50 protein-coding genes and 2 pseudogenes are annotated in these 48,241 nt (G+C 37.4%); 44 read left to right on the top strand and 8 right to left on the bottom strand.

Annotation, left to right across the window (positions count from 1 at the left end; genetic code table 11):
• The 32 genes and pseudogenes from ACFIJW_RS07385 to alaS form a co-directional block, all read left to right on the top strand.
• Window positions 1-69 (top strand): annotated as a pseudogene (locus tag ACFIJW_RS07385) (elongation factor Tu); the annotation flags it as partial.
• A 61-nt stretch (window positions 70-130) separates the two neighbouring features.
• On the top strand, window positions 131-439 hold the full coding sequence (gene rpsJ / locus ACFIJW_RS07380; RefSeq protein ID WP_005773267.1) for a 30S ribosomal protein S10: 309 nt from the start codon (window positions 131-133) through the stop codon (window positions 437-439).
• A gap of 27 nt (window positions 440-466) precedes the next feature.
• Window positions 467-1,204 carry a 50S ribosomal protein L3 gene (rplC, locus tag ACFIJW_RS07375; protein WP_273791404.1) on the top strand — a complete coding sequence of 246 codons (738 nt, stop codon included), beginning with the start codon at window positions 467-469 and terminating at the stop codon, window positions 1,202-1,204.
• A 2-nt stretch (window positions 1,205-1,206) separates the two neighbouring features.
• Window positions 1,207-1,827 (top strand): 50S ribosomal protein L4, encoded by a 621-nt coding sequence (gene rplD, locus ACFIJW_RS07370; RefSeq protein WP_375613145.1) that lies wholly within the window; start codon window positions 1,207-1,209, stop codon window positions 1,825-1,827.
• Complete coding sequence (locus ACFIJW_RS07365; RefSeq protein WP_273723987.1) at window positions 1,824-2,117, top strand: 50S ribosomal protein L23; 294 nt, start codon at window positions 1,824-1,826, stop codon at window positions 2,115-2,117. The genes rplD and ACFIJW_RS07365 overlap by 4 nt, the downstream gene beginning before the upstream one ends.
• 20 nt (window positions 2,118-2,137) lie before the next feature.
• On the top strand, window positions 2,138-2,971 hold the full coding sequence (gene rplB / locus ACFIJW_RS07360; protein WP_375611474.1) for a 50S ribosomal protein L2: 834 nt from the start codon (window positions 2,138-2,140) through the stop codon (window positions 2,969-2,971).
• Window positions 2,972-2,986: 15 nt separating this feature from the next.
• A complete protein-coding gene (rpsS, locus tag ACFIJW_RS07355; RefSeq protein WP_375617719.1) occupies window positions 2,987-3,265 on the top strand; it encodes a 30S ribosomal protein S19 in 279 nt (92 codons plus the stop codon).
• Between the two features lie 2 nt (window positions 3,266-3,267).
• Entirely contained in the window at window positions 3,268-3,657 is a 390-nt protein-coding gene (rplV, locus tag ACFIJW_RS07350; protein ID WP_273791407.1) for a 50S ribosomal protein L22, read from the top strand.
• Window positions 3,657-4,367, top strand: coding sequence for a 30S ribosomal protein S3 (rpsC, locus tag ACFIJW_RS07345; RefSeq protein ID WP_273791408.1), 711 nt, complete (start codon window positions 3,657-3,659; stop codon window positions 4,365-4,367). The genes rplV and rpsC overlap by 1 nt, the downstream gene beginning before the upstream one ends.
• A 36-nt stretch (window positions 4,368-4,403) precedes the next feature.
• Window positions 4,404-4,817: a 50S ribosomal protein L16 gene (rplP, locus tag ACFIJW_RS07340; protein ID WP_375611475.1), complete on the top strand. Its 414-nt coding sequence runs from the start codon at window positions 4,404-4,406 to the stop codon at window positions 4,815-4,817.
• A 12-nt stretch (window positions 4,818-4,829) separates the two neighbouring features.
• A complete protein-coding gene (gene rpmC / locus ACFIJW_RS07335) occupies window positions 4,830-5,030 on the top strand; it encodes a 50S ribosomal protein L29 (protein ID WP_375606714.1) in 201 nt (66 codons plus the stop codon).
• An 11-nt stretch (window positions 5,031-5,041) separates the two neighbouring features.
• Window positions 5,042-5,281, top strand: a complete 240-nt coding sequence (rpsQ, locus tag ACFIJW_RS07330) for a 30S ribosomal protein S17 (protein ID WP_012231991.1) — start codon at window positions 5,042-5,044, stop codon at window positions 5,279-5,281.
• A gap of 144 nt (window positions 5,282-5,425) precedes the next feature.
• Window positions 5,426-5,794, top strand: a complete 369-nt coding sequence (gene rplN / locus ACFIJW_RS07325) for a 50S ribosomal protein L14 (protein WP_004855715.1) — start codon at window positions 5,426-5,428, stop codon at window positions 5,792-5,794.
• A 12-nt stretch (window positions 5,795-5,806) separates the two neighbouring features.
• A complete protein-coding gene (gene rplX / locus ACFIJW_RS07320) occupies window positions 5,807-6,121 on the top strand; it encodes a 50S ribosomal protein L24 (RefSeq protein WP_375617722.1) in 315 nt (104 codons plus the stop codon).
• On the top strand, window positions 6,114-6,671 hold the full coding sequence (gene rplE / locus ACFIJW_RS07315; protein WP_375617723.1) for a 50S ribosomal protein L5: 558 nt from the start codon (window positions 6,114-6,116) through the stop codon (window positions 6,669-6,671). Before rplX ends, rplE begins: the two co-directional genes overlap by 8 nt.
• Before the next feature lie 24 nt (window positions 6,672-6,695).
• Complete coding sequence (gene rpsN / locus ACFIJW_RS07310) at window positions 6,696-7,001, top strand: 30S ribosomal protein S14 (protein ID WP_375617724.1); 306 nt, start codon at window positions 6,696-6,698, stop codon at window positions 6,999-7,001.
• A gap of 14 nt (window positions 7,002-7,015) precedes the next feature.
• Entirely contained in the window at window positions 7,016-7,414 is a 399-nt protein-coding gene (gene rpsH / locus ACFIJW_RS07305) for a 30S ribosomal protein S8 (protein ID WP_375613142.1), read from the top strand.
• A gap of 39 nt (window positions 7,415-7,453) precedes the next feature.
• Window positions 7,454-7,987, top strand: a complete 534-nt coding sequence (rplF, locus tag ACFIJW_RS07300; RefSeq protein WP_375617726.1) for a 50S ribosomal protein L6 — start codon at window positions 7,454-7,456, stop codon at window positions 7,985-7,987.
• Window positions 7,988-7,999: 12 nt separating this feature from the next.
• A complete protein-coding gene (gene rplR / locus ACFIJW_RS07295; RefSeq protein ID WP_273791414.1) occupies window positions 8,000-8,362 on the top strand; it encodes a 50S ribosomal protein L18 in 363 nt (120 codons plus the stop codon).
• Window positions 8,363-8,473: 111 nt separating this feature from the next.
• Entirely contained in the window at window positions 8,474-9,022 is a 549-nt protein-coding gene (gene rpsE, locus ACFIJW_RS07290) for a 30S ribosomal protein S5 (protein WP_375617727.1), read from the top strand.
• A gap of 31 nt (window positions 9,023-9,053) precedes the next feature.
• Window positions 9,054-9,260 (top strand): 50S ribosomal protein L30, encoded by a 207-nt coding sequence (rpmD, locus tag ACFIJW_RS07285; RefSeq protein WP_375611481.1) that lies wholly within the window; start codon window positions 9,054-9,056, stop codon window positions 9,258-9,260.
• A 20-nt stretch (window positions 9,261-9,280) separates the two neighbouring features.
• Window positions 9,281-9,748: a 50S ribosomal protein L15 gene (rplO, locus tag ACFIJW_RS07280; RefSeq protein ID WP_375617728.1), complete on the top strand. Its 468-nt coding sequence runs from the start codon at window positions 9,281-9,283 to the stop codon at window positions 9,746-9,748.
• A 161-nt stretch (window positions 9,749-9,909) separates the two neighbouring features.
• On the top strand, window positions 9,910-11,256 hold the full coding sequence (gene secY, locus ACFIJW_RS07275; RefSeq protein ID WP_375617729.1) for a preprotein translocase subunit SecY: 1,347 nt from the start codon (window positions 9,910-9,912) through the stop codon (window positions 11,254-11,256).
• Window positions 11,253-11,831, top strand: a complete 579-nt coding sequence (locus ACFIJW_RS07270) for an adenylate kinase (RefSeq protein ID WP_375633793.1) — start codon at window positions 11,253-11,255, stop codon at window positions 11,829-11,831. Before secY ends, ACFIJW_RS07270 begins: the two co-directional genes overlap by 4 nt.
• A 180-nt stretch (window positions 11,832-12,011) precedes the next feature.
• Window positions 12,012-12,380, top strand: a complete 369-nt coding sequence (gene rpsM, locus ACFIJW_RS07265; RefSeq protein ID WP_026500557.1) for a 30S ribosomal protein S13 — start codon at window positions 12,012-12,014, stop codon at window positions 12,378-12,380.
• Between the two features lie 114 nt (window positions 12,381-12,494).
• A complete protein-coding gene (rpsK, locus tag ACFIJW_RS07260) occupies window positions 12,495-12,884 on the top strand; it encodes a 30S ribosomal protein S11 (protein WP_007347762.1) in 390 nt (129 codons plus the stop codon).
• A 94-nt stretch (window positions 12,885-12,978) separates the two neighbouring features.
• A complete protein-coding gene (locus ACFIJW_RS07255; RefSeq protein WP_375611485.1) occupies window positions 12,979-13,992 on the top strand; it encodes a DNA-directed RNA polymerase subunit alpha in 1,014 nt (337 codons plus the stop codon).
• A gap of 24 nt (window positions 13,993-14,016) precedes the next feature.
• Window positions 14,017-14,445, top strand: coding sequence for a 50S ribosomal protein L17 (gene rplQ / locus ACFIJW_RS07250; protein ID WP_273791421.1), 429 nt, complete (start codon window positions 14,017-14,019; stop codon window positions 14,443-14,445).
• Between the two features lie 267 nt (window positions 14,446-14,712).
• Window positions 14,713-16,107 carry a DegQ family serine endoprotease gene (locus ACFIJW_RS07245; protein ID WP_375633792.1) on the top strand — a complete coding sequence of 465 codons (1,395 nt, stop codon included), beginning with the start codon at window positions 14,713-14,715 and terminating at the stop codon, window positions 16,105-16,107.
• 7 nt (window positions 16,108-16,114) lie between these two features.
• Window positions 16,115-17,440 carry a replication-associated recombination protein A gene (locus ACFIJW_RS07240; RefSeq protein WP_375633791.1) on the top strand — a complete coding sequence of 442 codons (1,326 nt, stop codon included), beginning with the start codon at window positions 16,115-16,117 and terminating at the stop codon, window positions 17,438-17,440.
• Between the two features lie 970 nt (window positions 17,441-18,410).
• Entirely contained in the window at window positions 18,411-19,454 is a 1,044-nt protein-coding gene (gene recA, locus ACFIJW_RS07235) for a recombinase RecA (RefSeq protein ID WP_273791424.1), read from the top strand.
• A gap of 204 nt (window positions 19,455-19,658) precedes the next feature.
• Entirely contained in the window at window positions 19,659-22,325 is a 2,667-nt protein-coding gene (gene alaS, locus ACFIJW_RS07230; protein WP_375633790.1) for an alanine--tRNA ligase, read from the top strand.
• 1,239 nt (window positions 22,326-23,564) lie between these two features.
• Here alaS and ACFIJW_RS07225 read toward each other — a convergent pair.
• A complete protein-coding gene (locus ACFIJW_RS07225) occupies window positions 23,565-25,346 on the bottom strand; it encodes a glucan ABC transporter ATP-binding protein/ permease (protein ID WP_375633789.1) in 1,782 nt (593 codons plus the stop codon).
• A gap of 206 nt (window positions 25,347-25,552) precedes the next feature.
• On the opposite strand from ACFIJW_RS07225, the gene ACFIJW_RS07220 reads away from it, so the two are divergent.
• From ACFIJW_RS07220 to ACFIJW_RS07190, 7 genes and pseudogenes are all read left to right on the top strand, one after another.
• Complete coding sequence (locus tag ACFIJW_RS07220) at window positions 25,553-26,536, top strand: RluA family pseudouridine synthase (RefSeq protein WP_375633788.1); 984 nt, start codon at window positions 25,553-25,555, stop codon at window positions 26,534-26,536.
• 797 nt (window positions 26,537-27,333) lie between these two features.
• Window positions 27,334-27,552: pseudogene (locus ACFIJW_RS07215) on the top strand (ATP-binding cassette domain-containing protein); the annotation flags it as partial.
• 134 nt (window positions 27,553-27,686) lie between these two features.
• A complete protein-coding gene (locus tag ACFIJW_RS07210; protein WP_375633787.1) occupies window positions 27,687-28,340 on the top strand; it encodes an ATP-binding cassette domain-containing protein in 654 nt (217 codons plus the stop codon).
• A complete protein-coding gene (locus ACFIJW_RS07205) occupies window positions 28,315-29,139 on the top strand; it encodes an ABC-2 family transporter protein (protein ID WP_375633786.1) in 825 nt (274 codons plus the stop codon). The genes ACFIJW_RS07210 and ACFIJW_RS07205 overlap by 26 nt, the downstream gene beginning before the upstream one ends.
• Complete coding sequence (locus ACFIJW_RS07200) at window positions 29,123-29,911, top strand: ABC-2 family transporter protein (protein WP_375633785.1); 789 nt, start codon at window positions 29,123-29,125, stop codon at window positions 29,909-29,911. Before ACFIJW_RS07205 ends, ACFIJW_RS07200 begins: the two co-directional genes overlap by 17 nt.
• 2,197 nt (window positions 29,912-32,108) lie before the next feature.
• The gene (locus ACFIJW_RS07195; RefSeq protein WP_375613153.1) at window positions 32,109-32,468 is read left to right on the top strand and encodes a hypothetical protein; all 360 of its coding nucleotides are present in this window, start codon (window positions 32,109-32,111) and stop codon (window positions 32,466-32,468) included.
• A gap of 544 nt (window positions 32,469-33,012) precedes the next feature.
• Entirely contained in the window at window positions 33,013-33,378 is a 366-nt protein-coding gene (locus ACFIJW_RS07190; RefSeq protein WP_345096953.1) for a response regulator, read from the top strand.
• 309 nt (window positions 33,379-33,687) lie between these two features.
• Here the strand turns inward: ACFIJW_RS07190 and rpsI are convergent, their stop codons facing one another.
• Window positions 33,688-34,173, bottom strand: a complete 486-nt coding sequence (rpsI, locus tag ACFIJW_RS07185) for a 30S ribosomal protein S9 (RefSeq protein WP_015856545.1) — start codon at window positions 34,171-34,173, stop codon at window positions 33,688-33,690.
• Window positions 34,174-34,175: 2 nt separating this feature from the next.
• Window positions 34,176-34,640, bottom strand: coding sequence for a 50S ribosomal protein L13 (gene rplM / locus ACFIJW_RS07180; protein ID WP_015856544.1), 465 nt, complete (start codon window positions 34,638-34,640; stop codon window positions 34,176-34,178).
• Window positions 34,641-34,935: 295 nt separating this feature from the next.
• Between rplM and recJ the strand changes: the two genes are divergently transcribed.
• Window positions 34,936-36,720, top strand: coding sequence for a single-stranded-DNA-specific exonuclease RecJ (recJ, locus tag ACFIJW_RS07175; RefSeq protein WP_375633784.1), 1,785 nt, complete (start codon window positions 34,936-34,938; stop codon window positions 36,718-36,720).
• Window positions 36,721-36,737: 17 nt separating this feature from the next.
• On the opposite strand, the gene parE is transcribed toward recJ, so the two are convergent.
• From parE to ACFIJW_RS07155, 4 genes are all read right to left on the bottom strand, one after another.
• Window positions 36,738-38,804: a DNA topoisomerase IV subunit B gene (gene parE, locus ACFIJW_RS07170; protein WP_375633783.1), complete on the bottom strand. Its 2,067-nt coding sequence runs from the start codon at window positions 38,802-38,804 to the stop codon at window positions 36,738-36,740.
• 80 nt (window positions 38,805-38,884) lie between these two features.
• Window positions 38,885-39,622 (bottom strand): lipoyl(octanoyl) transferase LipB, encoded by a 738-nt coding sequence (lipB, locus tag ACFIJW_RS07165; RefSeq protein WP_375633782.1) that lies wholly within the window; start codon window positions 39,620-39,622, stop codon window positions 38,885-38,887.
• A gap of 146 nt (window positions 39,623-39,768) precedes the next feature.
• Window positions 39,769-40,620: a TPM domain-containing protein gene (locus ACFIJW_RS07160; protein WP_375633781.1), complete on the bottom strand. Its 852-nt coding sequence runs from the start codon at window positions 40,618-40,620 to the stop codon at window positions 39,769-39,771.
• The gene (locus ACFIJW_RS07155; protein WP_375633780.1) at window positions 40,620-41,246 is read right to left on the bottom strand and encodes a LemA family protein; all 627 of its coding nucleotides are present in this window, start codon (window positions 41,244-41,246) and stop codon (window positions 40,620-40,622) included. Before ACFIJW_RS07155 ends, ACFIJW_RS07160 begins: the two co-directional genes overlap by 1 nt.
• Window positions 41,247-41,663: 417 nt before the next feature.
• Here ACFIJW_RS07155 and ACFIJW_RS07150 point away from each other — a divergent pair, with 417 nt between their 5' ends.
• The 4 genes from ACFIJW_RS07150 to ACFIJW_RS07135 all read left to right on the top strand — a co-directional run bounded on the left by ACFIJW_RS07150 (window position 41,664) and on the right by ACFIJW_RS07135 (window position 47,873).
• Window positions 41,664-42,440, top strand: coding sequence for a class I SAM-dependent methyltransferase (locus ACFIJW_RS07150; RefSeq protein ID WP_375633779.1), 777 nt, complete (start codon window positions 41,664-41,666; stop codon window positions 42,438-42,440).
• 1,319 nt (window positions 42,441-43,759) lie between these two features.
• A complete protein-coding gene (gene hutH, locus ACFIJW_RS07145) occupies window positions 43,760-45,298 on the top strand; it encodes a histidine ammonia-lyase (RefSeq protein WP_375633778.1) in 1,539 nt (512 codons plus the stop codon).
• Window positions 45,299-45,696: 398 nt separating this feature from the next.
• Complete coding sequence (locus ACFIJW_RS07140) at window positions 45,697-46,056, top strand: hypothetical protein (RefSeq protein ID WP_375633777.1); 360 nt, start codon at window positions 45,697-45,699, stop codon at window positions 46,054-46,056.
• 449 nt (window positions 46,057-46,505) lie between these two features.
• On the top strand, window positions 46,506-47,873 hold the full coding sequence (locus ACFIJW_RS07135; RefSeq protein ID WP_375633776.1) for an amino acid permease: 1,368 nt from the start codon (window positions 46,506-46,508) through the stop codon (window positions 47,871-47,873).
• Between the two features lie 84 nt (window positions 47,874-47,957).
• Here the strand turns inward: ACFIJW_RS07135 and ACFIJW_RS07130 are convergent.
• A partial coding sequence (locus tag ACFIJW_RS07130; protein WP_375633775.1) for a tyrosine-type recombinase/integrase occupies window positions 47,958-48,241 on the bottom strand: 284 nt, incomplete at its 5' end.

Genomic DNA, 48,241 nt, shown 5'->3' with positions numbered 1-48,241 from the left:
CTTCGTTTTGCTATTCGTGAAGGTGGTCGTACTGTTGGTGCCGGTATCGTCTCTAAGATCATTGAATAAATAATGCTTGTTGAGTGCTTTGATTATTGAAGGCACTTTGTATAACAGGGAAATAAAGAGCATGAACAGTCAGAATATTCGCATTCGCTTGAAAGCGTTTGATCATAGAATTCTTGATACGTCGACGCGTGAGATCGTATCGACTGCTAAACGTACCGGTGCAAATGTCCGTGGTCCCATTCCGCTTCCGACGCGGATTGAGAAGTTTACGGTCAATCGTGGACCGCATATCGATAAGAAAAGTCGTGAGCAGTTTGAGATGCGAACACATAAGCGTCTTCTTGACATTGTTGATCCAACGCCGCAAACAGTGGATGCGCTTATGAAGCTCGATCTTTCTGCTGGTGTGGATGTAGAAATTAAGCTCTGAGGTTTGAGGACAGAAGGAACAGACCCGATGCGTTCAGGTGTAATAGCACAGAAGCTGGGCATGACCCGTATTTATAATGATGCTGGTGAGCATGTGCCGGTGACGGTACTTCGTTTGGAGAATTGTCAAGTCGTTGCTCAGCGTACAGTTGAAAAGAATGGTTATACTGCTGTTCAATTAGGTGTAGGCTTTGCTAAGGTTAAGAATACTTCACAAGCTCTTCGTGGACATTTTGCTAAGGCTTCTGTTGAGCCTAAAGCCAAAATAGCAGAGTTTCGTGTGAGTCCCGACAATCTTCTTGATGTTGGTACTGAGATTACAGTGGAACATTTTGTTCCAGGACAAAGAGTTGATGTGACTGGTACCAGTATTGGTAAGGGGTTTGCTGGTGTTATGAAACGACATAACTTTGGTGGGCATCGTGCTTCTCATGGTAATTCGATTACACATCGTGCTCATGGTTCTACAGGGCAGTGCCAAGATCCTGGTAAAGTTTTTAAAGGTAAAAAAATGGCTGGCCATATGGGGCAAGTGCGTGTAACAACACAGAATATTGAAGTTATTTCCACTGATAGTGAGCGTGGTTTAATTTTAGTGCGTGGTGCTGTTTCTGGTTCTAAAGGTTCTTGGATTTTGATACGGGATGCTGTGAAGAAGCGTCTTCCTGATAATGCTCCAAAGCCTGCTGGTATTCGCCGTCTTGTGAAGGAGAAAGCGGAAATGGTTACTCCGGTGACGGAAACCTCTGAGGTTGAGGGAGCCTAATAATGGATCTTGTAATTAAAACTCTTGATGGTAATGAAGCTGGCAAATTAAAGGTTTCTGAAGCTATTTTTGATCTTGTTCCGCGTGAGGATATTTTGCAACGTGTTGTTCGTTGGCAGCTTGCACGTCGTCAGCAGGGAAGTCATCAATCCCAAGGTCGTTCTGATGTGTCGCGAACAGGGGCAAAAATGTTTAAACAGAAAGGAACTGGGCGTGCTCGACATTCATCTGCACGTGCACCGCAGTTTAGGGGTGGGGGTAAGGCACATGGACCGGTGGTTCGTAGCCATGCGCATGATCTTCCTAAAAAGATTCGTGCTCTTGGGTTACGTCTTGCTTTATCTGCAAAATTAAAAGCAAAAGATTTAATTATTGTGGATGAGTTGACTGTTAAGGATGCTAAAACGAAAATGCTTGTTTCTCATTTTTCTAAGCTTGGATTTAATAACGCTCTCTTGATTGATGGTAAAGAGATTGATATTAACTTTTTTCGTGCAGCCTCTAATATCCCTAATATTGACATTTTGCCTATTCAGGGAATTAATGTTTATGATATTTTGCGTCGCAGCAAACTTGTTTTATCAAAAGCAGCTGTTGAGGCTCTTGAGGAGCGTTTTAAATGACAGATCTTCGCCATTATGATATAATTATTAGTCCAGTTATTACTGAAAAGGCGACTATGATTTCTGAATATAATCAAGTTGCTTTTAATGTCGCGCCGAAAGCGACGAAGCCTGAGATTAAGGCTGCTATTGAAGCGCTTTTTAGCGTAAAAGTTAAAGCAGTTAACACGATAGTCCGTAAGGGTAAAGTGAAGCGTTTCAAAGGTATAGTTGGTCGGCAGAGTGATGTCAAAAAAGCGATCGTAACTCTGGCCAGTGGTCAGACTATCGACGTTTCGACAGGTCTTTAAGAGGCTCGGAGATAGGAATAATGGCACTTAAGCAGTTTAATCCAACGACACCTGGGCAGCGTCAGCTTGTTATTGTGGAACGTTCTTGTCTTTATAAGGGAAAACCTGTAAAGATGTTAACTGAAGGTTTGTCTTCAAAGGGTGGACGTAATAATCGCGGTCGTGTTACTGCTCGTTTTCAGGGTGGTGGACATAAACGTAGTTATCGGTTTGTCGACTTTAAGCGTCTTAAACGTGATGTTTCAGCAAAAGTTGAGCGTTTAGAATACGATCCTAATCGTACCGCTTTTATTGCTTTAATCCGCTATGAGGATGGGCAATTGAGTTATATTCTTGCACCACAGCGTCTTGGTGTTGGTGATTCTGTTATGGCTGGTTTAAATGTGGATGTTAAACCAGGTAATGCTATGCCTCTTGCTAATATGCCTGTAGGTACAATTATTCATAATGTTGAGATGAAGCCAGGGAAAGGCGGACAGATTGCACGTTCAGCAGGTGCTTATGCGCAGTTGGTTGGACGAGATCATGGTATGGCTATTCTTCGTTTAAATTCTGGTGAGCAGCGTTTGGTTCCGAGTAGCTGTTTTGCAACTGTTGGCGCTGTTTCAAATCCTGATCATGGGAATATTAATGATGGTAAAGCAGGTCGGTCACGTTGGCGTGGTAAGCGTCCACATGTTCGTGGTGTTGCTATGAACCCCGTTGATCATCCACACGGTGGCGGTGAAGGTCGTACATCGGGGGGGCGCCATCCAGTATCTCCTTGGGGTAAACCTACGAAAGGTAAGCGTACGCGCTCCAATAAAGCTACTGATAAATTTATTATGCGTACGCGTCATCAACGCAAGAAATGAGAAAGGTAGTCTGAGGTGGTTCGTTCAGTGTGGAAAGGTCCGTTTGTTGACGGCTATCTTCTTGGTAAAGCAGAGAAGGTACGTTCAAGTGGGCGCAACGAAGTTATAAAAATATGGAGTCGTCGCTCTACTATTTTACCGCAATTTGTTGGTTTAACTTTTGGTGTTTACAACGGTAATAAGCATATTCCTGTTTCTGTTTCTGAAGAGATGGTTGGGCATAAGTTTGGTGAGTTCGCTCCTACCCGAACTTATTATGGTCATGGTGCCGATAAGAAAGCGAAGAGGAAGTAGGAATGGGAAAAGCTAAAGTTTCGCGCCAGCTTAAAGATAATGAAGCAAGAGCTGTCACGCGGACAATTCGTGTTAGTCCGCAGAAGCTTAATTTAGTTGCTGCAATGATTCGTGGTAAAAGAGTTAATGTAGCGCTCGCTGATTTGATGTTTTCACGCAAGCGTATTGCTGCTACTGTGAAAAAAACGCTTGAATCAGCAATTGCAAATGCAGAAAATAACCACGATCTTGATATTGATTCGCTTGTTGTGGCGGAAGCTTATGTTGGTAAGTCGATAGTGATGAAGCGCTTTCATGTTCGTGGTCGAGGGCGTGCTAGTAGAATTGAACGTCCATTTTCGCATCTTACTGTTATTGTTCGTGAAGTTACCGAAAAAGTGGAGGCCGCGTAATGGGGCAGAAGATCAATCCAATAGGACTTCGTCTTGGTGTTAATCGGACTTGGGACTCTCGTTGGTATGCTGATAGTGGTGAATATGGGCGCCTTCTTCATGAAGATTTGAAAATTCGTTCATATGTGCTTGAGGAGCTTAAACAGGCAGCTATTTCTAAGGTTGTTATTGAGCGTCCTCATAAAAAGTGTCGTATTACGATTCATTCTGCACGTCCTGGTTTGATTATTGGTAAAAAGGGTGCTGATATCGAAAAGCTTCGTCGTAAGCTATCAGAAATGACGGATGCTGAAACTTCATTGAATATTGTGGAGATTCGTAAACCGGAGATTGATGCGACAATTATTGCGCAATCAATTGCTCAACAGTTAGAGCGTCGTGTTGCTTTTCGTCGTGCAATGAAGCGTGCTGTTCAGTCTGCTATGCGTCTTGGTGCGGAAGGTATTCGTATCAATTGTTCTGGCCGTCTTGGTGGTGCTGAAATTGCTCGTATGGAATGGTATCGTGAAGGTCGTGTTCCACTTCATACCTTGCGTTCTGATGTTGATTACGGTACAGCAGAAGCTAAGACCGCTTATGGTATTTGTGGTATTAAAGTTTGGGTCTTTAAGGGTGAGATTCTTGAGCATGATCCGATGGCTTCAGAACGTCGTGCTACGGAAGCTGATCAATCTGGTTCTTCATCGAATCGTCGCCGCGAAAATGCTTAGTTTTTGAGATTGAACTAAAATTTGGAGTAGAGAACAATGTTGCAGCCAAAGCGCACAAAGTTCCGTAAACAGTTCAAAGGCCGTATTCACGGTTTTGCGAAGGGTGGTACGGATTTGAATTTCGGTGCCTACGGTTTGAAGGCTGTTGAGCCGGAGCGGGTCACTGCTCGTCAAATTGAAGCGGCGCGTCGTGCGATTACACGTTATATGAAGCGTTCTGGTCGTGTGTGGATTCGTATTTTTCCAGATCTTCCGGTTACATCTAAACCGACTGAAGTTCGTATGGGTAAAGGTAAGGGAAGTGTTGATTATTGGGCTGCACGTGTTGCTCCTGGGCGCGTCATGTTTGAGCTTGATGGAGTTCCGGAGGATGTTGCACGTGAAGCACTAAGATTGGGTGCTGCAAAGTTGCCTATAAAAACGCGTTTCATCCAGCGTATTGCTGAATAGTGAGGTTAAGCGATGAGAGCCACAGAATTACGGGCGCAAACGCTCGACCAAATGAAAGATGAATTGGCTAAGTTAAAGAAAGAGCAATTTAATTTGCGTTTTCAAAAAGCAACAGGTCAATTAGAAAAGACTGCGCGCGTTAGACAAGTTCGTCGTGATATTGCGCGTATTAAAACTTTTCTTCGTCAAAAGATAAGTGAAAGTAAGGTTTAAGGAAATAAGAGATGCCTAAACGCGTTTTGCAGGGTGTTGTTATTAGCGACAAAAGTGATAAGACTGTTGTTGTCAAAGTTGAACGCCGTTATTCTCATCCGCTTCTTAAGAAGACTGTTCGGCAGTCTAAAAATTATAAAGCGCATGACGAAAACAACCAATTTAAGATTGGGGATCAAGTTTCTATTCAAGAATCTAGACCAATTTCGAAAGATAAATGTTGGATTGTTGTAAAAGACAATGTAGCGTAATGAGTTAAGCTTATTGTTTTAGAATTTAACAGTGTGGTTATCATTGATAAATTTGAAGGCGATAACTTTATCGTTATTTGGCAGGCAAATCCGAGTGTGTAAAAGGTACAATCGGATATATGTGTTAAGAGAAGGTGGCCAGTCATGATTCAGATGCAAACAAACCTCGACGTTGCTGATAATTCTGGAGCGCGTCGTGTCATGTGCATCAAAGTGTTAGGCGGTTCAAAGCGGAAATATGCTTCGGTCGGTGACATTATTGTTGTTTCGGTTAAGGATGCAATTCCTCGTGGACGTGTTAAAAAAGGTGATGTTATGAAAGCTGTTGTGGTTCGTACTGCTAAGGATATTCGTCGCGCAGATGGTAGTGTCATTCGTTTTGATAGTAATGCTGCGGTTTTGGTGGATAATAAAAAAGAGCCGATCGGTACTCGTATCTTTGGACCTGTTCCCCGTGAATTGCGTGGTAGGAATCATATGAAGATCATCTCGCTTGCTCCTGAAGTTCTGTAAGGAGTAAATGTTATGCAGAAGATTCGAAAAGGTGATAAAGTTGTTGTTTTGTCCGGTAAGGATAAAGGATGTAGTGGTGAAGTAATTAAGGTTAGTCCAAAAGAGAATAAGGCTTTTGTTCGTGGGATTAATATGATTAAACGTCATCAACGTCAAACGCAGAAGCAAGAAGCTGGAATTATTTCTAAAGAAGCTCCGATTCATCTGTCTAATTTGGCGATTGCTGATCCTAAAGATGGTAGGCCTACACGTGTAGGCTTTCGTGTGAATGCAGATGGTAATAAGGTTCGTTTTGCCAAGCGTTCGGGAGAGTTGATTAATGGCTGAGGAAAGACAAATACCGCGTATGAAAGCGCATTATTTTGAAGTGATTCGTAAAGTGCTTCAAGAGAGGTTTAATTACAGAAATGCAATGCAAATTCCGCGGATTGATAAAGTTGTAATAAATATGGGGATAGGTGAAGCAACTGCTGATTCCAAGAAACCTTCCCTTGCCGCTGAGGATTTAGGGCTAATAACGGGTCAGAAGGCTGTTGTTACGCGTGCGCGTAATTCTATTGCGACCTTTAAGGTTCGTGAAGGAATGCCTCTTGGGGCTAAAGTTACATTGCGTAAAGATCGTATGTTTGAGTTTTTAGATCGTCTTGTGACGATTGCTCTTCCGCGGGTTCGTGACTTTCGTGGTTTAAATCCAAAGAGTTTTGATGGTCGTGGCAATTTTGCTATGGGTATTAAAGAACACATTGTGTTTCCAGAAATCAACTATGATAAAGTTGATCAAATTTGGGGCATGGATATTATTGTTTGTACGACAGCAAAAACGGATGATGAAGCTCGTGAGTTATTGCGTGCTTTTAATTTTCCTTTTCGTTCGTAACGGCAAGCGTAGTGAGGTGAAATTATGGCCAAAGTAAGTGCCGTTGAAAAAAATAAGCGTCGTGAGTTGATGGTAAAGTGCTATGCTGCTCGTCGTGCACGTTTGAAAGCAATAGTTATGGATCAGAAGGTTTCTCTTGAAGAACGTTTTAAAGCTTCTGTTCAGTTGGCAGAGTTGCCGCGTAATTCTTCGAAAGTTCGTATTCGTAATCGCTGTGAGGTTTCAGGTCGTCCGCGGGCTTATTATCGTAAATTAAAAATGTCGCGAATTGCGTTGCGTGAGCTTGGCTCTATTGGCTATATTCCTGGTATTGTAAAGTCTAGTTGGTAAGAGGAGATTATTTAATGTCTATGTCAGATCCTCTTGGTGATATGTTAACACGTATTCGTAATGCACTTGGTCGTAAAAAAGGTAAAGTAGTTACTCCAGCTTCGAAGCTTCGTGCACACGTTCTTGATGTTCTTCAGTCGGAAGGTTATATTCGCGGATATAATCGAATTGATTTAGGTGATGGGAAAGCTGAAATTGAAATCGAATTGAAGTATTTTGAAGGGCTGGCTGCTATTCGTGAGATTTCACGTGTATCAAAGCCAGGGCGTCGTGTGTATGTTTCTGCTAAGTCACTTCCTCAGGTGGCAAATGGCCTTGGTATTTCGATTTTATCGACTCCTAAAGGCGTCATGGCAGATCATGAGGCGCGTGAACAGAATGTTGGTGGAGAACTCCTTTGTCGTGTTTTCTAAGTTATGTCAAGAAAACGGAAGAAAAAGTAGGTTAGAACAATGTCTCGTATTGGAAAGAAACCCATTTCAATTCCTTCTGGAGTTACTGCTACTGTTGAAGGTCAGCTGGTTAAGGCAAAAGGTCCAAAAGGTGAGCTGAGTTACGTCGTCAATGATGAAGTCTTAGTCAAACTTGAGGACAATATCATATCAGTTATGCCGCGGGATCAGTCAAAAGATGCGCGTTCTAAATGGGGTATGTCGCGCTCAATGATTGAGAACATTTTTTGTGGTGTGAAAGATGGTTTTGAAAAGAGGTTGGAGATTAATGGGGTTGGTTATCGTGCTGCTTTGCAGGGTAAGGATGTTCAACTATCTCTGGGTTTTTCGCATGATGTGGTTTATAAAGTTCCGTCGGGTGTTACTGTGACTGTTCCTAAGCCAACGGAAATTGTTGTTTCTGGAATTGATAAACAGCAAGTTGGACAAGTTGCAGCGGAGATTCGTGAGTATCGTAGGCCTGAGCCTTATAAAGGTAAAGGTGTTAAGCATGCAGATGAACGTATCTTCCGTAAAGAAGGTAAAAAGAAATAAGGATTTTGTATTATGGTTTCATCTAAGGACATTATCCAACGTCGTGCAAGGCGTGTTCGTCGTAGAATTAAAATGGTTTCTCATGATCGTCCTCGGCTTAGTGTTTATCGTTCAAATCAGAACATTTATGCTCAAGTTATCGATGATTTGCGGGGATGTACACTTGTTTCAGCCTCTACTCTTGAAAGTGATTTGAAAAAATCGTTAAAGAGTGGTGCTGATAAAAAGGCGGCCTTTGCTGTTGGTAAGTTAATTGCTGAGCGTGCGAAGAAAGCGGGTGTTAATGAGGTGGTTTTTGATCGTGGAGCGTATGTGTACCATGGTCGCGTCAAAGCTTTAGCTGAAGCTGCTCGTGAAGGTGGTTTGAATTTCTAAAATTTCTTATTTATGAATGAGTAAGGAGAGTTTAGAGTATTTCGTTTAAGTTCTTCCAGTTTGATGAGGGACTTTGTTATCGTGCTTCCGGAAAAGAAAAAGGAATGAGGAATGGCACAAAAAGAACGTGGTGAGAGAGAAGAACGCGATAATGAATTTGTCGATAGGCTCGTTCATATCAATCGTGTTGCTAAAGTTGTAAAGGGTGGTCGGCGTTTTGGTTTTGCCGCTCTTGTTGTCGTTGGAGATCAAAAAGGGCGTGTGGGTTTTGGACATGGTAAAGCCCGTGAAGTTCCAGAAGCCGTTCGTAAAGCAACGGAATCTGCAAAACGTGGGATGATTTATGTTCCGCTTCGGTCTGGGCGTACATTGCATCATGATCTTGAAGGTCGTCACGGAGCTGGGCGTGTTTTGCTACGTTCGGCTTCTGCTGGTACTGGTATTATTGCTGGGGGACCGATGCGTGCTATTTTTGAAGCTCTTGGTATGCAGGATGTCGTTGCAAAATCACTAGGATCGTCGAATCCTTATAACATGGTTCGTGCAACATTTGATGCATTGAAACATCAAGTGCATCCTAGAGATATTGCTGCTCAACGTGGTATAAAGTATTCGACTTTGCAGGCGCGTCGTCGCCATTTAGTCGACCTAGAAGGGTAGTTTCTGAGATTATCAGAAAAGGAATTAGGAAATGGTTCAGAAAAAATCTCAGAGTGGTAAAACTGTGACTGTGGAACAAATTGGAAGCCCTATTCGAAACTCACAGATTCAGCGTGCAACCTTAAAGGGGCTTGGACTAAATAAAATGCGTCGTCGGCGCGTTTTAGATGATACACTTTGTGTGCGGGGTATGATTGCTCGGGTTCGGCATCTTGTTCGCGTTATAGATGAAGGTTAAGGGTTGCGGGAGTATTAGATATGAAACTCAATGAACTGCGTGATTGCGAAGGCGCAACAAAAAATCGTAAGCGTGTTGGGCGTGGTATTGGTTCCGGTATGGGTAAGACTGGTGGTCGTGGTGTAAAAGGGCAAAAGTCACGTTCTGGTGTTTCCCTTAATGGTTTTGAAGGTGGGCAAATGCCTATCTATCGTCGTTTGCCAAAACGTGGATTTAGGAATTTCTTTGCTAAAACCTACAATGAAGTTTCACTAGGACGTATTCAGTTGGCAGTTGATGCAGGTAAGTTGAATATTGAAAAGCCTGTTGATATGGTTTCTTTGAAAGAGGCTGGTATTATTCGTCGTGAAAAAGATGGGGTTCGTCTTCTTTCTGCTGGTGATTTGAAAACTAAGATTACCTTTCATGTTTCTGGTGCTTCACAAGCTGCTCGTGTTAAGATTGAAAAAGTGGGTGGTCAGGTTATTCTTCCTGATATTGCTCGATAATTTTTTAATATGAATAGAGACCTAAAGAAGAATGATATCTGTTTTGTGGGATCTTTTGTGGAGAATTGTTTAAGTTCTGCATTTGTTTATGTATGCATATATGAATTTTAGGATTATACTTCTGTGATTTAAAGAACTGGAGTGTAAAGTGGAGACGTTTTATGGCATCAGCAGCAGAGCAATTTGCTTCCAATATAAACTTCGGCACCTTTTCGCGTGCAACTGAATTAAAGAAACGTATCTGGTTTACTCTGTTGGCGCTTCTTGTATATCGTTTTGGCACTTACATCTCTCTTCCAGGTATCAATATCGATGCTTTGCGGCAAACATTTGAACATCACGCGTCGGGTGTATTAGGACTCTTTAATATGTTTGCTGGAGGTGCCGTTGGGCGTATGGCTATTTTTGCGCTGGGTATCATGCCTTATATATCGGCATCTATTATTGTGCAATTGTTAACATCTATTATTCCTTCTTTGGAAACTCTTAAAAAAGAAGGAGATTTAGGTCGTAAGATTATCAATCAATATACGCGTTATGTAACAGTCGTATTGGCAATCCTACAAGCTTTTGGTATTGCGGTTGCGCTTGAAAGCGGTATAGGGTCGGGGCTTCAAATTGTTTTAGAACCAGGTCTTATGTTTCGTATTTCTTCTGTTATTACGCTTGTTGGCGGAACGATGTTTCTTATGTGGCTTGGCGAGCAAATTACGTCACGTGGTATTGGTAATGGGGTTTCTCTTATCATTTTTACAGGGATTGTAGCCAACTTTCCTTCTACTTTTGCTCAGCTTTTGACAGCTCATAGTCAGGCTGATTTATCAACTTTTCTTTTAATAGGAATCGTTCTTATTGCTGTTTTGGTTATTGGGCTTATTGTTTTTATAGAGCGTGCGCAACGGCGAATTCTTATCCAATACCCGAAACGTCAGGTCGGTAATCAAATGTTTCAAGGAGATATGTCGCATCTTCCTTTAAAGTTGAATACTGCTGGTGTTATTCCACCTATTTTTGCTTCATCTTTATTATTATTACCTGCCACTATTAATAATTTTTCTGATAAAATGCCACAATGGGTTCAGGAGATTTCTTATGCTCTTGGTCATGGACAGCCACTTTATATGATTGTTTATGCATTTTTAATGGCGTTTTTTTGCTTTTTTTATACAGCTATTGTGTTTAATCCAAGTGATACTGCAGATCAGTTGAAAAAACATTCTGGTTTTATTCCAGGGATTCGTCCAGGTGAGCGTACAGCCGAATATATTGATTACGTTTTGACGCGTATTACTGTTGTGGGGGCACTTTATATTATCTTGGTTTGTTTGTTACCTGAATTTATGATATCTGCATTACAGGTTCCTTTTTATCTTGGGGGAACATCCTTGTTGATTGTTGTTACTGTTACACTTGATACGGTTGCTCAAATTCAGGGGCATCTTGTTGCCCACCAATATGAAGGGTTGATAAAAAAATCAAAACTTCGTGGAGGTAGAAGGAATCGATGAGAGTTATTCTTTTAGGTCCTCCTGGAGCGGGAAAAGGTACGCAAGCAAAAATGTTGACTGAGGAATATAGCATTCCTCATTTATCAACAGGGGATATGTTGCGTGAGGTGATTGCCAAAGAAACGGAGATTGGTAAAAAAGCTAAAGCTATTATAAGTTCTGGTGCTTTGGTACCTGATAGTATTGTTAATCAAATCGTATCAGATCGGATTGATGAAGCTGATTGTGTAAACGGTTTTGTTTTGGATGGATATCCGCGAACTGTAGGGCAGGCAGAAGCGTTGCAACAGATACTGAATTCAAAAAATACGCAGCTTAATGCTGTTATTGAGTTGTGTGTTGATGAAGACGTGTTGATTGAACGTATGAAGAAGCGCGTTGAAGAAACAATAGCGGCTGGTGGACAGGTTCGTTTAGATGACAATCCTGTTGCTTTTGCAAAAAGATTAGTAGAATATCGTGAAAAAACAGCTCCCTTATCAAAATTTTATTCAGAGAGGGGAATGTTGAAGGTTATTGATGGAATGATTGGTGTTGCTGAAGTGACACGTATGATTAGAGGGTTTCTTTCATGAGATTTTTTTAGAAATAAATGAAAAGAGTTGACTTTTGAGATGAAATCTATCAAAAGTGAATTTAATTTATTTTAGTGAAATAATAGGATTCGGAAGAATTTTTTTCTGAGTCTATTTTTTTCTATAAGGTATATCAGGTATTTTATAACAATTTGTCAAAAATAACTAAGGAGAGTAGGCGTGGCTCGTATTGCTGGCGTCAATATCCCGACAAATAAGCGTGTAATTATTGCGCTTCAATATATCCACGGGATTGGACCAAAATTTGCTCAAGAAATTATTGAAAGAGTTGGCATTCCTTTGGGGCGTCGTGTGCATGAGCTTTCAGATGCTGAGGTGCTGCAGATTCGTGAGGCAATAGATCAGGGGTATCAAGTTGAAGGTGATCTTCGTCGTGAGGTTGCTATGAATGTTAAGCGTTTGATGGATCTTGGTTGTTATCGAGGATTGCGTCATCGCCGGTCTTTGCCTGTCCGAGGACAGCGTACACATACGAATGCTCGTACGCGTAAAGGTCCGGCTAAGGCAATCGCCGGTAAGAAGAAATAAGGGCCTTTGTGGAAGGTTTTTATATGTTCTTTTTCTTGTTTGATTTGTTTGACAAGGAAAAAAAGGTGGAGCTGCTGATGTTACGGCAGTGATGAGATCGTTGAAAGGGAAATTATGGCCAAGGAAGCCACACGTGTTCGTCGTCGCGAACGTAAAAATATTTCATCGGGTGTTGTTCATATTAATTCAACATTTAATAACACAATGATTACTATTACTGATGCTCAGGGTAATGCAATTGCTTGGTCATCTGCGGGAGCTCAGGGGTTTAAAGGTGCGCGTAAATCGACACCTTTTGCTGCTCAAGTTGCTGCGGAGGATTGTGCAAGAAAAGCGCAAGAGCATGGTATGCGTTCTTTGGAAGTTGAAGTTTGTGGACCTGGATCAGGGCGTGAATCTGCTCTACGAGCATTGCAATCTGTTGGTTTTGTCATTACTTCTATTCGCGATGTAACACCAATTCCTCATAATGGATGTCGTCCGCGGAAAAGGCGGCGTGTTTAATTGGGTGTTGTTTTTTGTTGTCGGAGATTTCTCTGATGTTCACATTGGTCGTTACGATTGAATGGTAACGGAACTAAAGAACGGGAATAAAAATATGATCCAGAAAAACTGGCAGGAACTTATTAAACCCAATAAGGTTGAATCATGTGCACATGATAATCCAAATATTATAAGTGTGATTGCTGAACCTCTTGAGCGTGGTTTTGGTTTAACGTTAGGAAATGCGCTTCGTCGCGTTTTGTTATCTTCGCTTCGTGGTGCTGCTATTACTGCTGTGCAGATTGACGGTGTCTTGCATGAATTTTCATCGATTCCAGGTGTGCGTGAGGATGTTACGGATATTATTCTGAATATAAAAGAAATTGCGCTTCGTATGGAAGAAGAAGGTCCTAAACGTGTCGTCGTTTATAAAGAGGGGCCTGGTGTCGTGAAAGCGGGAGATATCAGTACAGTTGGGGATATGGAAATTCTAAATCCAGATCATGTTATTTGTACTCTTGATGAAGAAGCTGAAATTCGTATGGAATTTATTGTCAACACAGGAAAGGGGTATGTTCCATCTGATCGTAATTGTGTTGATGATGCACGTATAGGGCTTATTCCAATTGATAGTCTTTATTCACCGATCCGTAAGGTATCTTATAAAGTAGAAAATACACGCGAAGGTCAAGTTCTCGATTATGATAAATTAACGCTCACGATTGAAACAAACGGTGCTGTTAATGGTGAGGATGCTGTTGCTTTTGCAGCACGCATTCTTCAGGATCAATTATCGTTATTTATTAACTTTGAAGAGCCACAGAAGGAGCCTGTTGAAGAGGCTGATTCTGAGCTTTCTTTTAATCCTGCTCTTCTCAAAAAAGTGGATGAATTAGAACTTTCAGTTCGTTCGGCAAATTGTCTTAAGAATGATAATATTGTCTATATTGGTGATCTGATTCAGAAAACAGAATCTGAAATGCTTCGGACACCGAACTTTGGTCGAAAATCGTTGAATGAGATTAAAGAAGTTTTGGCGTGTATGGGTTTACATCTTGGGATGGAGATTCCTGCGTGGCCGCCTGAAAACATTGATGATCTTGCAAAACGTTATGAAGATCAATATTAAAATTAGAATTTAAGGAGAGGGCTTATGCGCCATAGTAAGTCAGGACGCAAGTTGAACCGTACTGCCAGTCACCGTAAAGCGATGTTTGCAAATATGGCAACTTCGTTGATCGAGCATGAGCAGATTGTGACAACGCTTCCAAAAGCTAAAGAAATTCGTCCTATTGTTGAAAAACTTGTTACTCTTGGTAAGCGTGGTGGTTTGCATGCGCGTCGGCAAGCTATTGCAGCACTTCGTGATGCAGGAAAGGTTGCGAAATTATTTGATACGCTTGCGCCACGTTATGCATCACGCAACGGTGGGTATTTGCGTATTATGAAAGCGGGGTTTCGTACCGGTGATAATGCGCCCATGGCTGTTATAGAATTTGTTGATCGTGATGTTGAAGCGAAGGGTGCTGGGGATCGTGCTCGCATGGAAGCTTCTGAGAATGAAAAGGGAACATCTTCGTAGAGTTTTTTATTCTGTTGGATTTTTAAAGGCCGCCTTGTCTTGGGCGGTTTTTTTGTGAGCATTTTTAAGTTTGTTTTAGTTGAGAAATAGGTGCAGAGAGAAAATTATAGAATATTGAATTATCTTATTTTTATAATATTTATTGTTCAAATAGGTTGTTTTTATTCTCTATTATGAAATATTAATAGAGGTCCTTAATTTGCGGGGATACGTTTTTTTATTCTATTAATCTTCAACAGAATGTGCTGATTTTATAAGGAGTGGATTATGAGGTGTTCTTTTTGGGTGCGGATTTTTTTTGTAATTATGATGCAGATATCATTTGATCATGTATATGCTCATGTTCCTCAAACACAAACAGAAATCACTCTTTCATTTGCTCCTTTAGTTAAAAAGACAGTTCCATCTGTTGTAAATATTTATGCAGCTCGACAAATTAGAGCTAGATCACCTTTTGAAGGCGATCCATTTTTTGAGCAATTTTTTGGTCGTTTTCAAAATAAATTTCCTGTTCGTAAGCAATCGTCATTAGGATCAGGGGTGATTGTTGATGCACGTGGTTTGATCGTTACAAATTACCACGTCATTAAAGATGCAAGCGAAATTAAAGTGGCTTTTTCTGATGGACGGGAGTTTGAGAGTAAGGTCGTGCTCAAAGATGAAGCAACTGATATTGCAATTCTTGAAGTTAAGGAAAAAGATGCTCAATTTCCGGTTCTTTCTTTGGGAAATTCTGATACTGTTGAAGTTGGTGATCTTGTTCTTGCTATTGGTAATCCTTTTGGTGTTGGTCAAACAGTTACAAGTGGTATTGTTTCAGCGCAAGCGCGTACACGTGTTGGGATTTCTGATTTTGACTTTTTTATTCAAACAGACGCAGCCATTAATCCAGGGAATTCTGGTGGCGCTTTAATTGATATGAAAGGTCAGTTAATCGGAATTAATACGGCTATTTATTCGCGTTCCGGTGGTTCTGTAGGGATTGGTTTTGCTATTCCAGTTAATCTTGTAAAAGTAATGCTTGATACTGTTAAACGCGGTGGAAAATATTTTGTGCCGCCTTATATTGGGGCTTCTTTTCAAAATGTTACACCTGATATTGCTGGTGGTTTAGGTTTAGAACGTCCCTATGGTGCTCTGATTATTGAAGTTATCAAAGATAGTCCTGCTGAAAAAGCTGGATTGAAAGTAGGTGATGTTATTTTGAGTGTGCAGGGGGTACGCGTTGACAGCCCAGATAGTCTTGGGTATCGTTTGATGACAGCTGACGTTGAGCATAGTCTTGCTTTGGAATATTTACGAAGTGGAAAAACTTTAAAAACACAAATAACAGTTTCATCGATATCAGAAACTGCATTTTTAAAATCTGAAAAAATTACGGGTGAAAGTCCTCTTGCTGGTGCTGAGGTGTTAGATTTAACACCGCAAAATAGTCGACGTTTTCATCTTCCTATATCTGCAAAAGGGGTTGTGATTACCAATCTTGAGGAAATGAGCAATGCTGCTGGAATTTTTCAGTCAGGAGATATTCTACGTGTTGTAAATGGCCATAAAATTCAAACAGTTCATCAGTTGAAAAAGGTTCTTATGCAAGGTCGCTCAAATATGTGGCAATTGGAATATGAACGTGATGGTATGTATATTCGCCAATTTATTCGTTGAGGTTTTTTTGAAGAAAGATTTTTTTACTTCGTCGTTTGATTTTCAAGTTAATAAAAATCAGCCACTAGCAGAAAGAATGCGCCCTTGTTCTCTCAATGATGTTGTGGGACAAAAGCATTTGATTGGAGAGGATGGTTTGCTTTCACGTATGGCGGCAACAGGCTCAATTGGATCGATGATTTTTTGGGGACCTCCAGGGACGGGAAAAACGACCGTTGCACGTTTGTTAGCCCTTGAAACAAATTTCGCGTTTGAACAGGTTTCTGCTATTTTTACAGGAGTTTCTGAACTTAAAAAGATTTTTGAAGTTGCGCAGAGGCGTTTTATATCTGGGGATAAAACACTTCTCTTTGTTGATGAAATTCATCGGTTTAATCGTGCACAGCAGGATAGTTTTCTTTCTGTGATGGAAGAGGGTACTGTGGTACTTATAGGTGCAACAACCGAAAATCCTTCTTTTGAACTGAATGCTGCCCTTCTTTCGCGTGCACGTGTTTTAACATTTCTTTCTCATGATCATGAAAGTTTGGACATGCTTTTGAGGCGTGCTGAAGAAGTGGAGGGAAAAACTCTTCCCTTGGATAATGATGCCAGAGACGTTTTGATAGAGATGTCTGATGGTGATGCGAGGGTTGCGTTAACATTGGCAGAGGAAGTTTGGTCTATTGCACCATTGGGAGAGATTCTTGATGTTGTTGCTTTGCAAAAAGTTATTCAGCGTCGTGCGCCTATTTATGATAAAGGACGAGATGGGCATTATAATCTCATTTCAGCGTTGCATAAATCCGTTCGTGGATCTGATCCTGATGCTGCGCTTTATTATTTGGCACGTATGTTGGATGCTGGTGAAGATCCTCTCTATATTGGGCGAAGATTGGTTCGTATAGCCGTTGAAGATGTTGGTTTGGCGGATCCTCAAGCTCTTGTCATTTGTAATGCAGCAAAAGATGCCTATGATTATTTAGGATCACCAGAAGGAGAATTGGCTTTGGCGCAAGCATGTCTTTATGTTGCAACTGCGCCAAAGTCAAATGCAGCATATCTTGCGTATAAAGCAGCACTGCGTTGTGCACGCAAAAATGGCTCTTTACCACCTCCTAAGCATATTCTTAATGCTCCTACGAAATTTATGAAGGAAGAAGGGTATGGAAGTGGTTATTGTTATGACCATGATGAACCAGATGCTTTTTCAGGACAAGAATATTTTCCCGAAAAACTTGGGCGTCAGAGTTATTATAAACCAGTTGAGCGTGGTTTTGAGCGTGAAATTGTGAAACGTCTTGAGTGGTGGCAACAGTTGCGCAAAAAACGTAAAGATCAAAATAAAATTTGAGTTGAAATACGTTTTTTATTGATCTCTTATGTTATTGTATGAGAAATTTAGCTTATATTTTAAACATTTATTGCATTGCTTGTAGAGATTTTTTTTTGATATCTCCAAAATTGCATATTTTTTCAAATTTAAATATGTCATTCAACTTTTAAGCTGCTTTATTTTTTTTGGTTTTTATTAAATAATATATTGACTTATAATGATAATTGACTGTTTCGTAAGTTGAATGAAAGTTTCAAATACCGTAAATTTCTCTCATCCCAAGTCTGTTATTTGTTGAAGCAATCAAGTTATTCGCTTGCATGTTACAAGCAGGATTAGCGTGTGATAAAAACTGTACAAGAAAGGACTAAAAATCCCTCTTATGAATCGTCTCAAGTGCCGAGAGCTGTCGCAACATTGGGGGATGATAAATAGTGTGATGGTGCCGGCTTGCTCCTTCTATAGAGTAAAGATGGTGGTGCCTAAAGGGTTTTGCAGTATACCACATTCATAGGTGTTGTCACAAAATGAGCTTGGAAGTTTTGAGAGATGTTTCTTAAATCAAGTGCATGAATATGCAACACAATAGCGTTTTGTTCTTCGATGCAATAGGGTATGAGGTTGATTGATGATGCGTTTTTTGTGTGATCAATAGTGGGAGAATTCTTAGTCTCTCAAGTATTTAATCAAAGGGATAAGCAGAAGGGTTGTAGAACATTGTGTTTAAAATTAAATTGTTCCTTTTCTAGAGAGATATAAATATGTTAACTATGCTCCCATAGAGATATTACTTTATTGAAGTTTATTATGTGTCATAAGATAAGCAATGCCAATTCTTTATTGTGATGGTCATGAATGTTTATGGACATAATGTGGAGATAGGAATGGAAATAGTCTGTGAAAATCTAAACTCAAGCCTTTAGTTAAATTAAAAGTACAGTGTACACTAAAGTTTTAGGTTATTATGGATTCGGTCAAGGATATAATCGTGGATAAAACAAAAGCTCTCGATGCTGCTCTCTCACAAATTGAACGTTCTTTTGGTAAAGGCTCGATTATGCGTCTTGGGCAAAAAGAGCAGGTTGTTGAAATTGAAACAATTCCAACAGGGTCGTTATCCTTGGATATTGCTTTAGGGATTGGTGGATTACCGAAGGGGCGTATTGTTGAGATTTATGGACCAGAAAGTTCTGGGAAAACAACATTGGCTCTCCATGCTATTGCTGAGGCACAGAAAGGTGGTGGGATTTGTGCTTTTATTGATGCAGAGCATGCGCTTGATCCTATTTATGCGCGTAAGCTTGGTGTTGATTTAGAAAACTTGTTCATTTCTCAGCCAGATACCGGTGAACAGGCATTGGAAATTACAGAAACGTTGGTTCGTTCTGGTGCCGTTGATGTGCTTGTTGTGGATTCTGTCGCAGCTTTAACACCGCGAGCAGAAATTGACGGTGAAATGGGTGATGCTTTGCCCGGATTGCAAGCTCGGTTAATGAGTAAAGCGTTACGAAAATTAACCGCAGCAATTTTTCGCTCTAACTGTATGGTTGTTTTTATTAATCAAATTCGCATGAAAATTGGTGTGATGTTTGGTTCTCCTGAAACGACAACGGGTGGAAACGCTTTAAAGTTTTATGCTTCTGTTCGTTTAGATATTCGTCGCATTGGATCCATTAAAGATAGGGATTCAATCGTTGGTAATCAGACGCGCGTTAAAGTGGTGAAAAATAAATTGGCACCTCCATTCAAACAGGTTGAGTTTGATATTATTTATGGTGAAGGTATTTCCAAAGTAGGTGAATTGATTGATTTGGGTGTCAAGGTTGGTGTTGTGGAAAAATCTGGTGCATGGTTTTCTTATAATTCTCAGCGTTTAGGGCAGGGGCGTGAGAATGCAAAGCAGTTTTTACGTGAACATGTGGAAATAGCTACAGAGATTGAAGCAGCTTTGCGCCAAAATGCTGGTTTGATTGCGATTGAATTGTTAGAAAATGCAGGGTCAGAAAATATAGAAAGTGATGAAGCCATTTGATGGGGCGTTTTTTTCGTTTATAATTTTTTTCCTTTAAGATTTTTCTGTTTTTTTGTTTGAGTTTTTAAATACGCAGTCGTTGTTTCTCAATTTTTTAAAACAAATATTCCATTTTTGATTAAATTGACTCCATGCGTGGCGAAGAGGATTTAATGAGGGGGATTTTTCTTTTATGGTTTTGTGCTGTATTGAGCAGGTGTCAACATGAATAGTGTTAATAATATTCGGTCAATATTTTTGGATTATTTTCATCGTAATGGGCATAAAGTTCTTTCTTCTAGTCCGCTTGTTCCGCGGAATGATCCTACACTTATGTTTACAAATGCAGGGATGGTGCAGTTTAAAAATGTTTTTACTGGACTTGAACAACCTTCTTATACGCAGGCAACAACGGCACAAAAATGTGTTCGTGCGGGTGGAAAGCATAATGATCTTGATAATGTTGGTTATACGGCGCGCCATCATACATTTTTTGAAATGCTGGGTAATTTTTCTTTCGGTGATTATTTCAAGGAAGAAGCTATTTTTTTATCATGGAATCTTTTAACAAAGGAATTTTGCCTGCCAAAAGATAAATTGTTGGTGACAGTTTATCAGAGTGATGATGTTGCTGCTGAACTGTGGCGTAAAATTTCTGGTCTTCCAGATGAAAAAATTGTCCGTATTGCGACGGCTGATAATTTTTGGTCGATGGGAGAAACAGGCCCTTGTGGGCCTTGTTCGGAGATTTTTTATGATCATGGTGATGAAATCTGGGGCGGTCCTCCTGGAAGTGCTAATGAAGATGGGGATCGCTTTATTGAGATTTGGAATCTTGTTTTTATGCAGTATGAGCAAGTTTCCAAGGAAGAACGTGTTAACTTACCTCATCCTTCTATTGATACCGGTATGGGGTTAGAGCGTATTGCAGCTGTTTTACAGAGCGTTCATGATAATTATGACATTGATCTTTTTCGTGCATTAATTGACGCGTCAGAAGAAATTACAGGGATTGAGGCAAAGGGTGATTTTATTGCCAGCCATCGTGTCATTGCTGATCATCTTCGCTCATCTGCATTTTTGATTGCTGATGGTGTGCTTCCTTCTAATGAAGGAAGAGGATATGTTTTACGTCGTATTATGCGTCGTGCTATGCGTCATGCGCATCTTCTTGGTGCTAAAGAGCCCTTAATGTGGCGACTTTTGCCTGCTTTAATTCGCGAAATGGGACAAGCTTATCCTGAGTTGGTGCGTGCTGAATCTTTGGTTTCAGAAACTTTAAGGTTAGAAGAAATACGTTTTCGTAAAACGCTTGAACGAGGACTTGGTTTGTTGAACGAAGCAAGTACCGATCTTAAAGAAGGGGACTATTTGAATGGTGAAGTTGCTTTCAAGCTCTATGATACCTATGGTTTTCCACTTGATTTGACGCAAGATGTTCTTCGTCGTCGAGGAATCTCTGTTGATGTTGGTGCTTTTGATAAAGCGATGGAACGCCAAAAAGAGGAAGCACGTGCCAATTGGTCTGGTTCTGGAGAAGCTGTAACAGAGAAAATCTGGTTTTCTGTTCGTGATCAAGTGGGGGCTACAGAATTTTTAGGTTATGAAACTGAGACGGCGAAAGGTATTCTTACAGCTCTTGTGTGTGATGGTAAAATTGTTGATCATATTTCTTCAGGTCAGAAAGCTATGCTTGTTGTTAATCAGACACCTTTTTATGGTGAATCTGGTGGGCAAATTGGTGATAGCGGTATCATTTCTGGTGAAAATTTTATTTTTAAGGTGCATGATACCCAAAGAAAGGGTGATGGTGTTTTTATCCATATTGGGGAGGTGAAATCTGGTCAGGCATCGAGGTCTGATTGTGTAGAATTAACGGTTGATATTGTTCGTCGTAAGAAAATTCGTGCGAATCACTCTGCTACTCATTTGTTACACGAAGCTTTACGCCAAACATTGGGGGACCATGTTACACAAAAGGGCTCTCTTGTATCGCCAGATCGGTTGCGTTTTGATTTTTCACATCCAAAATCCGTTTCACCAGAAGAGTTGAAAAAAATAGAAGATTTAGCCAATGAGATTATTTTGCAAAATAGTAGAGTGATAACGCGCCTCATGGCTGTAGATGATGCCATTTCTGAAGGAGCCATGGCATTGTTTGGTGAAAAATATGGTGATGAAGTTCGTGTTGTTTCTATGGGGGAGCCACTTGAACAGGGAAGATTAAAAAAGCGTTGGTCAATTGAGCTTTGTGGAGGGACACATGTGGAGCGAACAGGTGATATCGGTTTGATTCATATTGTTTCTGAAAGTTCTGTTTCAGCTGGAGTGCGGCGTATTGAAGCTTTAACAGGCAAAGAAGCACGTCTTTATCTTAGCCGCCAAGATGAACGTATTCATGAAATTGCTGATCTTTTAAAAATTTCTTCTGTTGGCGTGGAAGAACGGGTGCGAATTTTGCTTGATGATCGTCGTAAACTTGAAAAAGAATTGAATGATGTACGCAAGAAAATGATGTTGAGTGGTGGAATAACAGAAAGGAGCCAAGATGATATTATCATCATCAATGGGTTTTCTTTTACCGGACGCGTTGTTAAAAATATTTTACCACGGGATCTTAAGGCGCTTGTCGATTCTGAGAAAAAACAAATTGGATCTGGAGTGGTTGCTTTTATTAGTGTCTCGGAGGATGGAAAAGGGAGTGCTGTTGTCGGTGTTACGGATGATTTAACGGATAAATTAAATGCTGTAGATCTCGTTCGTATTCTTTCAGCGATGCTTGGTGGTAAAGGTGGAGGTGGCCGTCCTGATATGGCGCAGGCTGGTGGTCCTGAGGGGAACAAAGCTGAGGAGGCATTTGCGGCACTAAAAGATTTTCTTGAAAAAAATTAAAGAATGAAATCATTCTGCATAGGTGTTTTTCACATTGTTATATTTGGTTGGCATCTATGTATCATGAATATCTGTCTGGTGTATTTCTGAAATGCAGATACAGCGTAATTGGGGAAAATACAATTGTAAAGATAAAGACAGTGTTTGTCTTTATCACCACTTTATCATTTGGCTTTATAGCTTCCAAGCGTTTCAGGAATCACCTTTTTAAGATAAGATAGATTATGCAGCACTTCATGCTTTGCTGTGTATTCTTTTACTAGGGAGACTAGTTATTATGTTGCTCTTATAGATTTTTTGAAGAAACATCTCTTTTTATGAAAGAAAAATATAAGATTTATTGCATACGATTATCCTTATAAAGTTATAAGCTGTCATTATTCGATTAGTTTTCAAATGAATAAAATCTCTTTCCTTGAAAAGGCTTATAAAAGCGTTGTTATATCTTAGAGCTATTGTTTTCATTTTGCTTGTTATGTACAAGAAAACAGTTTTTTGGTTTATTATTAAAAGGTCTTGAAAGGAATATTCTCCTATCTTTATAAATCTTTATTTCATATTATAAAGTAATGAATTATCAATATGAATCAAAGGAATATCACATAAATCTAAAGATTTAGATTAACATCTAATTTATTTATGATAAAATTGCTTTAATACATTGAGTTATAATGATAATTTATCGTTTTATCTTTTGAATAAGAGCTACGAATATTCGTAGGATTTTATTATTTCAAATTCTGTGTATGTTAAATTAATCAAAACCACTCACGAATGTCGTTGTGAAATGGGCTTAAGAGCATTGAGAAATGTTTCTTAAAAAAAGTCATATGAATGTGCAAAACAATGATGTTCTGTTCTTTATGAGAGGACTATAAAGAAAGTGATAAACAAAGTGCAACGCAATACATAATATTCATTATTTAAAAGATATTTCTTTAGTTCGTTTTGAAATTCGTAAAGCTGAGTAAAAAGAAGACGGTAAAACTGGAAATTGTTTTTACCTTTACATTTTCCCTAAATGAGAATGTATACTCGTCAATATTCACAGATATAGGGAAATATTTTTGTCCCAATCTAGTAAAATTGCAATAGCAGAGAAAATACTAGACTGTTTTAATATTTTTCTTAAATACCTAAAATGGATTGTGGTATTTTTAGAAATCTTTTTACTTGTATCATATATAAGCACTCTTGTTATTCTGAGGAGGATTTTTTTGCTTGAAAAGAGTGTCAATTTTATGATGCTATGGCTTCATGTAAGGGGATAACATTTTCTCCTTCTCTTTTTGGTGGTTTGATTGTTAAACCACTTGCCTTTAAAAATTTAGAGAAACGTCCCCCTCTATCGATTAATTCTTGAAAGTTTCCTTTTTCCATTAAGTGACCATGATCCAGAAAGAGTATCACATCAGCATTGCGTACTGTTGAGAGGCGATGTGCTATAATAAAAGTAGTACGGTTATGGCTTATACAATCGAGAGCATCTTTGACTCGTGCTTCTGTTTCAACATCAAGAGCGCTTGTTGCTTCATCTAGAATGAGAATAGGGGCATTTTTTAAAACAGCGCGTGCAATTGCTAGTCGTTGTTTTTCTCCACCTGATAATTGAGATCCTCGTTCGCCCACTATTGTGTTATAACAATCAGCTTTTTTTAGAATAAAATCGTGAGCTTCTGCTATTTTTGCTGCTTCATAAAGTTCTTCATTCGTTGCGCTCGCTTTTCCTATTGAAATATTGTCATGAATAGTACGGTTGAAAAGACCCGAGTCTTGAAATACTGTTGCTAGAGATTTGCGTAAAGATTCGCGATTGATTGAGCATATATTTATTCCATCAATGGAGATATGCCCAAGGGTAGGGTCGTATACGCGCTGCAACAGATTGATCAATGTTGTTTTTCCAGCCCCTGTTGGTCCTACAATCGCAACAGTTTGTCCTGCTTTAACTTCAAAGGAAATATCAAAAACACCTTGAGAAGAATTTTGGAATTGATAGGTCACGTGATGAAATTGTATGGCGCCTTTAACATTTTGGAGGGAAGGAAGATTTTGCGGTTCGTTGATATGAAAGGTTGAGTCTTCCATTTCAAAAAATTCTTGCAGTTTTGCTTGTGAGGATATTGCACAATTAATAAAACTGCTCATTTGGTCTAGGCGGCTAATCATGAGTTGTGCAAATCCAACAAAAGCAACGACTTCACCTACTCGTAATTGATCTTTTGCAACAAAAAAAGCTCCAAGGAGAAGAACACAAACGATTGAAATTGTTGAAGCCATTCGATTTAAGCCACTGGCGAGCGCCCACCAATTGAGAACAGGATTTTGTGCTTTAAGAAGAGCATTTGTATGTTGATGCAGTATGGAAGTTTCTTCTTTTATTCGGTTATAACTTTGTACAATGGAAACATTAGAGATTGAATCACTGACATGCTTAAAAAGGTTATGATGATAGCATTCTACAGCGGCTTGTCCGTCTTTTGTTTTTCGCATCACTAAACGTGCAATTAATACATAAATGATGGCAAGCACAACCAAGACTATTGAAAGACGCCAATTCATATTAAACGCTATGGGGATGAGAACCAATAAGGCGACAAGCGTTGAGAGATGTTGGCGCATAAAATCAAGCCATATGGTTGACATGGAATCTATTGCGCGCAAAAGTGTATGGAGTGCGTTGGAAGTTCCACGTTGTTGATGCCAAATTAAAGGCATGGCAATGATACGTTCGAAAGATTCCGTTAAAACCGTTAAGCGGCGTCTATGGGCTAAGCGGTCAGCACCGCGAGCAACAAGGACATAAGCAATAATATGTGAAAGTCCAAAACAAACCCAAATGGCAAGAGTAGGGATGATAGCTGTTTTGTCTGTAATAGAATCAATAACTTGTCCAAATAAAATAGGTTCTGCAATAGTGATAATAGCTAATATAACATTAGCGGTACAGATTAAAAGGGATGCATTTTTTTCTCTATTTAGGTAAGTGAGAACACGTGCATAGGTTTTGAATAAGGACACGGTTAATTATCTCCATTCGCTATTAAGCGTAAAGGCTGTTGATTTTTACAACGCTTAGTTTTTAGCTAATAAAATTTGGACGTTAAGAAAAGGAAATTTTGGATACTAACTGTAATATGGTGTGATAAGACCAACTAAAATATGAATTTTTGTGTTTATAAAGGCGCAAAAATAGATCAATAAAATTAGCAGGTAAGGGAATTTTCATGGCAGGCATAGAAATAAAAAAAGTTGAGGCAGATGAAAATGGAATGCGCTTAGATCGCTGGTTTAAAGTGCATTATCCAGGACTTGGTTTTGGAGCTTTGCAAAAATTGTTGCGTTCTGGTCAGATACGGGTTGATAGTGGACGTGTTAAAGCCGATACGCGTCTTTGTATAGGGCAAGCTGTTCGTATTCCACCTCTCCCTATTAATGACAAGGAAAATCTTTCAATAACGGATAAAACACTTCGTGGGCAGGATGATGGGACCGTTTTGAAAAAAATGCTGCTTTATGAAGATCCAAAGGTATTTGTTTTTAATAAACCAGCTGGGTTGGCTGTACAAGGAGGCTCTGGTTTAACACGTCATATGGATAGTATGCTTGAGGTATGGCGCAATAAAAAAGGTGAAAAGCCGCGTTTGGTTCATCGTCTTGATCGTGAGACGTCGGGTGTGCTTATTGTTGCGCGATCAAGGGGAGCTGCTCAGTCCTTAACTGCTGCTTTTAGAGCGCGAGAAACAAAAAAGACTTATTGGGCGTTGGTTCGGGGTGTGCCTAAAAAAAAGCAGGACAAAATTTCAACGTGGATGGTTAAGGAAATGACTGCACAAGGTGACAAAATGCGTGTTTGTGAACATGGGGAGCCAGATTCACATCATGCGGTTTCCTACTATCGCGTTTTAGATACGCGAGGGCGGGCTCTTTCGTGGCTTGAAATGGAACCCTATACAGGGAGAACACATCAGCTTCGTGTGCATGCTGCCCATATGGATCATCCTATCATTGGCGATACAAAGTATTTTTTTTCTGATAGTAATTGGACATTACCAGGAGGAATTCAAAATCGTCTTCATCTTCATGCACGTCGTATTCGTATTCCTCATCCTTCAGGAGGAATATTGGACATTGTTGCACCTTTACCACCTCATATGGTCCAAAGTTTTAATCTTTTATCTTTTAATGAGAGTGATGCTGAAACCAACTAAACAAACTTCATTTGTTCTTTTTGATTGATACAAATTTTGTCTATAAATTTGATAAGATGAATAGGGCATCATTTGAAGAAAGTTTTTGATAAGTCAATTGCTATGAGAAAATTGTGTTTTTGAGTGATGAAATTTTCGAATATCATGGCTTTCTTTCTACAGATCTTTATCCATAATTGATTGTATTGTTATTTTTGGATATGATGTATCGTTTAATAATCTGAGTTTATGAAGCTGCTCCTTTGAATTATCTACAGAGGTCATATATTGGGGAGGCGTATCTGTTGAGGGAGATGAGTTAGATAAAATCTGAAAGATATTTACTAAAATAGTGAAAGCAATTTTAGTTTTTTCATGGGGAATAATGGAGGCATTTTATAGTAATGCTGAGGGAAAGTAGCCTCTCAAAAAATTCCTGTTGTCAAGGATTTTTGTTTTGTTATCAATGTGGTTTGATATGCTTATAGTATAGATTTATGCTTTGTATCTTTGCTTACACAATGAAGCCTTCTTAGCAAAGCTCTCCTTTCAATGACCAATTATTTTTCTACTTACTTAGTTTATCCAAAAGATTATCTTTCATAAAAGAAGAAATAAGTTTTTAGTATCTTAATGCTTCATTGAAGTGAACTCATCACATTGAAAAAATATCTAGACAAAAAATTGGAGATAAAACGTCAGGTGCGTTTTATTGCTCTAGGGAGGGCTTGAACACTTTTGTTTTTTCTAGTGAACAAAAACAGATATTTATTATGGGAACATTCAAAGGGGGGATAAGTTGAAATTAGGAGTGACTGATGGGATCATTATTGATTGACGTTAATAACGTCTCAAAAATATATCGCAACATTGACAGAGAAATTGGTTTTAAAAACAAGGTGTTTTCTCTCTTCAAGCCGGATTATACAAATCATTATGTGTTAAAAGATATGAGTTTCACCCTCTTTTCAGGGCAATCGTTAGCAATTCTTGGCCCTAACGGAGCGGGTAAATCGACACTGATTAAAATACTTTCTGGTATACAATACGCTGATGAGGGATGTGTTAAAGTCCTTGGTGTTGATCCTTATAAAGCGAAGAAAAATCTGTTCAAGTCTTTGGTCATAAGAATTGTTTATGGTGGGATTTGCCCTTACGCTACAGTCTGGATATGGTTCAACCATTATATGGTCTTGAACGCGCCTCTTTTACCCGTGATCTTAAAGAGATCGCTGAGTTACTGGGTCTTGAGCATATTATGGATAAGCCAGTGCGGATACTTAGTCTGGGTGAGAGAGTGAAAAGTGAATTGGCATTTAATCTCTCCTTTAGACCTAAACTGTTGTTTCTCGATGAGCCAAGTATTGGTCTTGATCTTACATCTAAGCATGAAATCAGGGAGCTTCTTAAAAAACTGAAAAGGGAGCGTGGCACTGGGTATATCATCACAAGTCATGATATGGGAGATATTGATGGATACGTCGATGATATTATTCTCTTGCATAAAGGAAAGAAACAGTTTCATGGTAATCTTCATGCGCTTAAAAATGTCATTCCTTCTTTGGTGAGAATGACACTTTTTTGTGAACACTTGGCGGCACCTTCAGCTGTTGTAGAAAAAATTGATGAGATTGCGTTGAAATTATCTACTCCTTTAAAAGATAAGTACTTTAACGCTGAAGAATGCTCGCTGGAGGTTTCGTTGCCCCGTGAGGATTTTGCGCGTTTTGTACGCGAAATTACAACCAAATTGAACTGTACGTTCTCTGTATCCACTCCCTCTCTTGAAGAGATGCTCCGTGTTAAATTTAAAGAATTTATCTAACCACTGCTTTGGTATGTTTCTTTTTGCCAAGAATGGATTACTGACTGTTCTAAGTGATAGAGCAATGTTTTTTACCGATATTATCATTGGGACACTTTCGCCATTTGTTATTCAACTTCTATTATGGAATGCACTTTTCTCTGATACGGGCAACACCATAAATGGCTTTAGCTTTTATGATATGATGTATTATTATGCTTTTGCTTTAGTCCTAGGTCGCTTAAATAATGGTTATAATGTGATTAAGTTTTTCTCTCATCATGTTAAAGAAGGTCAATTAGAAGTATATCTTACAAAGCCCTTTAGTTATATGACACAAATGCTTTTTACTTTTTTAGGGGAGAGTGTATTATATAGCATTCCCTTATTGGCTCTTTTTGTTGTTAAGCTTGTTTTATCTTATGAAAATATTCTGGGATTGGTCATCGCTTTTCTGTTCTTTTTTTTGGTTGTTATTCTATCACAATTGCTTTGTTTTTTAATCTCTTTTGGAATTGCCTTATTAAGCTTTTGGGTGATTGAGTACAATATATTACTTTCTTTCAGTATTCTCAGTTCAGCGCTTCTTGGGGGTGTTCTTTTACCACCATCTTTTTGGCCGGTGTGGCTTATTCCGCTTATGCAATTTAATCCTTATCGTTTCATGATATCAGCTCCTGCCGAGTTTTTCGCGACGCAAAATTTAGCGTTGTTTCAGCAGTTTATTTTCGGAAGTTTTACTTATATTTTGTGTTTTTTATTCTTAATTTATATTGCTTGGAATAAAGGGATGAAAGCATATAATGGAGCAGGTTGTTGAGATGAAAATCATCCTTCATTTTATCAGTCTGAATATCCGCCGACAGATTGTTTATGGTAAGAATTTGGCTGGGGAGTTTATGCTTTCTCTATGCTATTATTTTATTCAATTCATATTTATTGATAGAATATCTTCTTTTTCAGGAAAGATCGGTAACTATAGCAGAGATGAAATCCATTTTATCTTTGTTGTCTTTGTTTTACTTGGAATATTTTTGAATATTTTTACTAATTCTATTGAAACGTTTTTTGAAAAAGTAGCGGATGGTAAAATTGAACCATACTTGATAAAGCCCGTTTCAATCTGGTTGTTGATGTTGTTTGGTTGGTGTAAACCTCTTAATTTGATCAAGCTCTTTGTCCTTTATGTTAGTGCCTATTTATTTGTATCATTACCGAATATTTCTGATCTTAAGCTAAGATGGATCTCTTTTATTGTTGCAATATTTTGTGTTTTTATCGTCAATATTTGTTTTTTCATGATGTTCAATTTTATAACATTTATTATTAGCCGTAAGATGCCTGTCGAATATTTTCATGAAATGATTTACGAGCTTTCATTTGTGCCAATAGGAATTTATCCTTTAAGCATTGTAAAATGGCTTTTGTTTATGCTTCCCATGGCTTTTTCTGCTTCCTTGCCTGTGTCATTGTTGCTTGGTAAAGACGAATGGAATATTGGATATCTTCTGTTGAGCGCTTTTCTTTCCATGGTCATGACTTTCATAAGTTATAAGAAAACAATGCGTAAATTTAATGGATTAGGGGGATAATATAAAAGTCATCATGATTATAAAAATAAAAAATTGAGTGAAAATTCTATCGTACTGTAAAATATCGTTATTTATGCTGGCGGTATAGGGTATGTAAAATTTACACATGAGGATTTTTATTAGACATATTCATGCATAAAATCGGTTGTATTTCTATAGCTATGAGCAAAGAATTTACAACAGAAATCATAGAGTTAAATTTCTTGGTTTTAGATCAGTTTTAGTTTGAGTTTGGATGGCTGCTTGATGACACAAGCCAATTGTAAGATGGTGTACAATATTAGTAGTGCTTTCTCCTCCGAGCAAAATTTACTTTTGTTGCGTTTATAGTGCTAAAAAACTGTCAAAGATGGGTAATTTTTATATGTGCAAAATGTGGTTATTCGTGCGGATTTTGTTGGTACATTCAATATATTATTACGTGGATGAGTTTTTGCTTAAACAATAAGAAAATTGACAGAATAAAGCTTTTAAGTTGCCCGATAGAAAGCTAAGAGCTTCGCCAAACAATATGATAGCAATTATCAAGACAACAATCACATAGAGATTTTTCAGCATGCTGAGCAGTCAAAATTCAGTTAATAATTGCTTGGAAATAAAAGGATTCACCAATCCAAGCAGGCAAAAACGATGGCAACGCAACTGAGTTCAATAACATAATTAAATATATTTCTTTGTTGTTCTTATAAACAAAGAGAATTATACTTGATTTTCTTGTTAATTTCTTATTCTATTTAATAGAAAGATAATTATTATGTAATATTTTAGTGTTATTATAAATATTATTATTTAATTAAAAATATACAATTTAAACACATACAATATAAACATAATATATTTATATTATTTTAAATAGGTTATTTTAAAAAGTAATTAAATAAGATATTATTTTGTAAAAAAATATTTTCTATTTTTTAAATATTAATAAGCTCATTTTTCAATTTTTCTTAACAATGATAAGAGTAAAATGGAGTTTTACATCCTCTTTTACAATAAATAAAAATTATACTTTAATCTGGTGTTACTCTCTAAGCTTAGAGCTATACAGATGTTATTGCTTATCATTAATAAAACTAATGTGATTGATGGCGTAGAGATTACAAAGGGCTAAATTTTTTTGCATGTAATTCATATCTTTTACAAGACTTTAAAAATAACACAGAAAAAATGAGAGAGGAAGGGATAGTGAACAAGAGTGATAAGCTTTTTCATTTTCTAGTGTTATGATTACTTTTGTATTTTACGGTTCATTCATTGTATGTATGATCAATTCCAAAATTTTTATTTTAAGCTTATAGTGAATCTATATTTTAGTCTGTTATTGAAGTGTTGTAGTGATTGAGATTAAAATATCACAATAGTGAACACTCTGATTTAATAGAGAAGATTGTTTGCTAGCAAATAATCTATCCATATCAACGTTATTTAAATTTTTTATGATTTATATTTTTAATCATTTTATCTTAGTTAGAAAGAAGGTGTATTCATTTTTATTTCTCTATTTTATATTAAAGTCGTGGAATTATATTAATGTTAGAAAGTTATAATTCTGGAAGACAATGAACTTTATTAAAATTATTCCACGTTCTTGTAGAAACGCATGGCTGTGAAATTGTTGAAATGTGTAATAGCATATGGCATTAGATTTGGCGCATTCACCAAAGTTATCCCTTATCTTACCTAATTTAGCTTTTTCAATCAAAGAGTTAAGCTGGTTTTTACGCTAATTGTAGCTGGGGCAAATATTTTTTCTCAATCTATACTAAGGAAAAATTATTTTATAAAAATATTTATTTTACTATATTATACAAAAAATAAAAATATTATGTGTAACAAAAAAACAACATATTGATATTTTTTATATTATAAAATCATAATAATATTTATAACAATAAAGCTAAATTTATAATAAAAACAATAAAATAATTTTATTTTAATATATTTTTATCATTAAACATACATAATGTAAATTACAAATAAAATAATTGACAATTATTAAATAAACATGTAGCGGATATATTATAAGTTTAATATAACACAAAAATAACAATAAAATAAAATTATTAATTAAATTTTGTATTATATTTTTATTATTAGAAGATAAATATACTTTATCGATAGATAACGGAATGTTTTCTATTTAGAGGGGGCGGTAAAGAAAATTTATTTTACTAAATATTGTAATTAGGTGGTTATGATGAAAATATTCAAGCATTGTATAGTATGTTTTGTTGCAGTAGCGATTTTCTTTTCACAGATTTTAAGAGCCAATGCTGATTCTTTAAATGGCAGATTTCAAAATGCTGGTTTTATTTCTGTAATGACACAGGAAAATAGAGTTATTAAAGCTGTTGATATGATTATTAGCCAGTTTGGAGGACAAGGGGCTGAGAAAAATGTCCAAAAAGTTGCGGGTTTAATGGGGTTGGAGACAGCGATTTTTGGTCTCATCGCATATCTTGTATATTTCTTTACTAGAAAGCCACCGAGTCCTAACAGAGAGACAGGTGGAAGAACATTCGATGCTTTTGCTCATAGTTCATGGGCTTTGAATTAAAAGATATTATCCTTGATAAACTTTGAATTATGCTGTTATTGAATGTTTTATATTAAATAAACCGTGATATTTAATCACGGTTTATTTATTTTTTTTAATCTTAATAACATTGATAAGTTTATCTTTTTATATCATTAAGATATTGTTTTGTGGATGCCAGTATATGGCGCATTAAATTCAGCGAATCAGTTGCTTTTTAAATTTACTTAAATTTTTTCCTCTTCAAAATACGCGTTTGAGCTAAGTTTGTGGTTGATATTTTTTTATGATGAAAACGCGAATGCATTAATTGAGATATCCATAAACTTTGTATATCAATTCAAAAAATACAAGGTCACACAATCTTACGACTATTTGTGGGTTTTATGTTGATGAACTGAATAAGTATAGCGATGCGTCTTACAAATATTTGCAAAAATGCTTTTATTGGAATCTTTTAATCTCTTTGTGGTTTACAATTCATTTTATCATTTTATCTTAAGCAAAGAGAATGTGGATTCATTTCTATTTCTCTATTTTATCTGAGAAGGGTGGAGTTATACGAATGTCAAAAAAAGTCATGATCGTGGAAGATAATGAGCTTAATATGAAGTTATTTCGCGATCTTGTAGAAGCGAGTGGTTATGAAACCGTTGAAACGCGTAATGGTCTTATGGCATTAGATTTGGCGCGTTCATCAATGCCATCTCTTATTCTTGTGGATATCCAGTTGCCAGAGGTCTCTGGAATAGATGTTATTAAACAATTAAAAGAAGATGAAAAACTTCGATCAATCCCCGTTGTTGCTGTAACAGCTTTTGCTATGAAAGGCGATGAGGAGCGAATTCGTGCCAGTGGATGTGAAGAATATATGTCAAAGCCTATTTCTGTCCCTCATTTTATCACAATGGTAAAGCATTTCTTGGACTAAAGCTTGTTAAGTGATGATAGGAAAATATTGAAAAGCTTATAAGATTGCTAAAGTTGTCGCGTAAATATTTTTATGCTTCAGCACGTGGATATATTCAAGTTAGTAAAACAGATTTTAAAAATTGAAACTGAAGTTTTGAATTTTTTCGGTCTATTTTTCTTGCCTTTTATCTTAAGAGAAGAGGTTGTTCTGCATTCTTGTTTTTTTTAATCGGTATAGATTTGTTCCTACATTCATCTAAAAGTCTGTTTTAGCAGTTTAAAAAAGCCCCGTTTTTGTCCGAGGCTTTATGCATTGCAAAAATTGAAATTAACGCTTTGAGAATTGGAAAGAACGACGTGCTTTTGCTTTACCGTATTTTTTACGTTCAACAACACGACTATCACGGGTAAGAAACCCACCTTTTTTCAAGATTGAGCGAAGTTCTGGTTCGTAATAGGTTAAAGCTTTGGAAATGCCATGGCGCACTGCACCGGCTTGTCCGGAAAGACCACCGCCTGCAACGGTTGCAATAATATCAAACTGGGTATCCCTATTTGTTGCAACAATTGGTTGACGAAGAATCATTCTAAGAACAGGACGAGCAAAATATTTGTCAAATTCCTTATTGTTGATCGTGATTTTTCCAGAACCTGGTTTAATCCATACACGTGCAACAGCGTCTTTACGCTTTCCTGTTGCGTAAGCACGTCCTTGTGAATCAAGCTTTTGCACGTGAACAGGAACAACATTTTCATGTGTTTCTGTAATACTTGTTACTATGCTAAGCTCAGAAAGAGAATTAATTTCAGCCATAATCAAGCAATCCTTTTGTTTTTGCGGTTTAAAGCACCAACGTCAAGAGATTCAGGCTGTTGTGCTTCATGTGGATGTTGGCTTCCAGCGTAAACACGTAGATTCTTCAATTGACGGCGACCAAGAGGTCCACGAGGAATCATACGCTCTACCGCTTTTTCAATAACGCGTTCGGGAAAACGCCCCTCAAGAAGTTGACGTGCTGTACGTTGTTTGATTCCACCAATATAGCCGGTATGCCAATAATATTTTTTATCCGTATATTTTTTGCCAGTGAGAGCTATTTTATCTGCATTAATGACAATAACGTTGTCACCATCATCAACATGTGGAGTAAATGTAGCTTTATGTTTGCCACGTAAGCGGTTAGCAACAAATGTGGCAAGACGACCTAAAACAAGGTTTTCTGCGTCAATAATAACCCATTTTTTCACCACTTCAGTTGGCTTTTGTGAAAAAGTTGCCATAGAAGTATCCTTTATTAGAACCCTTTTAATATAAGGGAATTTTTACTGTTTTGCGTTGAAAATTGTTACCATAGCGAAATATTTAACGCATACCACTTATTCTGATATAATGTCTTTTGATTGACGTCAAGAGAAAATAAAAACTTTATAAAACAACATGTTATGAGAAAGGTATTGTAATACCACATTAAAGAAGTTTGTGGACCATTTAAATTTAAAATGAATGTTGCAAAAGACTATTTTATCTTTAACGCATGATTGTATTTTATCGTTCTTCATTATAAAATAAGTAATAATGCAGTGGTCTCGTTATTTTCTCAATGTTGAATCTTCTGCTTGTGGTCAAGCTTGGTTAGATGCCCTTGATGTTCAAGGGATAAATAATGCGCGCGCTATTTCTCAAAAATTTGGTTTTCCAGATCAGTTAGCTCGAGTACTTTCAGCAAGAGATGTGGATGAAGCTGAGGCTGTTGCTTTTATTAATCCAACATTGCGTACACTTATGCCGGATCCAGAAAGTTTTAGGGATATGCAATGCGCTGCAGAGCGTATTGTTAAGGCTCTTCTCAATCAAGAACAGGTTGCTGTGTTTGGTGATTATGATGTTGATGGTGCTTGTTCATCGGCACTCATAGCGCGTTTTTTTCGTTATTTTGGTATTGAAGTCAAAATTTATATTCCTGATCGTATTGTTGAAGGCTATGGTCCGAATGAACAAGCAATGAGGATGCTTGTGCAAGAAGGCGCTCGGTTAATTATCACTGTTGATTGTGGCGCAAACAGTCCAGATGCCGTAAAAGCAGCTAGGCTTGCTGGTGCTGATGTTGTGATTTTAGATCATCATCAAATGTCAGAGATTCATCAAGAAGCTGTTGCTCTTGTCAATCCTAATCGTCCTGATGATTTTTCTAAACAGGGGCATTTATGTGCAGCTGGCGTTGTTTTTGTTACGTTAGCTTGGGTTCATCATTTGCTGCGGAAAAAACAATTCCAAGGACCGCTGCCTGATCTTTTAAGTATGCTTGATCTTGTTGCATTGGCAACTATATGTGATGTCGTTCCATTACAGGGGGTTAACCGTGCTTTTGTGTTAAAAGGGCTTCAAGTTGCTCGTTCTATGCATAATCTAGGAATAACAGCTTTAACAAAGGTTGCACGAATAGGGGAGCCGCTTAATAGTTTTCATTTAGGTTTTTTATTAGGTCCTAGAATTAATGCAGGAGGGCGCATTGGTGATCAAGCTTTGGGAGCACGTTTGCTTAGCTGTGAGAATAAAGATGAAGCGGACAGAATAGCAGAACAATTAGATCGGCTTAATCAAGAACGCCAAGAAATGGAGAACATTCAATTAGCACAAGCGGAATCTTACATTGCATCTCTTTATCAAGATCAAGAAATACCATTGTCACTTGTGATTTCTCATAAAGAATGGCATCCGGGAATTATTGGTATTCTTGCTTCCCGTCTCAAAGAGCGTTTTTTTTGCCCTGTTTTTGCTATTGCTTTGAAAGAAGATGGAAATGGCGTAGGGTCGGGACGCTCAATTAATGGTATAGATTTAGGAGCACTCGTTCGTGAAGCTGTTACATTAAATTTATTAGAAAAAGGAGGGGGACATAGTATGGCAGCAGGAATTACAATTCAATCAACAAAAATTGAAATTTTTCGAAAATGGCTAGAAGAAAAAGTTTCTTTAATGGTTTCACAGTTGCGTGCAAAAAAATCTCTTAGTATAGATGGTTCTCTTTCTGCTTCTGGTGTTAATGAAGCGCTGTTTGAATTGCTTGAAAAAGCAGGGCCATTTGGGGCAGGGAATGCAACACCTGTTTTTGTTCTTCCCTCTCATCGACTGGTGAATCTATCTGAAGTTGGTAAAGGACATCTTCGCCTCATTGTATCTAATGTTGAAGGAAAAAAACTACAAGGAATAGCTTTTCGTGCTGTAGGGACATCGCTTGGTGATTTTCTTTTTGAAAATATTGGTGAAATGATTCATTTAGCTGGTCATCTTAGTTTGAATTATTGGAATGGAACGATCAATCCGCAACTGCGCGTGATTGACGCAGCTGCAGTGGTTTGACAGGGATATTTTTTACATTAGATGTCTAGATTAGAAGCAAAAGTAGAGTTTTCTTGTATGAAACGAAATCGTGCTTCTGGTTTTGTTCCCATGAGACTTTCTACAGTCTTTTTCGTTTCTTGCATTTCCACGGCATCAATAGAAACACGAAGCAATGTACGTTTTTGAGGATGCATAGTCGTTTCTTTAAGTTGTTCTGCGCGCATTTCACCCAGCCCTTTAAAACGCCCGATTTCGATTTTAGCTTTTCCAGTAAATTCAGTTTTGAGCAATTCATCCTTATGAATGTCGTCACGAGCATAAGCAACTTTTCCTCCTTGCGATATTCTATAAAGGGGAGGGACGGCAAGATATAAATGTCCCTGATGAATAAGGTCAGGCATTTCTTGAAAGAAGAAGGTAATGAGCAGTGACGCAATATGAGCACCATCAACATCAGCATCTGTCATGATGATAATACGTTCATATCTGAGATCTTTTTCACGATACTTGGAGCGTGTTCCACATCCAAGAGCAAGGATAAGATCGCTAATTGTTTGGCTTGAGTTCATTTTTTCATGTGCAGCATTGGCGACATTTAAGATTTTACCACGAAGAGGTAAAATTGCTTGGTTTGCTCTATTTCTTGCTTGTTTAGCAGATCCTCCTGCAGAATCTCCTTCAACAATGAATAGTTCAGCACCCAAAGCATGGTTCTGGCTACAATCTGCAAGTTTACCGGGCAGACGTAATTTACGGACAGCAGTTTTTCGACTTATTTCTCTATCTTGGCGTCGTTTAACACGTTCTTCAGCACGTTCAATAACCCAATCGAGAAGTTTTGTTGCTTCTTGTGGGGAATTTGCTAACCAATGATCAAAAGGATCGCGGATTGCATTCTCAACGATACGCTGTGCTTCAATGGTTGCTAATCGATCTTTTGTTTGTCCAACAAATTCAGGGTTACTGATAAAGACTGAAAGTATTGCGGCTGTTGAAATCATAATATCGTCAGACGTAATAATCGTTGCGCGCTTGTTTCCTATTAACTCAGCGTAGGATTTCAATCCACGCAAAAGAGCTTGACGTAATCCTATTTCATGTGTTCCGCCTTCTCCTGTAGGAATCGTATTGCAGTAAGATTGCACACAAGAATCACCACCATGCCAAGCGATAGCCCACTCAACGGAGCCATGGCCATTATTGTGTTGTGTTTTGCCAGAAAAAATTTCTGACGTTACTCGATATTCATCTTTTAGTGACGAAAGTAAATAGTCTTTAAGCCCATCGGGAAAATGAAAAACAGCTTTTTCAGGAATATTTTTTGCGCCTTCAAGTATGACGGGATCACAAGACCAGCGAATTTTTACGCCACCAAAAAGATAGGCTTTGGAGCATGTCATCTTATAGATTTTTTCTGGATCAAAAGCTGCTTTTTCACCAAAAATTTCATGATCAGGATGAAAACGAACGCGCGTACCACGACGATTATAAACATCTCCCAGATCTTCCAATCCAGATTGAGGAATACCACGTGAGAAACGTTGGCGGTAAAGTTTTCGTTCTCGTGCAACTTCAACTTCCATATCATCAGAAAGAGCATTGACGACAGAAATTCCTACTCCATGAAGTCCACCTGCAGTTTGATAAGCCTTTCCATCAAATTTTCCCCCTGAGTGGAGTTGTGTCATAATAACTTCAAGAGTCGATTTCTCAGGCATTTGAGGATGATTTTCAACAGGAATACCGCGTCCATTATCTGTAACGGTTATATAACCGTTCCTATCTAATGAGACCTCAATAGAATCTGCATAACCCGCAACAGCTTCATCCATCGCGTTATCAATAATTTCGGAAAATAAATGATGAAGCGCTTTACTGTCTGTTCCACCAATATACATTCCAGGGCGTAAACGTACAGGCTCTAAACCCTCAAGAACTCGAATAGAGAGGGCATTATAGTCATCTTCTTGCGTATCTTTTGCACTTTTTCTTGAAATCATCGCGTTTGATTTCATTGGAGACTGCAGAGTGTTTTCTTTTGTATTTACCCGAGATTGGGCTTTATTTAAAACACTAAAAAGATCCTTTTTGTTATCGCTCATAGCGTTTAACTATCCACCTCATAAAATCAAATATTATTAAAATAATTTTATGCCTGTTTTTTATTTAAAAATCAATGCACTTAGGAAACATCGATTGTTGGGCCAAAAATTTGTTCAAAAGCGTGTTTGAGAGCAATATCAACATCATGTATTGCTACATGGCAACCGAGATTAAGAAAGCTTGTTACACCGTGGTTTGTAATTCCACAAGGAACAATTCCTGAATAATGGGCTAAGTTAGGATTAACATTGATAGAAACTCCATGAAAACTTATCCATTTGCGCACTCGAATGCCAATAGCTGCAATTTTATCTTCGGAAGAAAGATCATTTTGTTTTGATGGGCAATGAGACTGTTTAACCCAGACACCAACGCGATCTTCTCTGCGTTCGCCTTTAATATTAAAGTTGGCAAGCATCTGTATGATCCATTCTTCTAATGCACTAATGAAAGCACGAATGTCTTGTTTTCGGCGTTTAAGATCAAGCATGATATAAGCAATACGCTGTCCTGGACCGTGATATGTAAATTCACCTCCACGTCCTGCTTCATAAACAGGGAATAAATTAGGCGCTAAAAGATCTTTTTTATTTGCACTCGTTCCCGCTGTATAAAGGGAAGGGTGTTCAAGAAGCCAAACTTGTTCATGCGCGGTTTTTGCAAGAATTTTTTCTACACGTTCTTGCATATAACGCAGAGCTTCAGGATACTCAACTAGATGATCACTTATCTTCCATTCAACGGGTGGATTTCCTAGAATTGCATTAAAATGATGTGATAAGTGATTACGATCCGTATGTTTCAATTCAAATGTCATTGGTAATATTTATCTTGATGTTTGAGTTTATTTTGTAATCAATAAAAGTGATTACAGAGTAAGGTATAGAATTGTTGAATAAAAGAGAATACGTTCATAAATTTTATCTTAAGAAGATTTGCTACGCTTAAAAATCCACGTTCCTTTTACCATCTTCCTGTTGCACCACCACCACCTGATGATCCACCACCACCCCTAAATCCCCCTCCACCTCGAGGACCACCGAACCTTCCACCAGGATATCTGCCACCGGCACTTAAGTTAAGAAACCAAGGTGTGAAGATGATCCCCAGCCAGAGATACTTTTGTGGACCCACTTTTTTACCAAAAATCATTGCAAGAATGGGCAAACCAACGACTATAAAGAGAATGAGAAACATGATTGTATTTATAATTATTTCTTCTTTTTCAGCTTGTTTACGTTGTTCTTCAACGATTTTAGCTTTTTCTTTGATGCGAAAAGTAAAATCAGAATCACTTTCTGTAATAACTTTGATAATTGCATCAACTGCTTCAGCAATTCCTTTTTGATAATTTCCTTCACGAAAATTAGGAATCATGAAGCTATTAATAATGACAGAGGAAAGAGCATCTGTTAGCTCTCCTTCCAAACCATATCCTACTTCGATACGTGCTGTGCGTTCATTCGGTGCAATGACCAGTAATACACCATTATTGATCTTCTTTTGGCCTAATCCCCATGTACGAAAAAGAGAATTGCTGTATGTTTCTATATCATTGCCAGAAAGAGTAGGGAGTGTCACAAGAACAATTTGATCTCCCGTTTTCTCTTCGAGTGCTGCCAGTTTTTTTGTCAAGTCTTCCTTGGTTGCATTATCGAGCAAATGAGCCACATCATTAACATAACCTGTTAAATGAGGAAATTTTATTTGCGAACAAGCGATACTTCCCAATGCAGCAACTAAATACAGAGAGCAGATAAAAGCCCATAATTTTGGAAATACAATACGTTGCAAAGAGTATCGAAATGATTTCATTAATTAAAATTAACCTTTGGTGTTTGTTGGCTATCAGTATCGATGGTAAAAGTTGGCATAGGTTTAGCATCACGAAACCATAATTTTGCCCAAATCATCGTCGGCATTGTTTTGAGTGCAGTATTGTAGGCACGTACTGTTTCAATATAATCGCGGCGCGCAACGGAAATACGGTTTTCTGTTCCTTCTAATTGTGATTGAAGAGCAAGAAAGTTTTGGTTTGCTTTAAGATCCGGATAGTTTTCAACAACAGCCATAAGCCGCGAAAGTGCACTTGATAAATTTGCTTGATTTTTGAGATATTGCTGCATAACTTCTGGATTATTCAACATATCTGCATTAATGTTGACTTGCGTTGCTTTGGCGCGTGCTTCAATTACATTTGTGAAAACGCTTTGTTCATGAGCTGCGTAAGCTTTAACTGTTTCTACAAGATTGGGAATGAGATCTGTACGACGTTGATATTGATTGAGCACTTCACTCCATGCTGCATGTGCTTTTTCTTCATTTGTTGGTATCGTATTAAATCCGCACCCACTTAAAAATGGCACTAACCATGCCAAAAAAATCACGATTGGAAATTTTTTTAATATTTTAAACATTGAAGAAGTTTGTACATTTAACATAAAGATGTCTCCACAGATATTTTATGTATTATATAGGGTTTATTTTCTTGGTGGAAAGTATTTTGAACTTTATAAACAGGCGTATTTATCAATAAATTGACATCTCTATGCGTTTTAGGTACGCTTAAGTGACTTGTTGATATTAAAATAATAATAGTAATATAGATGTCATCTTATAAAAGATCAATAATATTTATATCAATTATTATTACAGAAAATTATATTATTTTTGTAGGAGTTTGGATTTCGCAACGTGCAGATAACAATTGGAAAAGAGAAAAATGTAAGTATCAATCTTATGGAAAGATAGAAGGTCAGGGCAGTTCTTATTTTCCTCCTTTAGAAGTTTTAATACATTGGATAAAAAAGGCTTTTTTATTATGTATGGTAGTAATTGAGAAGGAGGGTGAAAGTCCTATGATAGAAAGTGTTCAGCGGCAAAGTGAAAAGTTTGATGGATTGGCTAATGATTATGATCGTTATCGTCCTCGCTATCCCCTTACTTTATTTAAAACCATGCTTCATCCTTTTAAGAACAAAAAGCATTTGTCCATTGTGGATGTGGGTGCTGGGACAGGCATCGCATTAGAGGGAATTGTTAAATTTTTAGGAAATGAGCACCAATATCATGCTATCGATGTATCGGCAGATATGATTAAGCAGGGGCGAAAAAAAATTCCTACGGTGCAGTGGTATCAGGGCCGTGCCGAAGACCTATTGCCTCAAATTGGCGAGGTTGATCTTGTCATTGCAGCGCAAGCGTTTCAGTGGATGGATCGTTCTAAGTTGCTTTGTTCTGTTTCAGATCAACTTCGGGTCAATGGTGTCATGGCGGTTATTCAAAATAATCGCGATTTCCAGCATAGCGAATTTCTAGAGGCTTATGAGACATTGTTAGAGAAAATGAGTCCGAACTATTCTCGGTATTATCGTAATTTTGATTTTTTACAGGAAATGAGTGATGGCTTTGGGGTAGATCCAGAAAAGATTTTTTTTCATACGCACAATTGGACGATGATGATCCCATCTGAAGCTTTTATTGGAATGAGCCGCTCTTCAACGCAAGCGCAACGCGCTATTGCTTTCTATGGGGAAGAATATTTGCGGCAATTGGTCGCATTGATAAAGAAATATGAAGTGCAAGGCAATTTGGAGCTTTTGTATCGAAGTGAGCTCTATATGTATGCAGGATAATCCGATATCGATGATTGCTTTTGCTCTTTTAGCACATCAGAGTGGGCGGTATTCAGGAAATTAACGCATTATTAAGGCAGACTTTGAGGGGGAAAGTTTTTTTCTTCAGCATTCACATTGACATCTTATTACCGCTGATTTTCATTGTTCATTTAATATGAGAGAGTTTAAATAGAAAATTTATGCACTGCATTATAGCATCGAAGCGCTTTCTTTACTGCAGTTTAACAACAGATTATTTTATAAAATGGAAAGAGGTAGATTGAATAGAAATGTTTGATAATTCTTTGTTTTTATGATTGCTTTTTATTATTAAATGAGAGTGTTTTTAATAAATTTTGACAAAAATAACTGAAAAAGTACAAAAAATTATCATAATCAGAAATTTGTAGTAAAAAAGGTAATGGCTTGGAAGAACCTTTAAAAAACAACTCATTTTGAATTTATCTCTAAATTCAGATTGAATATAACAAAAAGTAAAATATAAATATGCTATATGAAGCATTTCTCTTTTTAGAAGATATAATATAAAAACAATATATTAATTAATTTTTTTTTGATATAAGAAAACTTCTTTTATTTTCTATTTTAAATAACGGGTTAGTCCGAGTCTTATGTGGTTTTATTGAAGATGTGTTTTTCAAGGTTTAATCTGGCGCTTTAAATACAATTTTAGAAGTGGCAAATAAGCTCAATTTTTTCTCTGTTGTGATGTGTTGAATAAGTTTTTTAATTTTCTATAGAGTTTAATTTTTGCAATCATGATAGATTGTGGCAGCTATCTATTTAAGGTTTTTATAAGTTTAGTAGGAATAGCTTGATGATAAATCCATTGAGTTCTCCATCTTTACGCTTCATAAAAGAATAAGCCTGCACCATCACACACTTTGTCATTTTCCAATGTTGTGACAGCCCTTGACATGGTTTATAAGAGGAGTTTTTAGTCCTTTTTTGTACAGTTTTATCCATACGACAATCTCGCTTATGACGTGCAAGCGAATGGTTTTGATTGATTCAACATACACAGATTTGGAATGAAAGAATCTTAAGATATTCCGCTCTCTCATTTAATATTAATAATGCTAGATCATGATTATAAATTAATGTGTTGTCTATTTTTGAAATCCATGACCTTGGTTGAGCTTGTCAATATTTCATTTTTATTTATCGTAAACTATTCTACTTTTGAATAATGACTCCACTGTAAGGAATGTCTTTAAGAAAGCATTCTCGTTTTAAAGAGTCGTTATAGTTTTTTTGTTTTATAGAAGGATCAATAATGCTAAACATTATACTTTGATAAAAAAAGAAAGTAAATTATGACTATTATACTGAAACCGAGCGAAGTGACGCTTAGTGAACTTGCAGCTATTTATTTTAATGGTGAAGTGAGTAAACTTCATAATGACACGCATTTAGCTATCAAGAAAGGGGCTCAGCGCATTGCTGAAATTGCTGCTGGAAGTGAGCCTGTGTACGGTATTAATACTGGTTTTGGGAAGTTGGCTTCCATTAAAATTGATGCGGACGATGTAGCTGTTTTACAGAGAAACCTTATTTTGTCCCATTGTTGTGGGGTAGGAGAGCCTTTAGCTGAAAATATTGTGCGTTTGATAATGAGCTTAAAGCTTATCTCTTTAGGAAGAGGGGCTTCAGGAGTTCGTCTAGAATTAGTAAATTTGCTGGAAAATATGCTTGCAAAGGGCGTCATTCCTGTCATCCCTGAAAAAGGATCTGTTGGTGCTTCAGGTGATCTAGCTCCACTTGCTCACATGGCGGCTGTTATGATGGGAGAAGGGGAAGCATTTTTTCAAAATATTCGTATGAGTGGGGCGGTTGCATTAGAGAAAGCGGGATTGTCCCCTATTATTTTAGAGGCAAAGGAAGGTCTAGCTCTTATTAATGGGACTCAAACATCAACAGCCCTTGCACTTGCTGGTCTTTTTCGAGGTTATCGGGCATTGTGTGGTGGATTGTTGGCAGGGGCTTTGACGACAGATGCTATCATGGGATCAACGGCGCCATTTCATCCTGATATCCATATTTTACGAGGACATTATGGGCAGATTGCTGTATCGAAAACATTAGAAAAGCTTGTAGAGGATTCAGAAATTCGTGCAGCACATTTACGGGGGGATGAGCGTGTACAAGATCCTTATTGTATACGTTGCCAGCCACAGGTCATGGGGGCATGTTTTGATATTTTGCTGGCAGCAGCAAAAACACTGATTATTGAAGCAAATGCTGTTACAGATAATCCATTGATTTTAAGGAATGGTGAAGTTGTATCAGGTGGGAATTTTCATGCTGAACCTGTAGCGTTTGCTGCTGATCAGATTGCTCTTGCTTTATGTGAAATAGGATCTATTTCTCAACGGCGTATTGCTCTTATGGTTGATCCAGCAGTTTCTTATGGACTTCCAGCCTTTTTAGCACATAATGCGGGTCTTAATTCAGGTTTTATGATTGCTGAAGTAACAGCGGCAGCTTTAATGTCTGAAAATAAGCAAATGGCCCATCCTGCTTCCGTTGATTCAACCCCAACTTCTGCCAATCAAGAAGATCATGTTTCAATGGCTTGCCATGGAGCGCGTCGGTTATTGGTAATGAGCGAAAATCTTTTTACACTTATTGGCATTGAAACGCTTGTTGCAGCACAAGGAATTGAATATCGTGCACCTTTAAAAACAAGTACTTTTTTGCAATCTGTTATGGAATGTCTACGAAAAAATGTTGCTTCTCTTAAGGAAGATCGCTATCTGGCTCCAGATCTTCATCAAGCACATATACTTGTGCGTGAAGGGCACTTATTATCTGTTTTACCAGAAACAATTTTTCCTTCATTAAGTTTTCAATAGTATTTGTTTTAAGGTCAATGCTGAAGGGGGGATATTGAATTTTGAAACTTCCTCATATGAAAATATAGAGGAGCAATACTATATTTGAATTATTTAATAAATTATATATTTATTACTGTATATATCTGATTTTTGTAGTTAACTAGATATTTTGTTATTTTATATAAACTATAAAATTAAAGCACCTATATTTTCTGATTTATATCAGAAATTTTAATATAAGTTAAATAATATATACGAATTATATATTCGTGATATTGTATTTTTATAAATATAAATTATGATATATCTATTGTATCAAGTAAAAATAAAATTTTTATTTTATATTCTTCTTATTTTTAATACTTTATGAATTTTATAGTTCATTTTTGATATTTAAAATAAAAAAGGAGAAAAGAATGTTTAAAAGTGCTAAATTATGTGTTTTAATAACACTTCTTTTTTTCTCTCAAATTCTTGAGATTCATGCAAATTTTAGGAGAGCTAGCTTTCCAGAGGAAGTTTTCATTATGATAGTGGCTCAAGAGAAAGAGCCTCTTATTTCAGCGAAAAACAAAGATTTTATTGCTATCTCAGGGCAAATTCCCAGAGGTAATGAGAACGCTATCATCGGACCAATAATCAAAGATGCTCTTTTTATCGTATATTTTTTTTTCATTGGAAAGCTTGTCGTTAAGGCAGCTGGAGTCCTTAAAAGATGGGTTGTAGATAGATTTTCTCATGCTTTTGAAAACTTGCGAGATTCGTATTATCATTAATTGAGCTATTCAATTGGCGTAAAAAGTTTGTTTTATGGGCTCAAAGAAAGTTTGCTTAAAGTAACAAAAAATTAATTGTATGCATAGTTAATGTGTTTGTTATGAATTTTTAGGCTTCTATTTCAGTGCACCGAAATAGAAGCCTAAAGTTTAGATTACATTAAGGTTAATTTTCTCTGTAAAAAAACTAGAGAATACGAAATGAATTAAATGACAATTATGAAAAAATTCATTATCACTTTATTTGAATAAAATAATACGAAATTGCAGGCTATAAAAGCTGAATAATTCGCAATAAAAGTATTTTTTCATTGTTTAGAGCAAAGTGTTGGACTGGCTGGTCTTCGATGTTTTTTGAAATATATTTGTGAAAGAAACATGAGGCTTTATTTCTCATAGAGCTGTTATCGTGGTGTGGATTGTCAGCATTTCAAAAAGTAAGGAAAGAAATGGCAATAAATGAACTGAAAAGAGGGATGAGTAAGCGCCAAGTTATTTTTTTAGCTCTTGGTTCTGCTATTGGAACAGGTCTTTTTTATGGGTCTGCACAGGCAATTAAGCTTGCGGGTCCCAGTGTTTTGATTGCCTATTGTATTGCTGGTTTAGCTATTTTTATGGTTATGCGGGCTCTAGGAGAGATGATACTTCATAATCCATTGCCTGGTTCTTTTGCTCGTTATGCGGCAAATTACATATCACCATTAGCAGGTTTTTTAACGGGATGGACATATGTATTTGAGATGATTCTTGTTGGTTTGGCTGATATTACAGCTTTTGCGACTTATATGGGGTTTTGGTATCCTGATGTTGCTCCTTGGGTATGGGCACTGAGTATTACATTAATCATCACAGGTATTAATTTAGCTGCTGTAGAAGTCTATGGTGAACTAGAGTTTTGGCTATCTTCTATTAAAGTTATCGCTATCATTGCGATGATTATTTTAGGAATAGCAATTATTTTTTGGGGGTGGGGTGAAGGTACAGATTTTTCTACCGTTACTGTTCATAATTTATGGAAAAATGGTGGACTTTTTCCCAATGGTTGGTTTGGTTTTTTAGCTTGCTTTAGTGTTGTTGTTTTTGCTTTTGGTGGCATAGAAATCATTGGCATGGCAGTCATGGAAGTTCAAAACCCTCATCAAACGATTTCAAAGGCAATTAATTCTACTCCAGTTCGTATTTTGCTTTTTTACGTCATGACGTTAGCTATTTTAATGTCTCTTTATCCTTGGAATGAGATTGGTCTCATGGATAGCCCTTTTGTATCCATTTTTGAAAATCTTGGGATTTCATATGCAGCAAATATTTTAAATATTGTTGTTGTTACAGCGGCTATTTCAGCAATGAATAGTGGAATGTATGGTGCTTGTCGTATGATCCATGGTTTATCGCAGGAAGGTTATGCTTTAAAAAAGTTTCAATATTTATCAAAAAACGGTATACCAGTTTTTGTTATTTTGATGATCTTTGGTATTTTTCTTCTTGGTGCTGTCCTTAATTATTTTTATCATGAAAAGCTTTTTTTTCTTATTGCTGCAATGGCAACATTTGCGACAGTTTTTGTTTGGATGATGATTCTACTTTCACAATTTTTTATGCGAATTAAGATGCCTAAAGAAGCTCAGAATGGTTTAAAATTTCCCATTCCATTTTGGCCAATAGGATCGATTTTTTCTATTTTATTTATGGTTTTTATTTTTATTCTCCTATGGTACTTTGATGAGACACGACCAGTTTTAATTATAGGTGTTATTTGGATTGCTTGGCTTGTTATTTGTTTCTATGCACTTAAACTTTATAATTTTAAGCAACGGTAACAAATAATAATTAAATCAAAAAGTTATATTTGTAGTAAGGGATTAGGTGCTTATTGATTCTATTATGTTTTTTTATCTCTATCCCTAACTTTTTTGGAGCTTTTGTATCGATTCAAGGGAGAGTTTTTTGCGATCTGCGCTCTTGGTATAAAGAGATGCCATACTGTCATTTGTCCAGCCAAAGAGTGCTTTCAATTGTGATACTGTTGCACCAGAGTTAGCTGCGCGTGTTGCTGCTAATTTTCTTAAGCCATGCGCTGATTTTTTGATACCTGCTTGGGTACAAGCATTATAAAATGTAATTCCGAAGCTTTTTTTGGGTATTTTTTTCCCGCGTTTACCACAAATGAATGTTTCTTCTCCAATAG

This window comes from Bartonella sp. MM97QHHN (genome assembly GCF_042194285.1).
Classification (GTDB): domain Bacteria; phylum Pseudomonadota; class Alphaproteobacteria; order Rhizobiales; family Rhizobiaceae; genus Bartonella.
Note: the sequence above shows the minus strand (reverse complement) of the source record. Positions and strands in the feature narration are given on the sequence as shown.

Bases quoted from the DNA above. Each gene is read 5' to 3' on its own strand.
- rpmD (WP_375611481.1), top strand. From the start codon at position 9,054: ATGGTTCAGAAAAAATCTCAGAGTGGTAAAACTGTGACTGTGGAACAA.
- ACFIJW_RS07140 (WP_375633777.1), top strand. From the start codon at position 45,697: ATGTTTAAAAGTGCTAAATTATGTGTTTTAATAACACTTCTTTTTTTC.
- rpsH (WP_375613142.1), top strand. From the start codon at position 7,016: ATGTCTATGTCAGATCCTCTTGGTGATATGTTAACACGTATTCGTAAT.
- rpsE (WP_375617727.1), top strand. From the start codon at position 8,474: ATGGCACAAAAAGAACGTGGTGAGAGAGAAGAACGCGATAATGAATTT.
- ACFIJW_RS07200 (WP_375633785.1), top strand. From the start codon at position 29,123: ATGGAGCAGGTTGTTGAGATGAAAATCATCCTTCATTTTATCAGTCTG.
- rpsC (WP_273791408.1), top strand. From the start codon at position 3,657: ATGGGGCAGAAGATCAATCCAATAGGACTTCGTCTTGGTGTTAATCGG.
- rplX (WP_375617722.1), top strand. From the start codon at position 5,807: ATGCAGAAGATTCGAAAAGGTGATAAAGTTGTTGTTTTGTCCGGTAAG.
- rplQ (WP_273791421.1), top strand. From the start codon at position 14,017: ATGCGCCATAGTAAGTCAGGACGCAAGTTGAACCGTACTGCCAGTCAC.
- rpsJ (WP_005773267.1), top strand. From the start codon at position 131: ATGAACAGTCAGAATATTCGCATTCGCTTGAAAGCGTTTGATCATAGA.
- ACFIJW_RS07150 (WP_375633779.1), top strand. From the start codon at position 41,664: ATGATAGAAAGTGTTCAGCGGCAAAGTGAAAAGTTTGATGGATTGGCT.
- rplC (WP_273791404.1), top strand. From the start codon at position 467: ATGCGTTCAGGTGTAATAGCACAGAAGCTGGGCATGACCCGTATTTAT.
- rpsI (WP_015856545.1), bottom strand. From the start codon at position 34,173: ATGGCTGAAATTAATTCTCTTTCTGAGCTTAGCATAGTAACAAGTATT.
- ACFIJW_RS07190 (WP_345096953.1), top strand. From the start codon at position 33,013: ATGTCAAAAAAAGTCATGATCGTGGAAGATAATGAGCTTAATATGAAG.
- ACFIJW_RS07155 (WP_375633780.1), bottom strand. From the start codon at position 41,246: ATGTTAAATGTACAAACTTCTTCAATGTTTAAAATATTAAAAAAATTT.
- ACFIJW_RS07195 (WP_375613153.1), top strand. From the start codon at position 32,109: ATGAAAATATTCAAGCATTGTATAGTATGTTTTGTTGCAGTAGCGATT.
- rplE (WP_375617723.1), top strand. From the start codon at position 6,114: ATGGCTGAGGAAAGACAAATACCGCGTATGAAAGCGCATTATTTTGAA.
- rpsK (WP_007347762.1), top strand. From the start codon at position 12,495: ATGGCCAAGGAAGCCACACGTGTTCGTCGTCGCGAACGTAAAAATATT.
- ACFIJW_RS07365 (WP_273723987.1), top strand. From the start codon at position 1,824: ATGACAGATCTTCGCCATTATGATATAATTATTAGTCCAGTTATTACT.
- rplO (WP_375617728.1), top strand. From the start codon at position 9,281: ATGAAACTCAATGAACTGCGTGATTGCGAAGGCGCAACAAAAAATCGT.
- ACFIJW_RS07245 (WP_375633792.1), top strand. From the start codon at position 14,713: ATGAGGTGTTCTTTTTGGGTGCGGATTTTTTTTGTAATTATGATGCAG.
- recJ (WP_375633784.1), top strand. From the start codon at position 34,936: ATGCAGTGGTCTCGTTATTTTCTCAATGTTGAATCTTCTGCTTGTGGT.
- rplB (WP_375611474.1), top strand. From the start codon at position 2,138: ATGGCACTTAAGCAGTTTAATCCAACGACACCTGGGCAGCGTCAGCTT.
- alaS (WP_375633790.1), top strand. From the start codon at position 19,659: ATGAATAGTGTTAATAATATTCGGTCAATATTTTTGGATTATTTTCAT.
- ACFIJW_RS07135 (WP_375633776.1), top strand. From the start codon at position 46,506: ATGGCAATAAATGAACTGAAAAGAGGGATGAGTAAGCGCCAAGTTATT.
- rplD (WP_375613145.1), top strand. From the start codon at position 1,207: ATGGATCTTGTAATTAAAACTCTTGATGGTAATGAAGCTGGCAAATTA.
- ACFIJW_RS07255 (WP_375611485.1), top strand. From the start codon at position 12,979: ATGATCCAGAAAAACTGGCAGGAACTTATTAAACCCAATAAGGTTGAA.
- rpmC (WP_375606714.1), top strand. From the start codon at position 4,830: ATGAGAGCCACAGAATTACGGGCGCAAACGCTCGACCAAATGAAAGAT.
- ACFIJW_RS07160 (WP_375633781.1), bottom strand. From the start codon at position 40,620: ATGAAATCATTTCGATACTCTTTGCAACGTATTGTATTTCCAAAATTA.
- ACFIJW_RS07220 (WP_375633788.1), top strand. From the start codon at position 25,553: ATGGCAGGCATAGAAATAAAAAAAGTTGAGGCAGATGAAAATGGAATG.
- rplR (WP_273791414.1), top strand. From the start codon at position 8,000: ATGGTTTCATCTAAGGACATTATCCAACGTCGTGCAAGGCGTGTTCGT.
- rplN (WP_004855715.1), top strand. From the start codon at position 5,426: ATGATTCAGATGCAAACAAACCTCGACGTTGCTGATAATTCTGGAGCG.
- rplM (WP_015856544.1), bottom strand. From the start codon at position 34,640: ATGGCAACTTTTTCACAAAAGCCAACTGAAGTGGTGAAAAAATGGGTT.
- rplP (WP_375611475.1), top strand. From the start codon at position 4,404: ATGTTGCAGCCAAAGCGCACAAAGTTCCGTAAACAGTTCAAAGGCCGT.
- rplV (WP_273791407.1), top strand. From the start codon at position 3,268: ATGGGAAAAGCTAAAGTTTCGCGCCAGCTTAAAGATAATGAAGCAAGA.
- ACFIJW_RS07270 (WP_375633793.1), top strand. From the start codon at position 11,253: ATGAGAGTTATTCTTTTAGGTCCTCCTGGAGCGGGAAAAGGTACGCAA.
- ACFIJW_RS07210 (WP_375633787.1), top strand. From the start codon at position 27,687: ATGGTTCAACCATTATATGGTCTTGAACGCGCCTCTTTTACCCGTGAT.
- rplF (WP_375617726.1), top strand. From the start codon at position 7,454: ATGTCTCGTATTGGAAAGAAACCCATTTCAATTCCTTCTGGAGTTACT.
- lipB (WP_375633782.1), bottom strand. From the start codon at position 39,622: ATGACATTTGAATTGAAACATACGGATCGTAATCACTTATCACATCAT.
- secY (WP_375617729.1), top strand. From the start codon at position 9,910: ATGGCATCAGCAGCAGAGCAATTTGCTTCCAATATAAACTTCGGCACC.
- hutH (WP_375633778.1), top strand. From the start codon at position 43,760: ATGACTATTATACTGAAACCGAGCGAAGTGACGCTTAGTGAACTTGCA.
- rpsN (WP_375617724.1), top strand. From the start codon at position 6,696: ATGGCCAAAGTAAGTGCCGTTGAAAAAAATAAGCGTCGTGAGTTGATG.
- parE (WP_375633783.1), bottom strand. From the start codon at position 38,804: ATGAGCGATAACAAAAAGGATCTTTTTAGTGTTTTAAATAAAGCCCAA.
- rpsQ (WP_012231991.1), top strand. From the start codon at position 5,042: ATGCCTAAACGCGTTTTGCAGGGTGTTGTTATTAGCGACAAAAGTGAT.